This is a genomic window from Rhizobium sp. 18065 (assembly GCF_902706095.1).
Lineage (GTDB): Bacteria > Pseudomonadota > Alphaproteobacteria > Rhizobiales > Rhizobiaceae > Allorhizobium.
In genome coordinates this window covers 1-57,671 of record NZ_CACSJP010000012.1, presented here as the reverse complement: position 1 = coordinate 57,671, position 57,671 = coordinate 1, and the positions used below count along the sequence as shown (strand labels likewise).

General features: G+C 60.9%; 50 protein-coding genes (1 of these 50 running past the window's edge). 31 read left to right on the top strand and 19 right to left on the bottom strand.

Annotation, left to right across the window (positions count from 1 at the left end; all coding sequences use genetic code 11):
* Together GVK95_RS21775 and GVK95_RS21770 are read right to left on the bottom strand one after the other, a co-directional pair.
* Positions 1–1,034 carry the 5' portion of an MFS transporter gene (locus GVK95_RS21775; protein ID WP_159952790.1) on the bottom strand. It extends 367 nt beyond the left edge of the window, so only the first 1,034 of its 1,401 coding nucleotides appear in the window; it begins with the start codon at positions 1,032–1,034; its stop codon lies beyond the left edge, outside the window.
* Positions 1,035–1,065: 31 nt separating this feature from the next.
* Positions 1,066–5,862, bottom strand: coding sequence for an NAD-glutamate dehydrogenase (locus GVK95_RS21770; RefSeq protein WP_159952789.1), 4,797 nt, complete (start codon positions 5,860–5,862; stop codon positions 1,066–1,068).
* A 186-nt stretch (positions 5,863–6,048) separates the two neighbouring features.
* Between GVK95_RS21770 and pdxY the strand changes: the two genes are divergently transcribed.
* The 3 genes from pdxY (at position 6,049) to GVK95_RS21755 (ending at position 9,364) form a co-directional block, all read left to right on the top strand.
* A complete protein-coding gene (gene pdxY / locus GVK95_RS21765) occupies positions 6,049–6,930 on the top strand; it encodes a pyridoxal kinase PdxY (protein WP_159952788.1) in 882 nt (293 codons plus the stop codon).
* A 76-nt stretch (positions 6,931–7,006) separates the two neighbouring features.
* On the top strand, positions 7,007–7,675 hold the full coding sequence (locus GVK95_RS21760; protein ID WP_159952787.1) for a carbonic anhydrase: 669 nt from the start codon (positions 7,007–7,009) through the stop codon (positions 7,673–7,675).
* Positions 7,676–7,834: 159 nt separating this feature from the next.
* A complete protein-coding gene (locus GVK95_RS21755; protein WP_159952786.1) occupies positions 7,835–9,364 on the top strand; it encodes a GGDEF domain-containing protein in 1,530 nt (509 codons plus the stop codon).
* A gap of 27 nt (positions 9,365–9,391) precedes the next feature.
* On the opposite strand, the gene GVK95_RS21750 is transcribed toward GVK95_RS21755, so the two are convergent.
* Positions 9,392–10,213, bottom strand: a complete 822-nt coding sequence (locus tag GVK95_RS21750) for a lytic transglycosylase domain-containing protein (RefSeq protein ID WP_159952785.1) — start codon at positions 10,211–10,213, stop codon at positions 9,392–9,394.
* A gap of 169 nt (positions 10,214–10,382) precedes the next feature.
* Positions 10,383–11,417, bottom strand: a complete 1,035-nt coding sequence (locus GVK95_RS21745; protein ID WP_159952784.1) for an aspartate-semialdehyde dehydrogenase — start codon at positions 11,415–11,417, stop codon at positions 10,383–10,385.
* Positions 11,418–11,967: 550 nt separating this feature from the next.
* On the opposite strand from GVK95_RS21745, the gene GVK95_RS21740 reads away from it, so the two are divergent.
* The gene (locus tag GVK95_RS21740) at positions 11,968–13,845 is read left to right on the top strand and encodes an MFS transporter (protein ID WP_159952783.1); all 1,878 of its coding nucleotides are present in this window, start codon (positions 11,968–11,970) and stop codon (positions 13,843–13,845) included.
* A 166-nt stretch (positions 13,846–14,011) separates the two neighbouring features.
* Positions 14,012–14,563 carry a GNAT family N-acetyltransferase gene (locus tag GVK95_RS21735; protein ID WP_159952782.1) on the top strand — a complete coding sequence of 184 codons (552 nt, stop codon included), beginning with the start codon at positions 14,012–14,014 and terminating at the stop codon, positions 14,561–14,563.
* Between the two features lie 66 nt (positions 14,564–14,629).
* On the opposite strand, the gene GVK95_RS21730 is transcribed toward GVK95_RS21735, so the two are convergent.
* Together GVK95_RS21730 and GVK95_RS21725 are read right to left on the bottom strand one after the other, a co-directional pair.
* Entirely contained in the window at positions 14,630–15,028 is a 399-nt protein-coding gene (locus GVK95_RS21730) for a DUF2794 domain-containing protein (protein WP_159952781.1), read from the bottom strand.
* A 104-nt stretch (positions 15,029–15,132) separates the two neighbouring features.
* The gene (locus GVK95_RS21725) at positions 15,133–16,083 is read right to left on the bottom strand and encodes a LysR family transcriptional regulator (protein WP_244618860.1); all 951 of its coding nucleotides are present in this window, start codon (positions 16,081–16,083) and stop codon (positions 15,133–15,135) included.
* Positions 16,084–16,253: 170 nt separating this feature from the next.
* Here GVK95_RS21725 and chvE point away from each other — a divergent pair, with 170 nt between their 5' ends.
* From chvE to fhuF, 10 genes are all read left to right on the top strand, one after another.
* Positions 16,254–17,321: a multiple monosaccharide ABC transporter substrate-binding protein gene (gene chvE, locus GVK95_RS21720; RefSeq protein ID WP_159952779.1), complete on the top strand. Its 1,068-nt coding sequence runs from the start codon at positions 16,254–16,256 to the stop codon at positions 17,319–17,321.
* A 116-nt stretch (positions 17,322–17,437) separates the two neighbouring features.
* Positions 17,438–18,973 carry a multiple monosaccharide ABC transporter ATP-binding protein gene (gene mmsA / locus GVK95_RS21715; protein WP_159952778.1) on the top strand — a complete coding sequence of 512 codons (1,536 nt, stop codon included), beginning with the start codon at positions 17,438–17,440 and terminating at the stop codon, positions 18,971–18,973.
* Positions 18,973–20,190 carry a multiple monosaccharide ABC transporter permease gene (mmsB, locus tag GVK95_RS21710; RefSeq protein ID WP_159952777.1) on the top strand — a complete coding sequence of 406 codons (1,218 nt, stop codon included), beginning with the start codon at positions 18,973–18,975 and terminating at the stop codon, positions 20,188–20,190. Before mmsA ends, mmsB begins: the two co-directional genes overlap by 1 nt.
* Positions 20,191–20,201: 11 nt before the next feature.
* Positions 20,202–21,167, top strand: a complete 966-nt coding sequence (gene araD1, locus GVK95_RS21705; protein WP_007605585.1) for an AraD1 family protein — start codon at positions 20,202–20,204, stop codon at positions 21,165–21,167.
* Positions 21,168–21,219: 52 nt separating this feature from the next.
* Complete coding sequence (gene araD / locus GVK95_RS21700) at positions 21,220–22,965, top strand: L-arabinonate dehydratase (RefSeq protein ID WP_007605583.1); 1,746 nt, start codon at positions 21,220–21,222, stop codon at positions 22,963–22,965.
* A 74-nt stretch (positions 22,966–23,039) separates the two neighbouring features.
* Positions 23,040–23,975 (top strand): Gfo/Idh/MocA family oxidoreductase, encoded by a 936-nt coding sequence (locus GVK95_RS21695; protein ID WP_159952776.1) that lies wholly within the window; start codon positions 23,040–23,042, stop codon positions 23,973–23,975.
* Between the two features lie 28 nt (positions 23,976–24,003).
* Complete coding sequence (locus tag GVK95_RS21690) at positions 24,004–25,518, top strand: aldehyde dehydrogenase (NADP(+)) (RefSeq protein WP_159952775.1); 1,515 nt, start codon at positions 24,004–24,006, stop codon at positions 25,516–25,518.
* Between the two features lie 9 nt (positions 25,519–25,527).
* Positions 25,528–26,457 (top strand): 2-dehydro-3-deoxygalactonokinase, encoded by a 930-nt coding sequence (locus GVK95_RS21685; RefSeq protein WP_159952774.1) that lies wholly within the window; start codon positions 25,528–25,530, stop codon positions 26,455–26,457.
* Positions 26,458–26,461: 4 nt separating this feature from the next.
* Positions 26,462–27,097 carry a 2-dehydro-3-deoxy-6-phosphogalactonate aldolase gene (locus tag GVK95_RS21680; protein WP_159952773.1) on the top strand — a complete coding sequence of 212 codons (636 nt, stop codon included), beginning with the start codon at positions 26,462–26,464 and terminating at the stop codon, positions 27,095–27,097.
* Between the two features lie 228 nt (positions 27,098–27,325).
* Positions 27,326–28,135: a siderophore-iron reductase FhuF gene (gene fhuF, locus GVK95_RS21675; RefSeq protein ID WP_159952772.1), complete on the top strand. Its 810-nt coding sequence runs from the start codon at positions 27,326–27,328 to the stop codon at positions 28,133–28,135.
* Positions 28,136–28,192: 57 nt separating this feature from the next.
* Here fhuF and fhuB read toward each other — a convergent pair whose 3' ends face one another.
* Genes fhuB through GVK95_RS21660 form a run of 3 tightly spaced genes read right to left on the bottom strand, consistent with a single transcriptional unit; the run spans position 28,193 to position 31,858 of the window.
* Positions 28,193–30,160 (bottom strand): Fe(3+)-hydroxamate ABC transporter permease FhuB, encoded by a 1,968-nt coding sequence (gene fhuB, locus GVK95_RS21670; RefSeq protein ID WP_159952771.1) that lies wholly within the window; start codon positions 30,158–30,160, stop codon positions 28,193–28,195.
* Positions 30,157–31,071, bottom strand: coding sequence for an ABC transporter substrate-binding protein (locus GVK95_RS21665; protein ID WP_244618859.1), 915 nt, complete (start codon positions 31,069–31,071; stop codon positions 30,157–30,159). Before GVK95_RS21665 ends, fhuB begins: the two co-directional genes overlap by 4 nt.
* Positions 31,061–31,858, bottom strand: a complete 798-nt coding sequence (locus GVK95_RS21660; RefSeq protein WP_159952770.1) for an ATP-binding cassette domain-containing protein — start codon at positions 31,856–31,858, stop codon at positions 31,061–31,063. The genes GVK95_RS21665 and GVK95_RS21660 overlap by 11 nt, the downstream gene beginning before the upstream one ends.
* A gap of 118 nt (positions 31,859–31,976) precedes the next feature.
* On the opposite strand from GVK95_RS21660, the gene GVK95_RS21655 reads away from it, so the two are divergent.
* Entirely contained in the window at positions 31,977–32,861 is an 885-nt protein-coding gene (locus tag GVK95_RS21655) for an AraC family transcriptional regulator (RefSeq protein WP_159952769.1), read from the top strand.
* Between the two features lie 171 nt (positions 32,862–33,032).
* Complete coding sequence (locus GVK95_RS21650; protein WP_159952768.1) at positions 33,033–35,201, top strand: TonB-dependent siderophore receptor; 2,169 nt, start codon at positions 33,033–33,035, stop codon at positions 35,199–35,201.
* 307 nt (positions 35,202–35,508) lie between these two features.
* Here the strand turns inward: GVK95_RS21650 and GVK95_RS21645 are convergent, their stop codons facing one another.
* Positions 35,509–36,207, bottom strand: a complete 699-nt coding sequence (locus tag GVK95_RS21645) for a thioredoxin family protein (RefSeq protein ID WP_244618862.1) — start codon at positions 36,205–36,207, stop codon at positions 35,509–35,511.
* Positions 36,208–36,474: 267 nt separating this feature from the next.
* The gene (gene acnA / locus GVK95_RS21640; protein WP_159952766.1) at positions 36,475–39,168 is read right to left on the bottom strand and encodes an aconitate hydratase AcnA; all 2,694 of its coding nucleotides are present in this window, start codon (positions 39,166–39,168) and stop codon (positions 36,475–36,477) included.
* 276 nt (positions 39,169–39,444) lie between these two features.
* Here acnA and ccmA point away from each other — a divergent pair, with 276 nt between their 5' ends.
* From ccmA to GVK95_RS21605, 7 genes are all read left to right on the top strand, one after another.
* Complete coding sequence (ccmA, locus tag GVK95_RS21635) at positions 39,445–40,092, top strand: heme ABC exporter ATP-binding protein CcmA (protein ID WP_159952765.1); 648 nt, start codon at positions 39,445–39,447, stop codon at positions 40,090–40,092.
* The gene (gene ccmB / locus GVK95_RS21630) at positions 40,089–40,748 is read left to right on the top strand and encodes a heme exporter protein CcmB (protein WP_159952764.1); all 660 of its coding nucleotides are present in this window, start codon (positions 40,089–40,091) and stop codon (positions 40,746–40,748) included. The genes ccmA and ccmB overlap by 4 nt, the downstream gene beginning before the upstream one ends.
* Before the next feature lie 61 nt (positions 40,749–40,809).
* Positions 40,810–41,577, top strand: coding sequence for a heme ABC transporter permease (locus tag GVK95_RS21625; RefSeq protein ID WP_159952763.1), 768 nt, complete (start codon positions 40,810–40,812; stop codon positions 41,575–41,577).
* The gene (gene ccmD, locus GVK95_RS21620) at positions 41,574–41,747 is read left to right on the top strand and encodes a heme exporter protein CcmD (RefSeq protein ID WP_159952762.1); all 174 of its coding nucleotides are present in this window, start codon (positions 41,574–41,576) and stop codon (positions 41,745–41,747) included. The genes GVK95_RS21625 and ccmD overlap by 4 nt, the downstream gene beginning before the upstream one ends.
* Positions 41,744–42,349: a DsbE family thiol:disulfide interchange protein gene (locus tag GVK95_RS21615; protein WP_159952761.1), complete on the top strand. Its 606-nt coding sequence runs from the start codon at positions 41,744–41,746 to the stop codon at positions 42,347–42,349. Before ccmD ends, GVK95_RS21615 begins: the two co-directional genes overlap by 4 nt.
* 75 nt (positions 42,350–42,424) lie before the next feature.
* A complete protein-coding gene (locus tag GVK95_RS21610; protein WP_159952760.1) occupies positions 42,425–42,706 on the top strand; it encodes a type II toxin-antitoxin system RelE/ParE family toxin in 282 nt (93 codons plus the stop codon).
* Positions 42,707–42,733: 27 nt separating this feature from the next.
* Positions 42,734–43,033 carry a HigA family addiction module antitoxin gene (locus tag GVK95_RS21605; RefSeq protein ID WP_159952759.1) on the top strand — a complete coding sequence of 100 codons (300 nt, stop codon included), beginning with the start codon at positions 42,734–42,736 and terminating at the stop codon, positions 43,031–43,033.
* 6 nt (positions 43,034–43,039) lie between these two features.
* On the opposite strand, the gene GVK95_RS21600 is transcribed toward GVK95_RS21605, so the two are convergent.
* From GVK95_RS21600 to GVK95_RS21570, 7 genes are all read right to left on the bottom strand, one after another.
* Positions 43,040–43,633: a DUF2585 domain-containing protein gene (locus tag GVK95_RS21600; RefSeq protein WP_200844353.1), complete on the bottom strand. Its 594-nt coding sequence runs from the start codon at positions 43,631–43,633 to the stop codon at positions 43,040–43,042.
* On the bottom strand, positions 43,630–44,280 hold the full coding sequence (locus GVK95_RS21595; RefSeq protein ID WP_159952852.1) for a septation protein A: 651 nt from the start codon (positions 44,278–44,280) through the stop codon (positions 43,630–43,632). Before GVK95_RS21595 ends, GVK95_RS21600 begins: the two co-directional genes overlap by 4 nt.
* Positions 44,281–44,315: 35 nt before the next feature.
* Entirely contained in the window at positions 44,316–45,761 is a 1,446-nt protein-coding gene (ftsY, locus tag GVK95_RS21590) for a signal recognition particle-docking protein FtsY (RefSeq protein WP_159952757.1), read from the bottom strand.
* Positions 45,762–45,782: 21 nt separating this feature from the next.
* Positions 45,783–47,063 carry a tRNA (N(6)-L-threonylcarbamoyladenosine(37)-C(2))-methylthiotransferase MtaB gene (gene mtaB / locus GVK95_RS21585; protein WP_159952756.1) on the bottom strand — a complete coding sequence of 427 codons (1,281 nt, stop codon included), beginning with the start codon at positions 47,061–47,063 and terminating at the stop codon, positions 45,783–45,785.
* The gene (dapF, locus tag GVK95_RS21580; protein WP_159952755.1) at positions 47,060–47,971 is read right to left on the bottom strand and encodes a diaminopimelate epimerase; all 912 of its coding nucleotides are present in this window, start codon (positions 47,969–47,971) and stop codon (positions 47,060–47,062) included. The genes mtaB and dapF overlap by 4 nt, the downstream gene beginning before the upstream one ends.
* A gap of 78 nt (positions 47,972–48,049) precedes the next feature.
* Entirely contained in the window at positions 48,050–49,057 is a 1,008-nt protein-coding gene (locus GVK95_RS21575; protein ID WP_159952754.1) for an MBL fold metallo-hydrolase, read from the bottom strand.
* A gap of 149 nt (positions 49,058–49,206) precedes the next feature.
* Positions 49,207–51,444, bottom strand: a complete 2,238-nt coding sequence (locus GVK95_RS21570; protein ID WP_159952753.1) for a methyl-accepting chemotaxis protein — start codon at positions 51,442–51,444, stop codon at positions 49,207–49,209.
* Positions 51,445–51,805: 361 nt separating this feature from the next.
* Here GVK95_RS21570 and ffh point away from each other — a divergent pair, with 361 nt between their 5' ends.
* From ffh to trmD, 5 genes are all read left to right on the top strand, one after another.
* Positions 51,806–53,380: a signal recognition particle protein gene (gene ffh / locus GVK95_RS21565; protein WP_159952752.1), complete on the top strand. Its 1,575-nt coding sequence runs from the start codon at positions 51,806–51,808 to the stop codon at positions 53,378–53,380.
* 10 nt (positions 53,381–53,390) lie between these two features.
* Complete coding sequence (locus tag GVK95_RS21560) at positions 53,391–53,711, top strand: chorismate mutase (protein WP_007601627.1); 321 nt, start codon at positions 53,391–53,393, stop codon at positions 53,709–53,711.
* A 66-nt stretch (positions 53,712–53,777) separates the two neighbouring features.
* Entirely contained in the window at positions 53,778–54,152 is a 375-nt protein-coding gene (gene rpsP, locus GVK95_RS21555) for a 30S ribosomal protein S16 (protein ID WP_159952751.1), read from the top strand.
* 125 nt (positions 54,153–54,277) lie between these two features.
* Complete coding sequence (gene rimM, locus GVK95_RS21550; protein WP_159952750.1) at positions 54,278–54,853, top strand: ribosome maturation factor RimM; 576 nt, start codon at positions 54,278–54,280, stop codon at positions 54,851–54,853.
* 7 nt (positions 54,854–54,860) lie between these two features.
* Positions 54,861–55,592, top strand: coding sequence for a tRNA (guanosine(37)-N1)-methyltransferase TrmD (gene trmD, locus GVK95_RS21545; protein ID WP_159952749.1), 732 nt, complete (start codon positions 54,861–54,863; stop codon positions 55,590–55,592).
* Here the strand turns inward: trmD and GVK95_RS21540 are convergent.
* Positions 55,574–56,320 (bottom strand): sulfite exporter TauE/SafE family protein, encoded by a 747-nt coding sequence (locus GVK95_RS21540; protein ID WP_159952748.1) that lies wholly within the window; start codon positions 56,318–56,320, stop codon positions 55,574–55,576. The genes trmD and GVK95_RS21540 overlap by 19 nt on opposite strands.
* 277 nt (positions 56,321–56,597) lie before the next feature.
* Between GVK95_RS21540 and rplS the strand changes: the two genes are divergently transcribed.
* Both rplS and GVK95_RS21530 read left to right on the top strand, forming a co-directional pair.
* Entirely contained in the window at positions 56,598–57,149 is a 552-nt protein-coding gene (rplS, locus tag GVK95_RS21535) for a 50S ribosomal protein L19 (protein ID WP_159952747.1), read from the top strand.
* A gap of 153 nt (positions 57,150–57,302) precedes the next feature.
* Positions 57,303–57,671 (top strand): hypothetical protein (locus GVK95_RS21530; RefSeq protein ID WP_159952746.1); only part of this gene is annotated, 369 nt, incomplete at its 3' end.

The window sequence follows — 57,671 nt, the reverse complement described above, 5'->3', positions numbered from 1 at the left end:
AAATCCGGCCCGGTTGAAATTATGCCGAGCGTTGCAGCAATCAGCATGCAAAGGCTGATCAAGACGACATTTTTAGATCCGATAAGCCGGTCGATGCGGCTGGCAATCAGGCATCCGAAGATCGCGACAACGTTCAGGATAATGCCATAGACGCCCATTTCCATCGTCGACCAACCGAACATCGCGGCAGCGAAGACGCCGCCGAGGATCAGCAAGCCGTTGACGCCGTCCTGGTAGATCATCCGTGCCACGAGAAAGTGCAGGATCGACGTCCGGTGCCGGACCTCCGACAGCGTGTTGCCAATCTCCTTCAAGCCCGTGTTGATTGCCTGGCCGAGCGGCTTTCCACGGGCCGCATCCGGGGTGAAAAGAAACATCGGCAGAATGAAGACGAGATACCAGATCGCCGAAATCGGCCCGGTGATCCGGGCATCCTCGCCGGCGACAGGGTCGAGACCGAACAGCGGCGGAATACCGATCAGGGTCAGGCCGGTGGTCGGATTTGCCGCAATCAGGAGAACGATGGCGATCAGCACGATCATGCCGCCGAGATAGCCGAGACCCCAGGCAATATTCGATACGCGCCCGACATCGCGCTGGCTGACAAGACGGGTCATCATCGAATCGTTGAAGACGATCGAAAACTCCGCTGCAATGCTGGCGAAGATCATCAGCAACATGATCAGGCTGACCGATGCCCCCGGTGCGGCCAGCCAGAGACCCAGCAGACAGGTGATCTTGATCACGGCAAAGAAAGCGATCCACGGCTTTCGTGAGCCGGATTCATCAGCAATCGATCCAAGGACGGGCGCAAGGATGGCGATAACAATCGCCGAGATGGTCGCGGCATTGCTCCACGAAGCTTGGGCGGAAACCGGATCGCTGGTCATCCTCGCCACGAAATAGGGGCCAAAGATGAATGTGGTGACCACCGTGAAAAACGGCTGTGCAGCCCAGTCGAAGAACATCCAGCTAAGGACGCCCCGATTGAGGCGTCCAGTGACATTGTTGTCGGTTACGGCCGATCCGTTCATGCATCATCCCCGGCTTGTTGCCGGGACACTGTCACCTTGCAGGACCTTGCGCAAGATCGCCGAGCAGGCCTGCTGCCACCGCCATTTTCGAGATGCTTGGCTCGCCGCTGTCGACCAGCGCAGCAATTTCCTTGCCGATCCGGTCGATGCGCAGCGTGTCATTTGCAAGCCATGCCTGGACCGGTTGCTTGTGTCCTTCATGGGCGATGAGTGCTGCGCAAACGATCTCGCGCCGTGCTGCGCCAATGCGATCGATGCTTCTTGTCAGGGCGAGGCTATCATAGTGGTCCGTCGGTTGGAGCCTGCGGGCATTCTCTATGATGCGGCCGATGCGGAAGGCTTCCGAGACGGCAAAGAAACCATCCATCGCCCGTGCAAGGGTTGCCTTTGTCCGGTCGGCAATCTGCATGATTTCCGGAAGTAGCAGCAATGTCTGAAGGTTGACGACCTCCACCGCGATCTCTTCCGGTGCGCCCGCAGAAATCAGTCCGGCCACCTGCTCGTCGAAATACTGGCGCAGCAGCGCCGGCAATGCGCCGGCGAAGACCGGCCCTGCCGATTTGACGGCAGCCTTCAACTGGGTCACGGCTGCACTGATCGGGCCGGTAGCCAGCCCGGTATCCAGAAGCAGGCGCGTCATGCCCACATAGACTTCGGTGACGATGCCGTAGAGCCGGTTCTGCGTCTGGCCGGAGAGCTTGGCGTCCAGATTGTCGAGCTTGTCCCAGAGAGCCGTGAGGTTGAGTGCATCGCGGGTGACCAGTGCCGCTTTCACCACAGCGTCTGGCGCGCCGCCCGTTGCATCGCTGACGGCGACGACAAATCCCGGCCCGCCACGGTTGATCGCATGGTTTGCCAGCACCGTTGCAATGATTTCGCGGCGAAGACGATGGACAGCAATGTCGGAGGCAAAGCTCTTGCGCATACCGGCCGGGAAATAGTTAGACAGGGTGCTCTGGCAATAGGGATCGTCCGGAAGATCGGACTGGATCAACTGGTCAAACAGCACGATCTTGGCATAGGACAAGAGCACGCCGATTTCCGGTCGGGTCAGGGTCTTTCCGGAGACGTAACGTTCGGCGACCGCAGTCGCATCCGGCAGGGTCTCGACCTTGCGGTTCAATTTGCCGAGACCTTCGAGGTAGTCCATGAGCCGGCTCAGCTCTTCGCGGTTGCCGGCGTGCTTCGCTTCCGTCAGCGAGATCGACAGCGACTGGAGGTAGTTGTTGCGCAGCACCAGTTCGGCTACTTCGTCGGTCATCTCGACCAGCAGCTTGTTGCGTTTGTCGCGGGTCAGGCGCTTTTCGGCCATGGCGGGAGAAAACGCGATCTTGATATTGACTTCAAGGTCGGACGAATTGACGCCAGCGGAATTGTCGATCGCGTCCGAATTGACCCGGCCGCCATTCAGGGCATAGGCAATGCGACCCTTCTGGGTCACGCCGAGATTGGCACCCTCGCCGATCACCTTGGCGCGAACTTCGGTCGCAGTGATGCGGATAGCGTCGTTGGCGCGGTCGCCAACTTCGGCATCGGTTTCGCCGGCAGCCTTGATATAGGTGCCGATGCCGCCGAACCACATCAGATCGACCGGTGCTTTCAGGATCGCAGTCAGAATGTCGAAGGGCGAGGCGGTTCGGGTTTCCAGTCCGATGGCCGCTGCGGCTTCCGGCGTCAGGGTGACTGACTTTTCCGCCCGCGAGATGATCATGGCGCCCGGCGAGAGTGCCTTGCGGTCGTAGTCCTGCCAACTGGAGCGCGGCAGCGCGAACATGCGCTTGCGCTCGACAAACGAACGTGCCGTGTCCGGGTCCGGGTCGATGAATATATCGCGATGGTCGAAGGCGGCGATCAGCCTGATCTGTTCCGAGAGCAACATGCCGTTGCCGAAGACGTCGCCCGACATGTCGCCGACACCGGCCACGGTAAAAGGTGTTGTCTGGATGTCGGTGTCGATCTCGCGGAAGTGGCGCTTGACCGTTTCCCATGCGCCGCGGGCGGTGATGCCCATCTTCTTGTGGTCATAGCCGGCCGAGCCGCCCGACGCGAAAGCGTCGTCGAGCCAGAAGCCGGCCGCCTGGGCCAGACCGTTTGCGGTGTCTGAGAACGTTGCCGTACCCTTGTCAGCGGCGACGACGAAATAGGGATCGTCCTCATCCAGCCGCAGGGTGTCGGCAGGCGGCACGATATCACCGCCGACAATGTTGTCGGTGATCGACAGCAGAGTGCGGATATAGGTCTTGTAGGCTTCGGTGCCGGCGGACAGCCAGGCCTCGCGATTGCCGGGTGGCGGCAGAAGCTTGGGATAGAAGCCACCCTTGGCACCGACCGGCACGATCACCGCATTCTTGACCTGCTGGGCCTTGACCAGGCCGAGAACTTCGGTGCGATAATCCTGGGCGCGGTCCGACCAGCGCAGACCGCCGCGGGCGACTTTGCCGAAACGCAGGTGAACGCCTTCGACCTCAACGCCGTAGACGAAGATTTCCCGGAACGGACGCGGTTCCGGCAGACCGTCGAGCCGATGCGGGTCAAACTTGAACGCCAGCATCGGCCGGTCGCTGTCGATATAGCCCTTCTGGAAGAAATTCGTCCTGAGCGTGGCCTCGATTGCGTTGATGTAGCGCCGCAGGATCCTGTCTTCATCAAGGCTTGGAACGGCAGCCAGGCTGGTCTCCAACGATTGGTGAAGTTCGGCCGAGCGCTTTGCGCGGCTCTTTTCGTTCAGGGCCGGATCGAGGCGATTGCGGAACAGGTGCGCCAGGTTGGCCGCAATGGTGGCATACTTGTTCAACGTTTCGGCGATGTAGCCCTGCGAGAAGACAAAGCCGGCCTGGCGAAGATAGGCACCGTAGGCGCGCAGCACCGAGGCCTCTCGGGCATTGAGGCCGGCATTGAGAACCAGCCGGTTATAGGCATCATTGTCGACCGTGCCGGTGAAGGCTGCGATGAAGGCTTCCTCGATTTCCCGGCCCTGGCGCGCGATATCGAAATTGCCACCACCGAGAACCTGAAGCTCCATGTCATGCAGGACGACCAGTCTGCCGGGCTTTTCATCCGGGTTGGCATTGGCAACACCAATATCGAAGGTGCGCTCGCTGATGACGCCGAAGCCGAGATTTTCCAGCAGCGGCACGCGCCGCGACAGCGGCAGGTGATGGCCGGAATGGAAGATCTTCAGATAGAGTAGAGGGCCATCAGCCCCGGCCACCTGATGGAAGGCGATCGAGAGCGGTGCGCCGGCAAGGCATGCCTCGATATGTTTCAGGTCGGCGACCGCTTCTTCCGGGGCAAAGGCTTCCTGAAAAGCCTGGCTGACATCCAGTTGCGGCGCCTCGGCTCCGGCGAGAGAGATGAAGCGGTCGCTCCAGCGCGCCGTGATCTCGCGAACGGCGTCCTCGAGCTTGGCCTGCGGAATGCGCGGCGTCTTGCCCTCCGAGCGCCCGATGATGATATGCACACGGGCAACGCCACCTTCCGGAAAGGCCGGGTAGTAGGCGGAGACATGGCCGTCATAAACGGTCTTGAAATAGATGCCGATCTTTTCGCGGACCATGGAGTTGTAGTCTTCGCGCGGGACATAGACGATCAGCGAGACGAAGCGGTCGAACTGATCGATACGCGGCAGCACGCGGACGCGCGGTCGTTCCGAAAGATCATTGATCTGTTCGCTGAATTTCGCCAGCATTTCCGGTTCGATCTGGAAGAGATCATCGCGCGGATAGCTTTCCAGCGTGTTCTGCAACATGCGGCCGGAATGGCTCTGCGGATCGAAGTCGAAATATTCGACGACCTTTTCGATCTTGGCGCGCAGCAGGGGGATCTGGTTGGCCGAACGCGTGTAGGCCGTAGAGGTGAACAGGCCGACGATCCGTAATTCGCCGACGACCTTGCCGTCCGGTCCGAAGCGCTTGACACCGACGTAGTCCATATAGGCGCGACGGTGCACCACGGATTTCACATTCGCCTTGGTGACGATCAGGAATTCCGGCCCCTGCAGGAAGGCAAGGATTTCGGGCGTCGTGGTGACATGGTTCTTGCCCTGGCGCAGGACCAGGACATCCGGGTCGGAGAGTATGCCGAGGCCTTTGCCCTTGCCGCGCTCGACGGTGGCGTCTGTGCCTTCGCCGGAATAGATGTATTCCCGCATGCCGAGGAAGGTGAAGTTGTCGTCGCGCAGCCACTCGAGGAAGGCGACCGCTTCGTCACGATCGGCCTTCTTGCGGCCCGGGCCGAGGTCCGTCAGTTCGGCAAGCGCGTTGTCCAGAAGGCCAAGCATCGGCTTCCAGTCGCTGGCCGCCATTTTTACCTGGCTGAGCACGTGATGGAGGCGCTGGACCAGGCTGTTTGCCTGCTCGTCCGTGAGCGTTGCAATGTGGAGTTGGATATAGCTGACTTTGACGACATCGTCCGGATCGGCATCTGGATTGGCCAGGGAAACGTCTCCCTGGGGTGTCACGGCCAGGATAGGGTGCACTGCCATGAAAATATCGCGGTAGACGCTCGTCACTTCCGCCATCACCGAATCATAGAGAAACGGCTTGTTGTGATCGACAATCGACAGAACACTGACCGGAATGCCCTCCGGGTTGACTTCGGTCACGGGCGTGATGCTGACATGTGGCTTTTTGCGATCCCATGCCGACAGGTCCGCGGCTGCGCGCACCGCAGAAAATGCCAGCATCTCCGGGGTATAGCGATCGAGATCGTCGTTGCTTGCCCGGCCAAACAGCATTGCCGGTGTGACAAAGGCCTCGCCGAGGGCCTCGGCAATCTGGCCGGCACCTCGCAGCTGTTGTTCCCGCTTGGTGGTCCGCGTCTTGGCCATGTACCCTCTCCTCGTGGTCGGTTTTGCCGGCATAATTGAGAAAAATGTTTTGCAGAAGTATGTATGATGCAAATTCGGAGGAGAAATTGTCAAAAAAACGCGTTCCCTCTCCAAAATTCTTAGAATTTTTGTCAAAACTGACATCAAAATGCGTTCTAAGCTCAATTTTTAACGCGGAATCGCCTCATGCCCGATAATTCGCCAGGCGCTGTCATCGTTATCTCCAGCCATGTTGTGCGGGGTTCCGTGGGAAACCGTGCGGCTGTATTCGCATTGGAGACATTGGGTCATCAGGTCTGGGCCTTGCCCACGCTGGTGCTGCCATGGCATCCAGGCCATGGTCCATCGACGCGTCTAAGATTTGCCGACGATGACTTCGAAAAAGCAATAGATGATTTGATTAAGGCGCCGTGGCTGGGCGAGGTAAAGGCAATTCTGACCGGCTATTTCGCCAGTCCTGCACAGCCGGAGGCGGTGGCCCGGCTTGTCGAGGCAGCACGGGCCAGAAACCCCGATCTGCTGTATGTCTGCGATCCCGTCATGGGTGATCTTGGCGGTCTCTACATTCCAGAGGAGACTGCAGCTGCAGTTCGCGACCGCCTGATCCCGATTGCCTCTGTCGCAACGCCCAATCGCTACGAACTGCAATGGCTGGTCGGCAGCACGCTCGACAGCAATTCGCTGATCATGGAAGCGGCCCTGTCGCTCGGGCCGGCGCGCATGCTGGTGACATCGGCGGTGCCGATGATGGCGGGCGGGACTGGCAATCTCCTGCTCACCGGTCGCAATGCGCTGCTGGCGGAGCATCGGCTGATCGACAATGCGCCGAACGGATTGGGCGATCTGCTCGGGGCCGTGTTTCTGGCGCGGCTGCTCGAGGGTTGCGAGGAGGAGAGGGCCTTGCAACTCGCCACCGCAAGCGTGTTCGAGATCCTGGCGCGCACGGCCAAGCGCGGCGCTGACGAGCTTGCGCTCGCCAGCGATGCGTCCAGCCTGTCGCGGCCGATGGCGCTCGTGCAGATGCGCCGGCTGCTTCACCCGGCACAAAGGCCGCGTAAACCGCTCTGAATTTTTTCAGGACGGTTACGTTGCAGTGCAAGGTGAGTGGTTGCCTTGGCTCCACTTGCGCTGTAATCGGTAAAGTATGAGCAGTTTTCCTCCTTCTCTTTTGACCGGCTACAACAATTTCATGAGTGGCCGCTATGTCGACCAGCGGGAACGCTACCGCGTGCTCGCCGAACAGGGGCAGAAGCCGCATACGCTTGTGGTGGCCTGTTGCGATTCACGCGCCGCACCGGAAATGATCTTCGATGCAGGTCCCGGCGAACTCTTCGTCGTGCGCAATGTCGCCAACATGGTCCCACCCTATGAACCGGACGGGCAATATCACTCGACTTCGGCTGCGCTCGAATTTGCGGTTCAGGCCCTGCAGGTCCGCGACATCATCGTGATGGGACACGGACGTTGCGGCGGCATTCGTGCGGCGCTCGACCCGAATGCCGAACCACTGTCACCCGGTGACTTCATCGGCAAGTGGATGAACCTGGTTGCACCGGCCGCCGAGCAGATCCAGGGCAATTCGGTCATGACAGCGACGGAACGCCAGACGGCGCTGGAGCGGATTTCCATCCGCAATTCCATCGCCAATCTTCGCACATTCCCTTATGTCAAATCCATGGAAGAGGGTGGCAAGTTGCGCATCCATGGCTGTTGGTTCGATATCGGCAATGGCGAATTGTGGGTGATGGATCCGGAGACGCGCGATTTCGTCCGGTTGGAAAATCAAGTCCCGACGGATCTTTCTCTTCTTTAGAGAATTCTTAGGTGCTGGAGACTAGTCTGGTTCGCGCGCAAATGCGGTGGGGCCTGTCGTTCGTAATCTGGCGATCAGGTTCCTAAACTGGGCCTGATAATGTATCTGAGATCTGCAAAAAAGCATGTGATTGCCGCCCTCTTGTTGCCCGGATTTGTCATGATCCTGGAGGCTGGGGCATTGCTCCGTGAGCAGTTCAGCAAATATCGGGCGCTCGAGAATAGTCGTGACTATGCCTACATAACCTCGCAAGCCGGCTACATCGCGTCCTTTATCCTGCCGCAGGAAAGTATGGCGACGACGTCCTACCAGATGAGCGGGTCCGAATTTTCCGCTCAGGTCCTGGAAACGGCCCGCGCAGAAACAGATCGTTCGCTTGCCACCGTGCTCGAAATGCTGGTGCAGAAGATTGCCGGCCGTCAGGATATGGTGTTTGCAATCCAGGAGATCTGGAATGCGGCGGAAGCTCTGAAGCGGTTTCGCCAGCAGGCGGACCAAGAGAGCCTGTCTGCAGACGCGGTGATCGCCGCGATGAAGCCATTCTCGAAGGATTTTCTTCGGCTTGTCTCGGTGCTGCGGTTCGAGATGGGAACACCGGAAGCCACTCGGCAGATCAATCTCTTTCTCGATACGCTCGACGCGAACGATGCATCGCTGCAGGCTCTCTTCTATTCGGACAAGTATCTGCGCGGCGAGCCGCTCTCGCGCGCCGAAACACAGGCATTGGCCGGCTTCTCCGCCATCCTGACCGAGAGCATCGAAAAGCTGCGCAGCTATCCGGAATCGCGCACCATCGGAGCGACACTGGCCTTTAACGACACCAGTCAAGGCAAATGGCTGGCAGACTTGACGGGGCGGATCGAGGCGAATGCGGTCGTTCCATCTGATCGACTGTATGAGCGATGGCAGAATGTGAAGGCGCAGCAAATGCAAGCGTTGCGCAACGACCTGGACGAATCGAGCGCGGAAATTCGCTCGATCGGCGATGCGATGGCGGCGGAAGCGCGCTTCCAGTTCACCGCATTCCTGCTCGCCGGTGTGACACTGTTCGGCGCGGTGCTCGCGGCCCTGTTCTTGGCGGCGAAGAGTGTTCGATTCATCGAGCAGCTTATGCGCGATCGTGAGCAATTGATCGGTGAACTTCAGAAAGCCGCACATACCGACCTGTTGACCGGATTGCTCAATCGTCGCGGTTTCGATGCGGCATTGATGCTGCGGCCCAACACGCGCCTGGTCTCCGGCAGTTCGTCCGTCATGATCTTTGATCTGGACAAATTCAAGCACATCAATGACAGCCATGGCCATGATGTCGGCGATGTCGTTCTGCAAAAAACGGCGCAGATTGCCACGACGCATTTTCGCACGGATGATCTTGTGGCCCGCCATGGCGGCGAGGAATTTATCGCCTTTGTGCCAAATGTCTCGCTGGCAGAGGCTGCCGATCTTGCCAATCGGGTGCGCGAAGCGCTCGAGCGATCCGACGTGCATCTTGAAAACGGGCATAGGTTGCGGGTGACTGCGAGTTTTGGCTGTGCTCGGGTGGAGGGCAGCGTCAATCGCGCCTCGGTGCATGATGCCTTGAAACGTGCCGATCAGGCGCTTTACGCGGCAAAGTCCGCGGGCCGCAATCGAGTGGTCTGCGATATCGATATCGAGCCGATTGGTGTCTTGGCAAAACCGGCGGCCTGATCTGCCGCCGGTGTTGAAGTTTCGCTGTTATTCCGCGTCGATGCGGGCGCCGATATAGGCAATCGCCTGCTGGTAGACCGATGCGGCGTTCCAGCCCTGGATGGCGGCGAAGTTGGGTTCGCCCGGCTGATAGCCAGCGCCAGTTTGCCAGCCATGACCCTTCAGGAAGTTCGCGGTCGAGGCCAGTGCGTCGGCCTTGGAACGAACCATGTCTATGCGGCGGTCGCCGTCACCATCGGCACCGAAGCGGACGACATTGCGCGGGAGGAACTGCGTCTGCCCGATTTCGCCATGGGCGGCACCGCGCGCGCCGACGTCCAGCGTACCGCGCTGGACGAGTTCGAGGGCCGCATATAGCTGATCAGTGAAGAATTCGCTGCGACGGCAGTCGAAGGCAAGCGTCGCCACGGCCGAGAGCGTGTGTTCCTTGCCGAGAAAGGAGCCGAAGCCGGTTTCCATGCCCCAGATCGCAATCAGGGGGCCGGCCGGCACGCCGTAGCGCTGTTCGATCTTGGCAAACAGTGCCGCGTTGCTCTTCTTCATGCTCTTGCCGCGGTTTATGATGGTCTGGCCACCGCGCTTCTGCATGAATTGGTCAAAGCTGAGCTTGAAGCTCTTCTGGCCACGGTCCGCGCGAATGGTACCGGTGTTGTAGTTGACCGCGGAAAAGGCCTTGTCGAGCGTTCTCTGGTCAACGCCCGCAGCCGCAGCCTCAGCCTTGAATGCGCCCTTCCACTGGTCGAACCCGGCGGATGTATTGCTGCAGGATGCAGCCATTGCCAGACTAGCGCTCGAAACAGTTGCCGCCACTGTAAGAAGAGCTGCCGACAGATACTTGGTCAGTCGCATTAATGCCTCGTGATTCATTGATTTGATTTGCGCGCACCATGCCAGCGAAAGGTCAGCCTGTCATCCGCGGTGACATGTTTCTGGCTTGGCATGCGTTGAAAAAGCCTTCACTTTTGCATGAAGACGGCCGCGCCCGCCGGTTTGTTCCGGCGGGCGGGCGACGATTGGATCAGGCGGCTTCCTTGCGCGGCTTGATCAGGCCGCGGTTGACGAGCAGCTCGGCGATCTGGATCGCATTGAGGGCGGCGCCCTTGCGCAGGTTGTCGGAAACAACCCAGATGTTCAGGCCGTTCTCGACGGTTGCATCCTCGCGGATACGCGAAATGTAGGTCGCGTCCTCGCCGGCGCATTCGTAAGGCGTGATATAGCCGCCATCCTCATGCTTGTCGATGACCTGGCAACCCGGTGCCTCGCGCAGGATATCACGTGCCTGATCGGCGGTGATTTCGTTTTCGAACTCGATGTTGACCGCTTCCGAGTGACCGATGAAGACCGGAACGCGCACAGCCGTGCAGGTAACCCTGATCTTCGGATCGAGCATCTTCTTGGTTTCTGCCAGAACCTTCCACTCTTCCTTCGTGTATCCGTCTTCCATGAAGCTATCGATGTGCGGAATGACGTTGAAGGCGATACGCTTGGTAAACTTCTTCGAGACGACCGGATCTGCGACGAAGACGGCGCGGGTCTGGGTGAAGAGTTCGTCCATGCCTTCCTTGCCGGCGCCGGAAACCGACTGGTAGGTCGAGATGACGACGCGCTTGATCTTGGCAAAATCATGCAGCGGCTTCAGCGCGACCACCAGCTGGGCGGTCGAGCAATTCGGGTTGGCAATGATGTTGCGCTTCTTGAAATCGACGATCGCATCCGGGTTCACTTCCGGGACGATCAACGGCACCTCGGAATCGTAACGCCATGCAGACGAGTTATCGATTACGACGCATCCCTTTGCGCCGATCTTTGGCGACCACTTCTGTGAAATCGTGCCGCCGGCCGACATCAGGCAGATGTCGGTGTCGGAGAAGTCGTAGTTCTCGAGGTTCTGCACCTTCAATGTCGCGTCGCCAAAGGACACTTCCGTGCCCTGGGAACGGGCCGACGCCAGTGCCACGACTTCCGAAGCCGGAAAGCCGCGCTCGGAGAGAATGTTCAGCATTTCGCGCCCGACATTGCCGGTAGCGCCTACGATTGCAATCTTGAAACCCATGTAAATGCTCTCTTTCTTTCTCTCCGCGGGACTGGTGAGAAGGAAAGTTCGCGGCGATCGCGCACCTTCCTTATCCCCGGCCGTGCCGGGGAGAGAGCGGTGGCCGGAGACGTCAGACGGTTTTCGTCGTCGTTTTGGCCTTGGTCGGGGAAGAAAGGGACAGAACAATGCCACCTGCGGCCAGGAGCCGTAGGTTTTGGGAGTCCGCACTATGATGCAGCTCGGAAGGCATGATCCAGAATCCTCTTCTGGCCGAGGCATTACAAGGTTTTTCCAAGGAGTCAAGCCAACCAGCCTGTCCGGGCGTCGAAAAGGCGAGCGCGAGCGTGTCTGACAGGCGTTATCGAACCCGGCCCTTTGCCTTTCGCGATTGCCCGCCGTCGGTGCCTTTGGTCTGCGGTTTTAGACTAAAGTCATAATCCGAAAGCATCTCTCTTGTTCGTCCGTGATTTCTGCCAGTCTGTGCCCAACCCGTAACCGCGACAATTCGACCCGGAGGAGAGTTGTGTCGGCGGTCCTGGGGGGCCCTTTTTGGTTTGGAGGAACTACAATGGCAAATGTTGCAATCGAGGCCGGCGCGTCTCGTGGCATGACTGCCGAAGAGCGGAAAGTCATTTTCGCTTCATCGCTCGGCACTGTTTTCGAATGGTATGATTTCTATCTTTACGGGTCTCTGGCGCTCTATATCGGCGCCACCTTCTTCTCGCAGTACCCGGAAACCACGCGCAATATCTTCACCCTGCTCGCCTTTGCAGCGGGCTTCCTGGTGCGCCCGTTCGGCGCGCTGGTCTTCGGCCGTCTCGGCGACCTTGTCGGCCGCAAATATACCTTCCTCGTCACCATCCTGATCATGGGCGCCTCGACCTTCTTGGTCGGTATCTTGCCCGGGTCAGCCTCGATCGGCATTGCTGCCCCGATCATCCTGATCGTTCTGCGCATGCTGCAGGGTCTCGCTCTCGGCGGTGAATACGGTGGTGCTGCGACCTATGTGGCGGAACATGCCCCGCATGGCCGTCGCGGGTTCTACACGTCCTGGATCCAGACCACGGCAACGCTTGGTCTGTTCCTGTCGCTGATGATCATTCTCGGCGTTCAGACGCTGCTCGGCAAGGAAGACTTCGCTGCCTGGGGCTGGCGCATTCCGTTCCTGCTGTCGGCGGTTCTGCTCGGCGTGTCGGTCTGGATCCGCATGCAGATGAACGAATCGCCTGCGTTCCAGAAGATGAAGGCGGAAGGCACCCAGTCGAAGGCGCCGATCTCGGAAGCTTTCGGCCAGTGGAAAAACGCCAAGGTCGCACTGCTCGCCCTGTTCGGTGCCGTCGCCGGTCAGGCCGTCGTCTGGTACACCGGTCAGTTCTACGCGCTGTTCTTCCTGCAGAACGTTCTGAAGGTCGATGCCCAGGCTACCAACATCATGGTCGCGATCTCGCTCGCCATCGGCACGATGTTCTTCGTCGTGTTCGGCTGGCTCTCCGACAAGATCGGCCGCAAGCCTATCATCATGGTCGGCCTCGTACTTGCCATGCTGACCTACTTCCCGCTGTTCAAGGCACTGACTTGGGCCGGTAACCCTGCCCTGGCTCAGGCGCAGGATACCATTCGTGCCACGGTCACTGCCGACCCGGCGAACTGCACGTTCCAGTTCAACCCGACCGGCACGGCGAAGTTCACCACGTCCTGCGATATCGCGACCGCCTTCCTGACCCGCAACTCCGTTCCCTATGACGTGGTTCCTGGCCCGGCCGGCTCTATCGCGACCATCCAGATCGGCGACAAGATGATCGAAGGTTTCGATGCGATTGCCGCCGGTGACAAGGCCAAGGGTCTGGAAGCCGGCATGCAGAAGGCGGTCAACCTGGCTCTGCAGGCCAACGGTTATCCGCTGGTTCGCGCAGCCGCCAAGGTTCCGGACAGCAAGCTTGATGCCTTCGTAGCCGCCAATCCGGAACTTGCCCTTGATGCCGCTGCCATTCGCGCCGGCGAAAAGGTCATGGTACCGGCGGCCGATCTCGTGACGCAGAAGTTGCTGACGGCCGAAGAAGCCGCCGCCGCTCCTGAAATGGCTGTCTTCTCGGTTCCGAACGCCGGTGCCTTCACTATGGTCGCCGACCCGGACGCCGTGAACTGGACGCGGGTTATCGCCATCCTGACGATCCTGGTGATCTACGTGACCATGGTCTATGGCCCGATCGCCGCCATGCTCGTCGAGATGTTCCCGACCCGCATTCGCTATACCGGCATGTCGCTGCCCTACCATATCGGCAACGGCTGGTTTGGCGGTCTTCTGCCGGCAACGGCCTTTGCCATGAGCGCGGCCGCTGGCGATATCTACTACGGTCTCTGGTATCCGATCGTCATTGCCGGCATCACCCTGGTGATCGGCATGTTCTTCCTGAAGGAAACCAAGGACAACGATATCCACGCCTGAGGGTGTGACCGTCATCCATCGAAAGGTGGCTCGATCAGGAGGGACCCGGCTTCATTCGCCGGGTCCTTTTGTTTTCGGGATATGTGTCCTGTCACTGTGACAAGTGGCATATTGCGACAGGTTTCATGCCATGGAAGAAGAAGCCAGACTCAAAGGAGCTTTGTTTATGGCTTTCGACATCCGTGATGCGAACCTGGCCGATATTGCCGCAATCACCGCGATCTATGGCGAAGCGGTAAACCATGGCAGCGCAAGCTATGAACTTGCGGCCCCGGACACGGCTGAGATGGCCCGGCGCTACCAGGCGATCGTCGACAAGGGCTATCCCTATATCGTGGCGGTGTCCCGGGACGCGACATTGCTTGGTTATGCCTATGCATCGGCTTTCCGCGCGAGGCCCGCCTATCGGTGGCTTGTCGAGGATTCGATCTATCTTGCGCCCGAGGCGCGCGGCATGGGGATCGGCAAGGCCCTGCTCAACGAACTGGTCCTTCGCTGTACATCGCTTGGTTTCCGCCAGATGGTCGGAGTCGTAGGCGGTGCCAGTCCGGCGTCGATTGCCGTCCATCGCAGTTGTGGCTTTGAACACGCCGGCCGCTTCACCGGGACGGGGTTCAAGCATGGCACCTGGTTGGATACCGTCTTCATGCAACGTCCGCTGGGCGATGGAAATGCTACCCCGCCTGATCTCGGTGCATATCCCGGCTCGATGATATAGAGGCATCCTGAACACAGGTTTGTCGGCGGTCCGCCCACAGGGGAATGGGAACCGGTAAGCAGGATCTCAGTCGATCGCTTTCAGGCCTTTGTCGAACACCTTCAAGACCGCCTTCAGATCATGGCCGCGTTTGAGAATGCGACCATCTGCACCGACGACGGAGAAAGCACCCTGCTTGGCAGCGAGTTTGGGGTTCTTTTCGATGCGGTAGAGCGGATATTCACCGGATCGCTTGAACACCGAGAAGACGGCCTTGTCCCTGAGGTGGTCGATGGCATAGTCGCGCCACTCACCCTCGCCGACCATGCGTCCATAGATCCACAGGATGGCGTCGAGTTCTCGTCGGTGGAAGGTCACGGGAAGAGGGTCGACCGCCTGACGATAGGTCCCCAAATCCACCACACTTGCGAGCCTTTGATCCGCGCCATCGGTATCCTGGCGCTGCCCTTCCGGCTGGTCGGTCATCAATGCTCCTCGAGCTCTCATTCATGACGGATGAGTGACAGTGTGCCTGACATGGGCGAAAATGCAAGCATTTCAGGCGGTGTGGCGGCAGGGGGCCAGACCGATCACACGCTGCGCAGCTTGCCACGGGCACTGAATTCACCGAGCAGCAAGTCGCGCAGGCGCGCGGCGATCGGAGACAGGCGTTTGCCGGCGACGGTGATCAGGTGATAGGGCATGACCACGATCGGTGTTTCGAGCTTCAACGAATACAAACCCGCTGCCGCCGTCTGACGACAGAGAAGGTCGGAGACCTCGCGCGACATCGGCGCGATGGCATTGGACGCAGCCAGCATGGCGATCATGACCAGAAGCGAGGTGGTGTTGACGATGTTGGAGGGTATGGGCGCGCCCTGTTCGACGAAGACGCTTTCCACGGCCTGGCGCAAGGGCGCACCCGGCGCCTGCATGACCCAGGGAAAATGTGCCATGTCGGCCACGGTCAGTAGATCGACATTGACCAGCGGATGGCTTTGATGGACCACGAGCTCCACCTCCTCCATCATACCGCCTTCGAGATTGAACTGTCGCGCATCGACGCCGCTCGGTATGCGTCCGAGGACAAAATCATACTGGCCGGACAGCAGATCGCGGATCAATTCGCCGCTCGAGGCCACGTCGACATAGAGATCGGCGGTTTCTGCTTCGCCCTTAAGCTGCTGGATAGCCGGAACGACGTAACCGACCGCGCCACCGGTGACGGCACCAACGCGGACCTTGCCGGTCAGGCCGCGTCGTATGGCTTCGATCTCGCGCGCTGCCTCGCGCATTTCCTGAAGCACGTTCTGGGCGCGACGCGCAAGCGCGCTTCCCACGGCGGTCGGTTCCATGCCCTTCGGCGTACGCGTGAAGATCGGCGATCCGACATCGCGCTCGATTTCGCTCAGCATGCGCGAAGCCGCCGGTTGTGTCAGCGCAAGGGCTTGAGCCGCAAGGCTGAGCTGGCCAAGTTCCGAGATGGAGCGGATCAGGCTCAAATGTTTGGGTTGCAAACGATCAATACGTGCTTCAGACATAAACAACATATCAACCACGATATGCACAAAGTCAAAATAATCATTTGATCGATATGTGGCACGCGATAAGACTCGCGACGGAGCTGGGGTCCGCCGCGTCGGTCACCCGTCCATGATTTCAGCGTGGCCAGGAGGACTTGGTCGCGCACGGTATGACCAGGGAGGTTACCATGAAGAAATTAGGCACTCTGATTGCGTCTGTCGCAATCGGTATCGCATCTTTTGCACCTATCACTTTTGCACAGGACAAGGGCACCGTCGGCATCTCGATGCCTACCAAGACCTCGACCCGTTGGATTTCCGACGGCGAGACCATGGAAAAGCTGTTCAAGGAAGCCGGCTACACGGCCGACCTGCAGTTTGCTGACGACGATATCCCGAACCAGCTCGCTCAGATCGAAAACATGGTCACCAAGGGTGCCAAGGTTCTCGTTATCGGCGCTATCGACGGCACCACGCTGTCGGACATCCTGCAGAAGGCCGCTGATGCTGGCGTCAAGGTTATCGCCTATGACCGCCTGATCCGCGACTCCGGCAATGTCGACTACTACGCAACCTTCGACAACTTCCAGGTTGGCGTTCTGCAGGCTACTTCGCTCGTCGAAGGCCTGAAGCTTGACGCTGCGACCGAAGCCAAGAATGTCGAGCTGTTCGGTGGTTCGCCGGACGACAACAACGCCTTCTTCTTCTACGATGGCGCAATGTCGGTTCTGCAGCCGCTGATCGACTCGGGCAAGATCGTGGTGAAGTCCGGCCAGATGGGCATGGACCAGGTTGGTACCCTGCGTTGGGACGGCACTGTCGCCCAGGCTCGCATGGAAAACCTGCTTTCCTCGACCTACACCGATGCCAAGGTTGACGGCGTTCTGTCGCCTTACGATGGTCTGTCCATCGGCATCATCTCCGCTCTGAAGGGCGTTGGCTACGGTTCCGGCGACATGCCGATGCCGGTCGTCACCGGTCAGGACGCCGAACTGCCGTCGGTCAAGTCGATCCTCGCTGACGAACAGTACTCGACCGTGTTCAAGGACACGCGCGAACTGGCCAAGGTCACCGTCTCGATGGTTGATTCCATCATGGGTGGCAAGGAACCGGAAGTAAACGACACCAAGACCTACAACAATGGTGTCAAGGTTATTCCGTCCTACCTGCTGAAGCCGGTTGCCGTCGACAAGACCAACATCAAGGATGTCATGGTCACCTCCGGCTACTACACTGCCGAGCAGATCGACAACTAATCGTTCTGATACATGCGGGTCCGCGACCACGTCGCGGACCCTTTTTCTTTCGCATTGAGGGAGCTCGCGCCGCCGACCTGACGTGATCGTCGTCGAGCAGGCGCTGGAATCTGCACATGGACAACATCATTCTCGAGATGCGTGGCATCACCAAGACGTTCCCGGGCGTCAAGGCGCTGAACAACGTCAGTTTCAAGGTGCGCGAAGGAGAGATCCACGCGCTGGTCGGCGAAAACGGAGCCGGCAAGTCTACGCTCATGAAGGTACTCAGCGGCGTTTACCCCGCGGGAACCTACGAAGGCGATATCCATTTTGATGGAGAGGTTCGCCGTTTTTCCACGATCTCCGACAGCGAGCATCTGGGCATCATCATCATCCACCAGGAACTGGCGCTCGTGCCGCTTCTGTCGATTGCCGAAAACATCTTCCTCGGCAATGAAGTCGCCACCAATGGCGTGATCAAATGGCCCGAGACCTTCGCGCGCACCAAGACGCTGCTGGAGAAAGTCGGGCTGAAGGATTCGCCGAGCACACGCATCACCGATATCGGCGTCGGCAAGCAGCAGCTGGTTGAAATTGCCAAGGCGCTGTCGAAGAAGGTGCGCCTGCTCATTCTCGACGAGCCGACCGCATCGCTCAACGAAACGGATTCGGACGCGCTGCTCACCCTGCTGATGGAATTCCGCAAGCAGGGCATGACCTCGATCATCATCTCGCACAAGCTGAACGAGATCCGAAAGGTTGCCGACCAGATCACCATCCTGCGCGATGGCGGCACGGTCGAGACGCTCGACTGTCACACCCAGGATATCGGCGAGGACCGGATCATCAAGGGCATGGTCGGTCGCGACATGGAAGATCGCTATCCACCGCGCACGCCGAACATCGGCAAGACGCTGCTTGAAGTGAAGAACTGGAACGTCTTCCACCAGAACCATCGCGATCGCCAGTTCCTGCACGACGTCAATTTCACGGTGCGTGCAGGTGAAGTCGTTGGTATCGCGGGCCTGATGGGTGCCGGTCGTACCGAAACCGCCATGAGCATTTTCGGCAAGGCCTGGGGCCACAAGATTACCGGCGATGTCTCGATGCATGGCAAGCCGGTCGATGTCAGCACGATCCCGAAGGCAATTGCCGCCGGGCTGGCTTACGTCACCGAAGACCGCAAGCATCTCGGCCTGGTGTTGAACAACAACATCAAGGACAACACGACACTCGCCAACCTCAACGCGGTGTCATCCGCCGGCGTGATCGACGAACACAAGGAAGCGCAGGTCGCTTCCGACTACCGGCAGAAGCTGCGTATCCGTTCACATTCGATCTATCAGGAGGCCGTCAACCTGTCGGGCGGCAACCAGCAGAAGGTCGTTCTGTCGAAGTGGCTGTTCACCAATCCCGAGGTTCTGATCCTCGATGAACCGACCCGCGGCATCGACGTTGGCGCGAAATTCGAAATCTACACTATCATCAACCAGCTTGCCGCCGAAGGTAAGGGTATCCTGATGATCTCATCGGAAATGCCCGAGCTGCTCGGCACCTGCGACCGCATCTATGTGATGAACGAGGGACGCATCGTTGCCGAGCTTTCGAAGGAAGAGGCAAGTCAGGAGTCCATCATGCGTGCCATCATGCGCTCTGGGGAGAAACACTAATGGCTATCGAGACAAAAACCGAAACCCCCAAAGTTTCCGTTGGTGACTACCTGCGCAAGAACATCCGTGAATACGGCCTTCTGCTGGCGCTCGTTGTCATCATGCTGTTCTTCCAGGTGGTGACAAACGGCGTTCTTCTGCGTCCGCTCAACATTACCAACCTGATCCTGCAGAACTCCTTCATCGTCATCATGGCGCTGGGCATGCTGTTGATCATCGTGGCGGGTCATATCGACCTGTCGGTCGGCTCGATCGTGGCGCTTGTCGGCGCTCTTTCGGCGATCATGCTGGTCAAACTGGGCATTCCTTACATCATCGTCATTCCGCTGTGTCTGGTTCTTGGCGGCTTGATCGGTGCTGCCCAGGGCTACTGGGTCGCCTATCAGAAGATCCCGGCGTTCATCGTCACGCTGGCCGGCATGCTTGTGTTCCGCGGCGTGACCTATCTTGTCCTGCAGAACCGTCCGATCGGCCCGTTCCCGAAGGACTTCCAGATCCTCTCGACCGGCTTCATTCCCGATGTGCTGTGGTTCCTGTCGACCGATCCGGCAACCGACGTGATCAAGAACTGGACGGCGCTGGTCGTCGTGCTGATCGCGGTTGCCTGGATGATCTACAACGGCTTCCGTTCGCGCAAGATCAACGAACAGCATGGTTCCGAGAACGAACCCTTCGTATTCTTCTTCCTGCAGATCGCGGTGACCGCCGTGGTTGCGATCTTCATCGGCTACCAGCTTGCGACCTATAAGGGCCTGCCGAACGTGCTGGTCATCATGGCCGTGCTGATCGCGGTCTATACCTTCATCACCACACGTTCGACCGTTGGTCGCCGCATCTTCGCGCTGGGTGGCAACGAGAAGGCTGCCAAGCTGTCGGGTATCAACACCGAACGGCTGACCTTCTACACCTTCGTCAACATGGGCGTGCTTGCTGCGCTCGCCGGCATGATCATCGCCGCCCGTCTGAACTCGGCAACGCCGAAGGCCGGTGTCGGCTTCGAACTTGACGTTATTGCGGCCTGCTTCATCGGCGGTGCCTCGGCGTCCGGCGGCGTTGGCAAGATCACCGGTGCCGTCATCGGCGCCTTCATCATGGGTGTGATGAACAACGGCATGTCGATCATGGGTCTCGGCATCGACTACCAGCAGCTGGTCAAGGGCCTGGTGCTGCTCGCAGCCGTCTACTTCGACGTCTACAACAAGAACAAAGCAGTCTAAGGATAAGGCTTATGTTTCTCTCGCAATTGAAGACTGGCGGCGTCATTTGCCGCCAGGGTGACGCTGCACGCCTGGTTCCTGGCTTTCAGTCCACCTATGAACTCGCCAAGGCGGCCATCGCTGCCAAGGTTTCCGTCGCCGCGCTGATCGAGCGCCAGGGCCTCGGCGATGCCGTGGATATCGTCGCGCTCGCAGCCGCCGGCAAGCTGGATTGTCCGGTTCGTCATCCGGATGCGGCCCATATGTACCTGACCGGTACCGGCCTCACCCACACCGGATCCGCCTCGGCGCGCGACAGCATGCATGCCGATACGGTTGGCATGAGCGATTCGATGAAGATGTTCCGCATGGGCATCGAGGGCGGCAAGCCCGCGCCCGGCGAAAACGGCGTTCAGCCGGAATGGTTCTACAAGGGCAACGGCTTCAATGCGGTCGCCCATGGCGACGACCTGATTTCGCCGTCCTTTGCCCTTGATGGTGGCGAAGAACCGGAAATGGCCGGCTTCTACATCATCGGTGACGATGGCGTGGCCTACCGCCTCGGCTTTTCCGTTGCCAACGAGTTTTCCGATCATGTGACGGAAAAGATCAACTACCTCTACCTTGCCCATTCCAAGCTGCGGCCCGCGTCGTTCAGCCCGGAGCTTCTGGTCGGCGCCCTGCCCGATCACGTCGAAGGCATGTCTCGCATTCTGCGCGACGGCAAGACTGTGTGGGAAAAGCCTTTCCTCTCTGGGGAAGCCAACATGTCACACACGATCGCAAACCTGGAATATCACCATTTCAAGTATGCGCTGTTCTGCCAGCCCGGCGACCTGCATGTTCACATGTATGGCACTGCAACGCTCTCCGTCGCCGACGGCTTTGTCACGCGGGAAGGCGATGTATTCGAGATCGACGCTCCGCAATTCGGCCTTCCGCTGCGCAACAAGCTTGTCGTTGCCGCGAAGGAAACGGTTGCCATCCAGATGCTCTGAGCCTTGCTGGCGCGATTCGCGCCGGGCTCCCAGATAGAGACAGAGAAACGTCATGAGCAATTTCAAGCCAGCGGCATGGCCGCGCCAACTCAGGTCACAGCATTGGTATGGCGGGACGTCCCGCGATACCATCTATCACCGTGGCTGGATGAAGAACCAGGGTTACCCGCACGACCTGTTCGACGGTCGTCCGGTGATCGGCATCATGAACACCTGGTCCGATCTTACGCCTTGCAACGGCCATCTGCGCGAACTCGCGGAAAAGGTGAAGGCAGGCATCTGGGAAGCCGGTGGTTTCCCGGTCGAAGTCCCGGTTTTCTCCGCGTCGGAAAACACCTTCCGGCCGACCGCGATGATGTACCGCAACCTTGCGGCGCTCGCCGTCGAGGAAGCCATGCGCGGCCAGCCGATCGACGGCGCCGTGCTGCTGGTTGGCTGTGACAAGACAACGCCATCGCTGTTGATGGGCGCCGCCTCGACCGACATCCCGACCATCATGGTCACCGGCGGCCCGATGCTGAACGGCTACTTCCGCGGCGAACGCGTCGGTTCCGGAACGCATCTGTGGAAATTCTCCGAAGCCGTTAAGGCGGGCGAGATGACACAGGAAGAATTCCTGGAAGCCGAAGCCTCGATGTCGCGCTCGACCGGCACCTGCAACACGATGGGTACCGCCTCGACCATGGCGTCGATGATCGAATCGCTCGGCATGGCGCTTTCGGGCAATGCCGCGATCCCGGCCGTCGACAGCCGTCGCCGCGTGATGGCGCAGCTGTCCGGTCGCCGCATCGTGCAGATGGTCAAGGATGACCTGAAGCCTTCCGACATCCTGACCAAGGAAGCTTTCGAGAACGCGATCCGCACCAATGGCGCGATTGGCGGCTCGACCAATGCCGTAGTGCATCTTCTTGCCATGGCAGGCCGTGTCGGCATCGATCTGACGCTCGACGACTGGGATCGCTGTGGACGCGACATTCCGACGATCGTCAACCTGATGCCGTCGGGCAAGTATCTGATGGAAGAATTCTTCTACGCCGGCGGTCTGCCGGTCGTTCTGCAACGTCTCGGCGAAGCCGGCAAGTTGCACAAGGATGCGCTGACCGTTTCCGGCACGACGATCTGGGAAGAGGTCAAGGACGTTCGCAACTGGAATGAGGATGTTATCCTGCCGGTTGAAAACGCCCTGACCCAGCAGGGCGGCATCGCGGTCCTGCGTGGCAATCTCGCGCCGAAGGGCTGCGTGCTGAAGCCGTCGGCAGCCTCCGAGCACCTGTTGAAGCATCGCGGACGTGCGGTCGTTTTCGAAGACATCGACGACTACAAGGCGAAGATCAACGACGAGGCGCTCGATATCGACGAAACCTGCGTCATGGTTCTGAAGAACTGTGGCCCGCGCGGTTATCCGGGCATGGCCGAAGTCGGCAACATGGGCCTGCCGCCGAAGGTTCTGCGCAAGGGCATCACCGACATGGTGCGTATTTCGGACGCCCGCATGTCCGGTACGGCCTATGGCACGGTTCTGTTGCACACATCGCCGGAAGCGGCTCGCGGCGGTCCGCTGGCGATCGTGCGCAACGGTGACTTCATCGAGATCGATGTCGAAGCCCGTCGCGTTCACCTCGACATTTCGGAAGAGGAAATGCAGCGCCGCCTCGCCGACTGGCGTCCGTCTGTGGAGCCGCCGACCAGCGGTTATGCCCGCATGTTCCACGACCATGTCGAAGGAGCCGATACCGGCGCCGACTTCGACTTCCTCAAGGGTTGTCGCGGTTCTGCTGTCGGCAAGGACTCGCATTGATCTCTTGAACCGAGCTCTGAAGCGCGCCTCTCCGGCGCGCTTCATTCCATTGAACTTTACAGGATGAGCAGGCTATGACCTCTTCTCAGAAGATTGCGCTGGCATTGGCCGGCGTTGGCAAGATCGCCCGCGACCAGCACATTCCCTCGGTTGAAAACGGCGGCGATTTCACCATCAAGGCTGCCATCAGCCGCAACGGCAAGATCGACAGCGCCGAAAATTTCGAGAGCTACGAGAAGTTCCTTGAGGCCCGTGGCGATATTCGTGCGATCTCGCTGTGCACGCCACCGGAAGTTCGCTTCGACATGGCCAAGAAGGCGATTGCCGAGGGTCTTGATGTCCTGCTGGAAAAGCCGCCGGCGGCGACGATCGGTGAAGCGCAGGCGCTGGCCGAACTCGCCCATGCCTCCGGCGTCACCCTGTTTGCCACCTGGCATTCCCGCTTTGCCAATGGCGTCGAGCCGGCGCGCGAATGGCTGCTGGGCAAGACGATCGCCAAGATCGAGATCACCTGGAAAGAAGACGTGCGTCGCTGGCATCCGGGTCAGGCATGGATCTGGGAAGCCGGCGGATTCGGTGTGTTCGATCCGGGCATCAATGCCCTGTCTATCCTGACCGCGATCATCCCCGGCCAGACCATTGTCGAAAAGGCCTTGCTGTCGTTCCCGGAAAACCGCCAGCAGCCGATTGCGGCCAGCCTTGTGATGAAGAGTGCTGCCGGCGCACCGATCACCGCCGAATTCGATTGGCGCCAGGAAGGCCCGCAGACCTGGGATATCGTCGTGGAGACGGATCAGGGCACCTTGCGCCTCGCAAAAGGCGGCGCCGAACTCTATATAGATGACAAGCAGGCTATCGAAGGTCCGGACCGGGAATATGCCCGCATCTATGACCGATTTGCCGACCTCATCCGCACTCGCCAGAGCGACGCGGATTTCCAACCTCTCCGGCTCGTCGCTGACGCCTTCCTTACAGGCGAACGCCGTATCGTCGAGCCCTTCGTCGAATAATTTCGACACATATTGAAAGGATTGCCCAATGACGCTGAACCTGACCGGAAAGCACCTGATCGCCGGCGAATGGGTTGAAGGCTCTGGAACCTTTGCCTCCAATCCCGCATCTGGCGAGAGCCACACTTTCTCGCTCGGATCTACCGCGCTGGTTGATCGTGCAATGAAGGCGGCTGAAGAGGCTTTTGTCTGCTATGGTTATTCTTCCCGCGAAGAACGCGCCAAGTTCCTCGAAGCGATTGCCGAGGAAATCGATGCGCGTGGAGATGCGATCACCCAGATCGGCAGCCAGGAAACCGGCCTGCCGGAAGCCCGTCTGATCGGCGAACGCGGCCGCACGACCGGTCAGCTGAAGCTGTTTGCCGAACATATCCGCAAGGGCGACTATCTCGACCGCCGCTTTGACGCCGCACTTCCTGATCGCCAGCCGCTGCCGCGCCCGGATATCCGCCTGATGCAGCGTCCGATCGGTCCGGTCGGCGTGTTCGGCGCGTCCAACTTCCCGCTCGCCTTTTCGACCGCCGGCGGCGATACCGCTTCGGCGCTGGCTGCCGGTTGCCCGGTTGTCGTCAAGGGTCATGAAGCCCATCCCGGCACGGCGGAAATCGTCGGCCAGGCCATCGATGCGGCGATCAAGCGCACCGGTGTGCATCCGGGCGTGTTTTCGCTCGTCCAGGGCGGCAACCGCGAAACCGGCGAGGCGATCTGCCTGCATCCTTTGACCCGCGCCGTGGGCTTTACCGGCTCGCTCGGTGGCGGTCGCGCGCTGTTCGACCTCTGCGTCCGTCGTCCTGAGCCGATCCCGTTCTTCGGCGAACTCGGCTCGGTCAACCCGATGTTCCTGCTGCCGGCAGCAGTTGCTGCGCGCGGCGAAGCGCTGGCCAAGGGCTGGGCCGGTTCGCTGACCATGGGTGCCGGCCAGTTCTGCACCAATCCGGGCATCGCGATCATCGAGGAAGGCTCAGAAGCCGACGCGTTCCTTGAAACCGCCAAGACCGCGCTTGCCGCCACCAATGCCCAGACCATGCTGACCGACGGCATTGCCAATGCCTACCGCGCCGGCGCGGACCGCATTGCCGGTACCGAAGGCGTGCAGGCGGTTCTGACCTCGACCTGCGACCTGCGCAATGCAAAGCCGTATCTGTTTGCCACCACCGGTGAAAACTGGCTCGGCAATCATGTGCTTGGCGAAGAAGTGTTCGGTCCGCTCGGCATCCTCGTCACCGTCAAGGACAAGGCCGAGATGGTCAAGATTGCCGAGAGCTTCGTCGGCCAGTTGACCACCACGCTGCACATGGATGATGCCGACGTACCGACCGCACAGGCCTTGCTGCCGATCCTCGAGCGCAAGTCGGGCCGCGTTCTGGCCAACGGCTTCCCGACCGGCGTCGAAGTCTGCGATGCCATGGTTCACGGCGGTCCTTATCCGGCTACCACCAATTTCGGTGCAACCTCGGTCGGTACCATGGCTATCCGCCGCTTCCTGCGTCCGGTGAGCTACCAGAACATTCCGGCGGCTCTGCTGCCTGAAGATCTGCGCTGAGACCGCACCATGGCTGGTAGAGCTTTCGCAGCACTGGTCGATTGGGGCACAAGCAACTTCCGCATCTGGCTGGTCGACAGCCAGGGCGAGGTTCTGGCCGAACGGCAATCGGCCGAAGGCATGGGAAGTCTGGATCGCTCCAGCTACCCTGCCGTGCTCGAAAGCCATCTGGCAGCCTTCGGAGCATCACCCGACCTGCCCGTGGTTGTTGCCGGCATGGCCGGTGCGCGGACTGGATGGCGTGAAGCACCGTATGTCGAAACGCCGGCGCCTCTGGTCGGCCTGTTCCAGCATGCGGTGATACCGGACGGCGCCAGCCGCCCGGTCTATATCCTGCCCGGCGTCTGCCAGCGCAAGATTGGTGCCTTCGACGTGATGCGCGGTGAAGAAACCCAGTTGGCTGGTGCCCTGGAACAGGGGCTCGACAATGCGCTGATCTGCCTGCCGGGAACCCATTCCAAATGGGCACTGGTCGAAGGCGGTCATATCAGCCGTTTCACCACGGTGATGACCGGTGAACTCTACAATCTCATCAGCCGGCAATCGATCCTGCGCCTGTCCATTCCGGAAGACGGCGATGCCGAAGCCGATCTGGATATCTTCGACCAGGCAGTCGACCAGGCACTCCAGCCCGGCTTTGCCCTGACGTCGCGGCTGTTTTCCATTCGCGCCGAAGGTCTTCTGTCGGCGGGTGGAAACACCGGTCCTGCGGCGCGTCTTTCTGGCCTGCTGATCGGTTCGGAGATCGCGGCAATCGCCGATGACCTCAAGCGCCATGGCAAGGCCTATCTGATCGGCACCGGCAAGCTGACGCGTCTCTATGCGCGGGCCATCGCCCGGGCCGGTGACGAGGCTGTCATGCTGGATGGCGGCCTTCTGGTACGCCGTGGCCTGCTTGCCTCCGCCCTTTCTCTTTTCGACCATGAATTCAAGGAATAGCTCCATGACCGCTTCCGTCGTTGCCTGGCCAGCCCTTCAACGCAATCTCGTCGCTATTTTGCGCGGGATCACGCCGGACGCCATTGAGGCGGCTGTCGAAGCGCTTGTCGAGGCCGGCTTCGAAGCAATCGAAGTGCCGCTGAATTCGCCGGATGCCTTCGTCTCGATCGAGAAGGCGCGCCGGCTTGCGCCGGCAAATTGCCTGATCGGTGCCGGCACCGTGCTTGAAGTTTCCCAGGTCGACCGGCTGAAGGATGTCGGTGGCAACCTGCTCGTGACGCCGAATGTCGAGCCGGATGTCATCCGCCGCGCCGTATACCACGGCATGGTCACCATGCCGGGCGTGTTCACCGCAACGGAAGCCCTGCTGGCGGCGAAGTCAGGCGCCGCTGCCCTGAAGTTCTTCCCGGCCAGCGCGCTTGGCCCATCGGGCATTGCCGGTATCAAGGCGATCCTGCCGCCTAATTTGCCGATCGGTGCCGTTGGCGGCGTGTCAGACAGCAATTTCGCCGATTACTGGAAGGTCGGCGTGCGCGCCTTCGGTCTTGGCACAAGCCTGTACAAGCCGGGCGATGCTGCCGCTCTGATCGCCGAGCGGGCGATCAAGTCCGTGGCTGCCTACGACGCCCTGTCGGCCTGATCGCCGAGATCGCTGCCGGATAAAAGTCACCGCCATCAGCAGATTTAAAGTTGACTCTTTTTGTTTGGTAATTAGCTTGCGCCAATGATTTGACGCAAGTCGGCCCCGTGGGGCCGGCCGAATGAATGGAGACATTGTTGTCATGCCTAGCCCGGAAGCGGTCAGCCGGCAGATATCAGGCCCAGATTGCCATCGGGGTCAAATGATCCCAGCAACGGTGCGCCCACTGTGATCGGCGTGCAGGGGCCTGTTGCGGTCAAGGGCGAGCTTGCGGCCTCTGAGCCGAAGGATCTTGGCAGTCTTCTCCGCACGGTGGTCGGAGCGCGCTATGCCTATGCCTCAGGCTACTTCCATTTCATCCAGCCGGCCAATACCGAAAGCATCGCCTGCGCCGATCTGCTTGATCAAGGTCGGTTCAATGCCGTCATCGATCGCTACGCTGGCCAATTTCCCGAGGGCACGGATCGCCGGGCGTTGGTCTCGCTCTGGTCGCTCTATTATCTCAGTGCGCTCGGCATGGGCGCTGCGATCGCATGGCTGGAACTACGCCGGACCTTGCCATTGGCTCTGGATGAACTGACGGTGCTGATCGATCCGGTGACGGGCGCGCCGAAGGGTTTTCTACTCGCAGACTGCGGCACCGTTTCCTGTCGCAGCAACAACGGCGTCCGCATCCACGACGCACTGCGCCCGGTCATCCGAGACCACCTCGAGCCATGGATCAGCGCTGCGGCCGCACATTCCGGGCTCGGCAAAAAGGTTCTGTGGACCAGCGCCGCCGGCTATTTCGACTGGATGATCCGGGAAATCGGCCGGCTGGGCAGCAAGGCGCTGGAGATCGAGGCGCTGCCCCTGATCGAAGACGCTTCATGGCCGGATGGCTGGCGTAACCCGCTTTATCGCACGCTCCGTTTTGAACCCGGCCCGGATGGTTCGGTCATCAGCCAGCGCCGCATCTGCTGCCTGCGTTATGCGGTCCCCGGCGTCGGCGGCTGCGGCAATATCTGCCCGGTGGCCGAGGGCCGTTGCGGGCTGTAGGTTTCCTGACACAGCGCCATATCGCTCCAGCGTCCGGGCATTGTGATGCCGCAACCCCTAGGCTTTGCGTCGCATCAGGATGATCAGGAACGGCGCTCCGATCAGGGCCGACACCAGACCTGCAGGGACCTCATAGGGAAAGAGCAGCGTCCGACCGATCCAGTCCGCCAGAACCATCAAGCCGCCACCGGTAAGGCTTCCGATCACCAACTGGCTCGTTGCGCGTCGCGCGCCGAATTCCCGTGCCAGATGCGGCGCCATCAGGCCGACGAAGGTGAGCGGGCCGACGCTGAGCGTGGCAGCGGCGCTGAGAAGGCCGGCCAGCAGCAGCAATGCCAGTCTTGCAGCTTTTGTCGGCACGCCAAGGGAGCCTGCCGGGCGCTGTCCCAGCGGCAGCAGATCGAGCCAGCGCCTGAGCAGCAGGCTTGCTGCGACCAGAAGGATGGCGAGGCCAAACACCGTGACCGCGATCTGCTGGTTGACGTTGTAGGTCGAGCCGCTCATCCAGCGCATCAGGAAGACCGTGCGCGGATCGCCGGTCGCGCCCAGTATGCCGACGACGGCGTCTGCCATGGCTGACAGGGCAATGCCGGCCAGCAGCACGCGTTCCGGCGCCAGACCCGAGCGCGCGGCGAGCAGGAAGATCAGCGCCAGAACCGATAGCGCGCCAATCGCGGCATAGCCGAGCTGGCCGGTAAGGCTTGGAACTGCAACAAAGAATACGGCGATGGTGATGCCGAGCGTGGCGCCGGCGCTGATGCCGAGCACTTCGGGACTGGCCATCTCATTGCCCGTCAGGCGCTGCAGGATGGTGCCGGCGGCAGCCAGCATGGCCCCGGAGGCAAAGGCGGCGACCAGCCGAGGCCAGCGCAGCGGCAGAATGCTGTGCCAGAGATCCTGTGAGACAATCGTCCAGTCTCCATTGGTGGCGCGGCCGATGAAAATCGCACCGACCAGAATTGCCAGGCAGCCAAGGCCAGCGAACCAAAGTCCGAAGCGTATCGATATCAGGCTCGAGCCCGACAATCGGGGTTGTTCGATGATCCGGTTGCGGATCTTCAGACGTGGCAACATGGCAAGCAGCAGAGGCGAACCAAAGACGGCGGTAACCGCCCCTGTCGGCAGCATGTCCGACCAGGCGCCGGCGAGGTTCATCAGGGCGCTGTCGGCGAAAAACAGCAGGCTCGCGCCGATCACGGTCGACCAGGCAAGCAGAGCGGCCGGGCGCCGGGCGCCGGCGAGCCGGGCCAATGTCGGGGCCACCAGGCCGATAAAGCCGATGACGCCGACGGCACTGGTGACAAAGGCTGCCAGCATGACCGCCAGCGTCACGGCGATGAAGCGTAGGCGGGCAGGTTTCAGGCCGACGGAGGCTGCACCGGCCTCGCCCAGTTCGATCAGCCCCAGTGGCCGGATGATCAGGGCGGCCATGGTGCCGATGACGAGCAGTTTGAGTGCCAGCGAGATCGACGTATCCCAGCTTTGCTGGGACAGCGAACCGGCACCCCAGATATAGAGGCTGACCAGATAGCGCTCGTTGAGCAGCGTCAGGATCGCGGCAAGTCCGCCGCACCAGAGACTGACGACGAGGCCCGCCATGACTAGCGAGAAGGGCGAAAATCCGCGTCTTGCACCGAGCAGGAAGACAAGGCCGGCTGCGGCGGAACTGCCGACAAGAGCGGCCAGATCACGCCCCACACCAAGCAATGCCGGGAAAAACAGCATGGTCAGGACCAGCGCCAGATTGGCGCCGGCCGATATGCCGAGCGTGGTCGGCGAGGCTAGCGGATTGCGCAGAACCTGCTGGAACAAGGCGCCTGACAGCGAGAGCGCCGCGCCGCACAGCAGTGCCGTCGCCATGCGCGGCAGGGTGGAATAGACGAGAACCATCCAGCGAATGGCGTAGTCGGGTGCCGTGGATGCGAGCTGTAACGTCGGGGCAATCTGCATCCATGCGAGCATCGATGCCATGCCGAGCAGAAGCAGCGTGACGAGCAGCGGAAGAAGGTTGGAGCGGCTGATCATGCGCTGGCCTCTGCATAGTCGGTCATGATCCGGGCAAAGCGCATGGCGTCATTCAGCATGCCAAACATCAGCGACCCGGGCAAAACGGTCAGATGGCCGCGCCGGGCGAATGGCAGGGTCTGCCATAGCGGGCTTCGCTCAAGGATCGGCATGACGTCGGGCAGCAAGGGATCGAAGGCAATCAGGCGCGCCTCGGGATCGGTGATTGTCGCCAGATTTTCGATCGGGATCGTCTCGAATCCCCAGAAATTGCCCTCTGCGGTCCAAGCGTTTTTCATGCCGATGCGCGTCAGGACATTGGCGTAGAGGCCCGGCGAGGTGTAAATGCGCACATGGCGCGGATCCATGAAATAAACCATCGCCACCGGCTGAGATCCGACCTTGGCGATCCGCTCGCGGCAGGTGTCGAAAAGCGTGTCGGCCTCAAGGATAAACTGCTCGGCCTCGGCGCTGCGGCCAAGGGCCACGCCGAGCTTGCGGGTTGCAGCGACCGCCTTTGGCAGCACGTCGCCACCGTCGGCGGTATAGACGTCGAGTTGCAGGACAGGCGCTATCTCCTGCAGCCTTGGCGTCAGGGCTCCGCCATAGGGCGTGTTCAGGATCAGATCCGGTTGCAGCTCCGAGATGATCTCGAAATTGACCTCCCAGGGAGAGCCGAGATCGGCAACTTCCGGCGGCAGGGGCGGTTCGATCACCCATCTGTCCCAGTCGGCGCTGGCGGCAATGGCCTTGGGCACCACGCCGAGTGCCATGGCCGTAGAGGCAAGGCCGTAATCGAGACTGATGATTCGTTGCGGAGCCTGGGAACCGATGGCAAGGCGCGGTGCCAGCAAGCTGGTGGCAAGTCCGGTGAGCAACTGGCGACGACCAAAGGGCAGGGCGGTAATCGGGTGCATCGTTTCAGCGGACATAGGCGATCGGCACATTGAGGGAGGGGTGCGGGGTCACGTCCATGTCGATACCGTAGATCTGGCGCAAGGTCGGCGCTTGAAGGATGTCGGCCGGCGTGCCGCTGGCCACGACTTCGCCGTTCTTCAGGGCATGAATGCGGTCAGAAAAGCGCGCTGCCATGTTGATGTCATGCAGGACGATCACCACGCTCAGGCCGCGATCCGCCGATAGCCGGCGCACAAGCGAGAGAACTTCGATCTGGTGGGCGATGTCCAAGGCCGAAGTCGGCTCGTCCAGCAGCAGGCATTCGGTATCCTGGGCCATCAGCATTGCGATCCAGGCACGCTGGCGCTCACCGCCGGACAGTGTCTCGATAGCACGATCTGCCAGCGGCTCGATATGGGTCAGCGCCAGGGCATCCTCGACCTTTCGCTTGTCGATGTCGCTGAAACGACCGAGTGCGCCATGCCAGGGATAGCGGCCGCAGGCAACGAGTTCGCGCACGGTCATGCCGCTGCCGGCGCCGAGATCCTGCTGCAGATAGCCGACTTTGCGGGCAAAATCCCGCGAGGAAAAGCCGTCGAGCTCTTGGCCCGCGCACAGCGCCCTTCCAGCCGTCGCCTTGTTCTGCCGTGCGAGGATCTTGAGAAGCGAGGACTTGCCGGAGCCGTTGTGGCCGACCAGGCTGGTGATTTCGCCACGACCGAAGTCGAGCGACACCTGTTTCAGGATTTGTCGTGCATCAATCGTCAGGCCAATCTCGTGGGCTGAAAATGCTGCCGGTTGGTCTGCTGCTGGACGGTTCATCGACCGTTCTCCCTTGAGACGTGACAGGTGTTGAGGTCGGACTACTAAATATGATAAATGTCTTCAAGTATTGTTTTTCGCATGTGTTCGCCCATTCGGGCGCTGATGGTTTGGCCAGATGAGTTTCCTCCCCCAGATGCAGACCCGCACCGAAGGATTTTCTGTCCTTCGTAATTTTCATCGGCGCTATTGGGATGGCATGGTCGTCGATCTCTGGGATGTCGATTGTGCGGTCGATGCCGGTGGGTATTACATGGGGCCGCACCCGAGACTGTTTGCGGTGCTGGCGGCCCGTCGGCGGCCCGAGGGCAGTTTCGTCATGGCTGAAATCGGTGGGCCACTCGTCGACGCCTGCTATCGGCGCTCGGTGTCCTTCATTCCGGCCGGGCTGGAACTGCGCACGGAAATGTCGGGGATGGAATTTCTCCAGCATCTAGATCTGCATTTCGATGTCGATGGCCTCACCCGCCGCTTTGGCGAGGATTTGCCGCTGGACCGGCTCGCGGAGCCGAAATTCATGGTGCAGGATCAGCGGCTGCTGGCGCTTGCCGATCTGATTGCGGCCGAATGCGCGTCGCCTGATCCGCTGCACCATCTTTATGGTGACGGACTGACGCTCGCGCTTCTGATCGACGTGCTGAAAATTGCGCCGCCGACACTGCGCAGCCGATCAAGGCTGGCGCCGTGGCAATTGCGCAAGGTTACCGCGTTCATGGAGCACAATTGCCTGAGGGCGATCCGGTTGGAAGAACTGGCGGCGATCACCGGCCTGTCGCAATCGCATTTCAGCCATGCCTTCAAGGCGAGCACCGGCGTGCCACCGCATCAATGGCAATTGCGGGCGCGGATGGATCGGGTCAAGGCATTGCTGATCAAGCGGGATATGTCGTTGACGACGGTCGCAGCCGAGACGGGTTTTTCCGATCCGGCGCATTTCGCCCGGACCTTCCGCCGCCATACGGGCCTGTCGCCGTCTGCGTGGCGCAAGGCCTATGGGGCTTGAGCGCCTTCAGAATGGGTGCCGTGCTTGTGTGCACTGCCGCAAAGTTTGTCCAGAATTGATCCAGTCGCAGCAGGATCGGACAAGCAGCACAACAATACCTGATATAAACACTCATCTTATTTGACGGAATTGAGGCGGATGCCAGATCCAGCCAGATGGGGTGTAGTTAAGATGGGTTCAGTGAGGAATTACCGGTCGTTGACGCGGGCGTGCTATGCGGGCGTTGCCATTTTTGTGGCCGGCGCACCGGCCCTGGTTCAGGCCCAGGAAGCCAGCACGCAGCTTTCCACGATCGTTGTCGAGGGCAAGAAGCAGACGGCCACCGGTCCGGTCGACGGATATGCCGCGCGCCAGACCGGCACCGGTTCCAAGGCTGCAACCCCGATCAGCGAAATCCCGCAATCCGTGTCGGTCGTCGGCCGCGAGGAGATCGAGGACCGCGGCGTGACCAGCAAGGTCGACGAGATCCTCCGCTATACCTCGGGCGTGCTGGCGCAGCCTTTCGGTGCTGACGGCGACACAGACTGGATCTATATCCGCGGTTTCGACGCGACACAGACCGGTGTCTTCCTCGATGGTCTGAACCTGTGGAGCTACGGATTCGGTGGCTTCCAGATGGATCCGTTCTTCCTGGAGCGCGTCGAAGTGCTCAAGGGGCCGGCCTCGGTGCTCTACGGTGGCGCCAATCCGGGCGGCATCGTCAACATGATCAGCAAGCGGCCGCTGGATGAAAACCGGACCTATACGGAAACCGGCATCAACAATCACGGTACGGCCTTCTTCAATTTCGACGTCAATCGCGTCTTCGAGGAGCAGGGTGTCTCCACCCGCCTCACCGGCAAGATCGACGGTGGCAATACCGAGACCGGAGACGAATTCCGCGGCGTCGTCATGCCGCAGATCACCTGGAGCCCGGACGAGGCAACCAAGCTCAATGTCTATGCCTATTACTCGTATCTCGATCAGCAATATGGCACCAACGGCTTCCTGCCGTATGTCGGTACCGTGGTCGATGCATCCTTCGGCAAGATCGACCCCACCGTTGACTACGGTGAACCGAGCACCGACTACAGCACGATCCGCCAGCAGATGGTCGGCTACGAGTTCGAGCACGAGTTCGACAGCGGCTGGACGGTGACGCAGAACGCCCGCTACGGTCATGTCGAGCGGGACGAGAATTCGCCATACACCTATGGCTACTATGATCCGGCCAATCCTTATTCCAGCTTCCAGGCGCCGGTCACGGCAGATGCTCAACTGCAGCGCTATGGTTTCGAACATGAAACGGCGGTCGATAGCTTCGCCGTCGACAATCGCCTGAACGGCGAATTCGAGACGGGAGCGCTTGATCATCAACTGATGGTCGGTCTCGATTACAAGCATTACCAGCTCGAGAGCGTCCAGGCTTTCGCATTTGCAACACCTGTGACTGCCGTCGATCCGGTCCATGGCGTCACGCAGCCGACCAACGGCGTGTATATCAACCAGACGCTGACCCTTCAGCAGCTTGGCTTCTACGCCCAGGACCAGATCCGCTTCGGCGATGGCTGGATTGCGACGCTGAACGGCCGCTATGACATTATCGATACCGAACTCGATGACCACCTCTACACTGCAGACTACGAATCCAACGATGCAGCCCTTTCCGGTCGTGCAGGCCTCGCCTACCAGTTTGCCAATGGCCTGACCCCCTATGTGAGTGGCGGAACCTTCTTCAATCCGGTGATCGGCACGACGCTTGGCGATGCGTTGGAGCCGGAGGAGGGCTATCAGGTCGAGGGCGGCTTCAAATACGAGCCGACTGCGTTTCCGGGCATGATTACAGCCTCCGTCTTCCATATCACCAAGCAGAATTGGACGGACACCACGCTCGGCATCTCGACCCAGGTCGGCGAAGTCACCTCCGACGGCGTCGAGTTCGAGGGCAAGGTTGATCTGAACGACGACTGGAAGCTCCTGGCTTCCTTCACCTACCAGTCCTTGGAAGTCACCGCGGACGAGAACGGCTCGCTCATCGGCAGCACGCCCTATCTGACACCTGAGGTGCTGGCATCCACCTGGATCGACTACACAGTGCCGACAGGTGCCCTGGAAGGCTTGAGCCTTGGCGCCGGCCTTCGCTATCAGGGCGAGTCCTGGGCCGATATGCCGAATACCTCGAAGGTGCCGGATGCCGTGTTGACGGATCTTGCCCTCCGTTACGAGAAGGATGGCTGGGGTGCGTCGCTGAATGTCAACAACCTGTTCGACAAGCAATATGTCGCCGGCTGCAAGAGCACGCTGACCTGCGGCTATGGCGAAGGGCGCACAATCACCTTCAAGCTGACGAAGACCTGGTAAATCCGGCTTAACACATCAACCTGACAACGAAAGAGGCCGCCGGCGGAAACGCTGGCGGCCTTTTGTCAGCAACGATCACGCGGTGGCAATGCCGGTGACATCCGTCACCACCGATTTCACCCGCGATAGAGAAATTCGCATCTGCCGCATTTTGAACAAAACAGTGCCCAGATTTGCGATGAAACATAACCAATCAACTTGGTTGGCGCCTGGCGCCAAAAAGGTCCGGTCTGGCGCATTGACCCCTTACCCCCAGCCCCCCAATGCTTCCGGGCCGGACCACTCCAGGTTTTCTTCCCAGATTTGATTAGATCTTGTGCTTTTCGATCATCACGGTGGCGCCGATGATCCGTGATGGCTGGCCGTCCTGGCTTGTGGCCTGCAACAGCACGGCACAGCCATCGCTCTTGTCTGAGCCGATGACCTTTGCCGGCAGCACGATGTCGAGCGGCTTGCCGTCCCACATGCCGACGGTCTGTACATCCGTCACGCTATGCCAGTAGTTCAGCTTCTGGCCGGTATTTTCACCTTTCAGTACTTCCACGGTCTGGTTTTCACGGAAGTAGACGACCACGACATCGGCCTTGCCGATGCCGGCGACAGTGCCGGCGCCGATCGAGATCGTCAGCTCGTCGCCGATGCGGCGGGTGTCGATCGGGACGACCAGCCCCTGCCCCTTGCCGTTCATGCTGTCGATCCGGCTGTTGATTTCGGCCGCGTCGGTGCCCTTCAGATGGTCGCGGCCATTGAGCACGGCCTGGGGTGTGTAGACGCCGCTGCGGCCAAAGGACTTGGCGTAGCCATATTGCCGTTCGGTATTTTCAGAAGAAGCCAGTGTGTCTGCCCAGCCGAGATAGTTCCAGTAGTCGACGTGATAGGCGAGCGCTACGACGTCACCCTGGCGCACAAGCTGCTCGAAAGCCCGGTCTGCGGGTGGGCAGGAGCGGCAGCCCTGCGAGGTGAAAAGTTCGACCACACCCTTCGGCTTGATGATCTCCTCAGCCATGACCGACGGGGCTGTCAGGCAGAACAAGATCGCACACTTTACCGCCAGATGGCCTCGAGCGCTTTTCCTGTTCATTGATGCAGTGTCCAGTCGCATGGTGGGTGACTTAGCCTTGCTTTGCGGTGGTGCAGAGATAGCCCTTCCATCGCCGACAGCAAAGTCACGATGGGGTGAAATTTGCGTCATCGCATCTGCCGGACAAGAAGACCCCAAGAAAAAGCCGCCGGCGTGTGGCCGGCGGCTGATTTGTTGAGGAGCTGGACGCAATCAGGCAGCCAGGTCGCGAAGAACGGTCTGCAGAATGCCGCCGTTGTTCATGTAGGTCACCTCATCCAGCGTATCGATGCGGCAGAGGATCGGAAGATCCTTCACCGTGCCGTCGGCGTAAGTGATCTTGGCGATCTTCTTTTCACGTGGCTTGATGTCGCCTTCCAGGCCGTCGATCTCGACAATCTCGTCACCCTTGAGGTTGAGGCTTGCCCAGGTCGTGCCTTCCTCGAAGACGAAGGGAACGATGCCCATGCCGACCAGGTTCGAGCGGTGGATACGCTCAAACGACTGGGCGATCACGGCGCGGACGCCAAGCAGGTTGGTACCCTTGGCAGCCCAGTCACGCGACGAACCGTTGCCGTATTCGACGCCGGCGAAGATGACCAGCGGCGTGCCTTCAGCCTTGTACTGCATGGCCGCGTCGTAGATCGACATCTCTTCCTTGGATGGATAATGGATGGTGTAGCCACCTTCCTTGCCGTTCGGGCCGAGCATGTGGTTGCGGATGCGGATGTTGGCGAACGTGCCGCGCATCATCACTTCATGGTTGCCGCGGCGCGTGCCGTACTGGTTGAAGTCGGCCACTGCCACGCCATTCTCGGTGAGGTAGGCGCCGGCTGGCGAAGCCGCCTTGATCGAACCGGCCGGAGAAATGTGGTCGGTGGTGATCTTGTCGCCGAAGAGACCAAGAACGCGGGCGCCCTTGATGTTCTTCAGGCCGGTGCCGGTCTTGCCCATGCCAACGAAGTAGGGCGGGTTCTGCACATAGGTCGACTTGTCGTCCCAGGCATAGGTCTGGCCGGCGGGAACCTGAACGGCCTGCCAGTTCTCGTCGCCCTTGAACACGTCGGCGTACTTCGATTCGTAAAGTTCGCGGGTGACGTATTTCAGGATGAATTCCTGGATCTCGTGCGAGGTCGGCCAGATGTCCTTGAGATAGACCGGGTTGCCGTCCTGGTCTTCTCCGAGGGGCTCCGTGGTCAGGTCCTTCTGGACGGTACCGGCCAGCGCATAGGCAACGACCAGCGGCGGCGAGGCCAGGTAGTTGGCCTGGACGTCCGGCGAGATGCGGCCTTCGAAGTTGCGGTTGCCCGACAGGACGCCGGCGGTGATCAGGCCCTTGTCGTTGATCGTCTTCGAGATCGGCGCCGGCAGCGGGCCGGAATTGCCGATGCAGGTGGTGCAGCCAAAGCCAACGAGGTTGAAGCCGAGTGCATCGAGCGAGGTCTGAAGGCCGGACTTGGCGAGATATTCGCCGACGACCTGCGATCCCGGTGCCAGCGAGGTCTTGACCCAGGGCTTGGACTTCAGGCCCTTGGCAACGGCATTGCGTGCCAGGAGGCCAGCTGCAATCAGCACGCTCGGGTTCGAGGTGTTGGTGCAAGAGGTAATAGCCGCAATGGCGACATCGCCATGGCCGATGTCATAGTCTGTGCCCTCAACCGCGTAGCGATTGGTCAGCTGGCCCGGCTTCTTGTAGTCGGTTTCCAGAGCCGTCGCAAAGTTCGGTGCGATGGTTTCGAGCGGCAGGCGGCCTTCCGGACGTTTCGGGCCGGCCATCGACGGGACGACCTCACCGAGGTCCAGTTCGAGCGTGTCGGTGAAGACGAGTTCGGCGCCGTCGCCATCGCGCCACATGCCCTGAACCTTGGAATAGGCTTCGACAAGCGCGATGCGGTCCTTGGTGCGGCCGGACATGGTCAGGTAGTTGATGGTTTCGCCGTCAACCGGGAAGAAGCCGCAGGTTGCGCCATATTCCGGGCCCATGTTGCCGATGGTCGCACGGTCGGCGAGCGACATCGAATCGAGGCCCGGGCCGAAGAATTCGACGAACTTCGACACGACGCCCTTCTTGCGCAGCATCTGGACGACGGTCAGCACGAGGTCGGTCGCGGTGACGCCTTCCTTGACCTTGCCGGTCAGCTTGAAGCCGATGACTTCCGGAAGAAGCATGGAGACAGGCTGGCCGAGCATGGCGGCTTCGGCTTCGATGCCACCGACGCCCCAGCCGAGAACGCCGAGACCGTTGATCATCGTGGTGTGGCTGTCCGTGCCGACGCAGGTGTCGGGATAGGCCGTCGTTTCGCCGTCCTCATCCTTGGTCCAGACGGTCTGGCCGAGATATTCGAGATTGACCTGATGACAGATGCCGGTGCCGGGCGGTACCACGCGGAAGTTCTTGAACGCCTGCTGGCCCCACTTGAGGAAGCGGTAGCGCTCGCCATTGCGCTCGTACTCGAGCTCGACGTTGCGGGCGAATGCCGTCGGCGTGCCGAATTCATCGACGATGACCGAGTGGTCGATGACGAGGTCGACGGGTACCAGCGGGTTGATTTTTTCCGGATCGCCACCGAGGTTGACCATGGCGTCGCGCATGGCGGCGAGGTCGACGACGGCCGGAACGCCGGTGAAGTCCTGCATCAGGACGCGGGCCGGGCGGTAGGCGATTTCGTTTTCAGCCGTGCCCTTATCGACGAGCCAGGCGGCGACGGCCTCGATGTCCTTCTTGAAGACGGACCGGCCGTCTTCATTGCGCAGGAGATTTTCCAGCAGGACCTTCATGGAATAGGGCAGCTTCGACACGCCGGCGAGGCCGTTCGCCTCGGCCTTCGGGATGCTGTAATAGACGTAGTCTTTGCCGTTAACGGTCAAGACCGAACGGCAGTTGAAACTGTCGAGTGATTTAGCCACGGATAGAAACCCCGCTGATACTGATAGCCAACACAATCGTGCGGACGCCTATGCACTTCATGCACATCAGGATGCGGGTACGGCCATTTCCGCTGTCCGCCCGTGAAATATTGCTGTCGCAACGTTCATGTTCGGCACAAGGATGAAGTTCACGCCGACCGCTGGCGTGCTTGCAGGTCTTATAGATAGTTTCTAAGAAAGGTTCCAGACCGACCAATGGCGAATTTCGACAAATTTTTGCAACGCGATGATTAAAATCTTAATGAAGGGTCGGCCATGCGCCTGACGGTAGAAAACCTGAGTGCGCGACGCGGCGAGGAATTCATTTTTGTAAACATTTCCTTTGACTTGGGTCCGGGCGATGCGCTGGTCCTGACAGGCCGCAACGGGTCGGGAAAATCCACGCTTTTGCGTGTCGTTGCAGGGCTTCTGCGACCGGAGACAGGCCAGGCTGAATGCCAGATTTCGGCGGATGGCGAGATGCGTCCGGCGGGGGAATTCAGCCATTATCTCGGTCACCGCAATGGCATGAAGCGGGAACTGACGGTTGATGAAAACCTCGGTTTCTGGCGCCGTTATCTCGGTGATGTCGGCACTGGCCAGAGCCTGTCGGTCCAGGATGCGGCCCAGGCTGTCGGTCTCGCAGACATTACGCATCTTCCTTACGGCTATCTTTCCGCCGGCCAGCAGCGGCGATTCGCCATGGCGCGACTGCTTGTCGCCTACCGGCCGATCTGGATTCTCGATGAGCCGACGGCCGCGCTTGATTCGCGTGCCGATGCAATGTTCGAAGGCCTGGTGCGCCGGCATCGCGCTTCCGGCGGCATCGTGCTCGCCGCGACGCACCAGCCGCTCGGCCTGGACGGCGCACAGCAACTGGAGATGCGCGGTTTCGACCATGCCGAGACGGAGGACGTGCTATGATCGCGCTTTTCCTGCGTGACCTGAAACTGTCCGTCCGTGCCGGTGGCGGTGCGCTGATCGGCGTCCTGTTCTTCATGACGGTCGTCGCCGTCATCCCCTTCGGCGTCGGCCCCGATCTCAATCTTCTGGCGCGGATCGGTCCGGCGATCGTCTGGATCGGCGCTCTTCTGTCGGCGCTTCTCGGGCTCGACCGGCTGTTCCAGGCCGAGCGAGATGACGGCGCGCTGGATGTGATCCTGATGCAGGAGACGCCGCTGGTGCTGACCGTGTTCGTCAAATGCCTCGCCCATTGGGTGGCTACCGGCCTGCCACTGGTCATCGCCTCGCCGCTGCTCGGATTGTTCATGAACATGAGCGAGGTGGCGATCGGGGCGGTGATGCTGACCCTGCTGGTCGGGTCTCCGGCGATCACCTTCATCGGTGCGGCCGGTGCCGCGGTCGCAGTCGCTCTGCCGCGCGGCGGCCTGCTGGTCTCGATCCTTGTCCTGCCGCTGGCCATCCCGGTGCTGATCTTCGGGGTCAGCGCATCCTATGCCGCCGTCGAGGATCCGGCTCCATTTTTACCCCCCTTCCTCTTTTTGGTCGCGATCATGCTGTTCTTTGCGGTGATCGGGCCACTTGCGGCAGCGCTGGCGCTGCGCAGTGCCGCGGACTGACTATGCCCGGATTGACCAGGATCAATTGCAGCAACAGGGATGACAGGTTAGAAGCAATCTTATGAGCGATACCAGCCTTGCCATCTCGAAAATCGGCGATCTCGCCAATCCGACGCGTTTTCTCGCGCTCACGGCGCGTGTTCTGCCGTGGCTGTCCGGCATCACATTGCTGTTGTTTGCCGTCGGCCTCTACATGAGCTTTACCACCGAGGGCGACTACCAGCAGGGCGATACCGTGCGCATCATGTATGTGCATGTGCCGGCCGCCTGGCTGTCGATGATGTGTTACTCGGTGATGGCACTGTCGGCGATCGGCACGCTGGTCTGGCGCCATCCGCTGGCCGATGTCAGCCACAAGGCCGCAGCCCCGCTTGGTGCTGCCTTCACGCTGATCGCGCTGATCACCGGTTCGCTCTGGGGCAAGCCGATGTGGGGCACGTGGTGGGTCTGGGATGCGCGGCTGACCTCGGTCTTCGTGCTGTTCCTGATGTATCTCGGCCTGATCGCGCTCAACCGCGCGATGGACGAACCGTCCCGGGCGGCGCGCCTGAGTTCGGTGCTGATCCTGGTCGGCTTCGTCAATATCCCGATCATCAAGTTCTCGGTCGAGTGGTGGAACACGCTGCATCAGCCGGCAAGCGTCATCAGGCTGGATGGGCCGACGGTGGATCCGGAATTCCTCTGGCCTTTGCTCGTCATGGCCGTCGCCTTCAGCATGCTGTTCTTCACCCTGCATTTTGCCGCGATGCGCAACGAGATCTGGCGGCGCCGTGTCAGCGCCCAGCGCCGCATGGCCGCCCGCCAGGCCAGCCGGGAGCACGCCGCATGAGCCACGCCTTCTATATTTACGGCTCCTATCTCCTGACGGCGCTGATCTGTCTTGTGCTGATCGGCTGGGTCTGGCTCGATGGCCGGGCACGGCAGGGCGAGCTGAAGGCCCTGGAGGCTTCCGGCATTCGCCGCCGCTCCGCTGCCGTCAAACTGGGTGAGGGGGCATGAACACGCAGCCCTCCGAACCGGTGAAGGCCCGCAAGGGTTTCGGGCGTTATCTTTTCGCGCTACTGCCACTGGCTTTCTTTGCCGTGATCGCAGGCACGGCGGCCAAGATGCTCTACGAGCAGGATGTCAACGGCCGCGATATTTCCGTCATTCCCTCGGCACTGATCGGCACCAAAGCGCCAGCACTGGCGCTGCCCGCGCTGGAGGGCTCCGAACGACCGGCGCTGACCACGGCCGTCATGGCTGGCAAGCTGACGCTGGTCAATGTCTTTGCCTCCTGGTGCGTGCCATGTCGCGAGGAGCACCCGATGCTGCTGGAACTGTCCAAGGACCCGCGCATCACCCTGGTCGGCATCAACTACAAGGACCGCAACGACAATGCGCTGCGGTTCCTCGGAGAACTCGGCAACCCTTTCCAGGCGATCGGCATCGATCCGAATGGCAAGGCGGCGATCGACTGGGGTGTCTACGGCATTCCGGAAAGCTACCTCGTCGCCCCAGACGGTACGATCCTCTATAAAAAAGTCGGACCGTTCGATCCGCAGTCGATCGAGACGCAGCTGATGCCGGCGATCGAAAAGGCACTGACTGCCGGCAGCTAACCCGTATCACGTATTGATACCCCGTCTTGACATCGGGTTCGTATCTATTGATGATACGTTGTCGGAGGTCGAACGATGATCCGTTCATTCAAGGACAAGCGCACCCGTTCGATTGATGATGGATCCATCCGCAAGGGGTTTCCCGCCGATCTCGTTCGTCGGGCACATCAATTGCTGACTTTGCTTGATGCAGCCAAGGATCTGAGCGACTTGCGATCGCCGCCCGGCAATCGGCTGGAGAAACTCAGTGGCGATCGTGAAGACCAGTATTCAATCCGGATCAACATCCAATGGCGCATTTGTTTCGTGTGGACTGACGCCGGACCAGAAAACGTCGAGATCACCGATTACCATTGAGCCACAAGGCCGCAGGGAGACGACAAGATGAGTATCAGCAAAGCACCGCCGATCCATCCGGGAGAAATTCTGAGAGAGCTCTACCTCGCGCCGTTGAGCATGACGCCTTATTCCCTCGCCCGGCAACTGCGCGTCCCGAGAACGCGCATCGAACGCATTGTCGGAGAAAAAGTCGGTATCAGCGCGGATACAGCCTTACGATTGGCCAAGTTCTTTCAAACGACGCCGGAGTTCTGGCTGAACCTCCAGGCCGGTTACGATCTGAAGCGGGAAAGCTCGGCGCTGGAAGCGGAATTGGCGCAAATTCCAGCGTTTGAAGCCGCCTGAATATCCTCAGAGAGCCGCCTGCCATTCCTTGATCGCATCGACCGGCCAGACCAACATCAGCACATTGAGTGTCAGGTTGTCGCGGATGATGTAGCCCGTTGCGAGTTCGAAGCCGATGGCAATCACCACCGTCAGCCATATTGGTGCGCGCGCGGCAAACCAGAAGCCGGCGATCATCGCGACCATGTCCATGGCCGAATTCAGGATGCTGTCGCCTTCGTAGCCGACTGCCATCGTTGCGGACCGATAGCGGTTGATGATGATCGGCGAGTTTTCCAGGATCTCCCAGCCCGCCTCGATGACGGCTGCCAACGTCAGGCGCGCGCCGATCGAGGCCTTGCGCAGGACGGCCCAGCCGAGCAGGTAGAACAGGAAGCCGTGAATGATGTGCGACGGTGTGTACCAGTCGAACAGGTGCTGGGAATTGCCCGGCGTGTTGACGCCCGGCTCGAACAGCTTGATGTAGCCGCAGGAACAGATCCACAGGCGGCCCATGAAATACTGTGCGGCGATCTGGACGATCAGCACGACAGCCGTGGCGATCAGCCAGAAGCTCAGGCTGGATCTGCGTTCGCTTTCGCTCATCGCCGGCGCACTCATTCTTTATTGCCCGATGTTTCATCCTCGAGCGAATGTTTCATGATCAGCGGCATCTGGGCGAGCGTGAACAGGATGGTGATCGGCATGGTGCCCCAGACCTTGAAACTCACCCAGGCATCATTGGAGAAATTGCGCCAGACCACCTCGTTGATCACGGCAAGAAAGAGGAAGAAGATGCCCCAGCGCAGGGTCAGCTTGCGCCAGCCTTCGGCATCGAGCTGGAAGGCGGCGTTGAAAACGTAACCGAGCAGCGATTTGCCGAACAGCAGGCCGCCGAGCAGGACAACGCCGAACAGCGAATTGACGATGGTCGGCTTCATCTTGATGAAGGTCTCGTCCTGCAGCCAGATCGACAGCGTGCCGAACACCATGACCACGATGCCCGAGACGAAGGGCATGATCGGCAGATGCTTGAAGATCAGCTTGGAGGCAATCAGCGATGCGATCGTCGCCACCATGAACAGGGCGGTGGCGATGAACAGCGGGCCGCCGACAGCGGTCAGTGCGGGAAAAGTCTTGGCCAGCCATTCGCCGCGCAGGTTGCCGAAGAAGAAGACGAGCAGGGGGCCGAGCTCGAGCGCCATTTTCAGCATCGGATGATGCTTCTCAGTCGGGCTCGCCTCGATGTCGCTGGAATGGGCGGTCATTGCGTCGTCTTTCGTGGTTTTGTCCGGAAAATTGTTCATCGGGCGATACCTGCAATCGCGCTGGCGAAATCCTCGGCCTCAAAGGGCTCAAGGTCGTCGACGCCTTCGCCGACGCCGATGAAATAGACCGGCAGTTTGTGCTTGGCGGCAATCGCCACAAGAATGCCGCCGCGGGCGGTGCCATCAAGCTTGGTCATGATCAAGCCGTTGACACCGGCGACATTGCGGAAGATCTCGACCTGGTTCATGGCGTTCTGGCCGGTAGTCGCGTCCAGCGTCTGGAGCACGGTATGCGGTGCATCGGGATCGAGCTTGCCGAGCACGCGGACGATCTTTTCGAGCTCGGCCATCAGCTCCGTCTTGTTCTGCAGCCGGCCGGCCGTGTCGATGATCAGCACATCGGCCTTTTCGGCCTTGGCGCGCTCGAATGCATCATAGGCGAGGCCGGAAGCATCGGCGCCGAGCTTGCTGCCGACGAAGGTCGAGCCGGTGCGGTCGGCCCAGATCTTCAGCTGCTCGATGGCTGCGGCGCGGAATGTGTCGCCGGCGGCCAGCATGACTTTCAGGCCCGAGCCCGAAAGCTTGGCGGCGAGCTTGCCGATCGTCGTGGTCTTGCCGGTGCCGTTGACGCCGACGACCAGGATGACATGCGGCTTGTGATTGAGGTCGAGCGCCAGCGGCTTGGCGACCGGCTTCAACACCTTGACGATCTCGCCGGCCATGATCCGGGTCACGTCCTCGCCGGTCACGTCCTTGCCGTAGCGCTCGGACGACAGCGTGTCGGTAACACGTAGCGCGGTCTCGACACCGAGATCGGCCTGGATCAGCAGGTCTTCCAGTTCTTCAAGGGTCTCTTCGTCAAGCTTGCGCTTGGTGAACAGCGCGGTGATCTGGCTGGTCAGCTGCGAGGATGTGCGAAACAAGCCGGCCGTCAGGCGCTGGAACCAGGTCAGCTTTGTCGCCGGAGCCTCGGCCGCCGGTTCAACCGGCAGGGTGTCCGCCGTGGCGAAGCCCTTCGGCAGGGCAACCGGTGTCTGCACCGGCGGTGTATCGACGGGTTCGATGATTTCGCCATGCGAGATATCGGCCGGTTGGACCGGGTTTTGATGGAATATCAGCGCTTCGGCCTTGGCAGGCTCGATGTCCGCCACGGTCTGCTGCTCTGCCGCTTCCTCTGCCTCCAGCAGCTCCAGCGGCACGATGGCCAGCTCGTCATCTGCCGGTTTTGGCTCAGGCAGATCCGGCAGCGATTGTTCTTCGCCGAGATCGGGCGCGGGGCCGCCTGCGGTGTCGATCTCCTCGGCGAGGACCGGATCTTCGGCCAGCGGCAGGTCCTCGACATGGTCGCGCGGTTCGCTTTCGGCGATGATCGCAGCTTCGACCTCGGGCGGCAGCGCCTTGCCTGCAAGGGTGTCGGCACCCGGTTCAGTCGGCTTTTCCTTGCCGAAGGTGAAGACTTTCCTGATGAAACCGAGAGCCATGGGTCGTGTTATTCCGTCTTCTCAGGCAGCCGCACTGGTGGCCGTTGCCGATGCAATCGTCAGATGGCGGCCATTGTGGCCACCGATCGAAACCTCGACCAGCATGCCCGGCGTAAATCCCGGCGCTGAAACGAAGGTGAAGTCTTCCGTATGGGCCATTTCGTTGCGTTCGACCAGCAGCTTTTGTCGCGTGCCGATCAAGCCGTCGAGGTGGGCGACATGCAGGCGTTCGGCGACTGCGCGCAAGGCGGCCGCACGGGCCTTGACGAGGGCGCGGTCGTGCTGCGGCATGCGGGCCGCCGGTGTGCCGGGACGCGGGCTGTAGGGAAAGACATGCAGATGGGCGATGCCGATCTCCTCCGCCATTCGTGCGGAATTGGCGGCCATCTCTTCCGTTTCCGTCGGAAAGCCGGCGATCATGTCGGCGCCAAAGGCGAAATCCGGGCGAAGGTCGCGGACCTTGCGGGCGAAAGCGATGGCATCCGCGCTGGAATGCCGGCGCTTCATGCGCTTCAGGATCAGGTCGTCGCCGTGTTGCAGCGACAGATGCAGATGCGGCATGAAACGCGGCTCGTCGGCGATCAGGTCGAAAAGATGCCGATCGACCTCGATGCTGTCGATCGAGGACAGCCGCAGCCTGAGAATGTCCGGCACCTGCTTCAGCAGCGTCGTGGCCAGCTGCCCGAGCGTCGGTTGGCCGGGCAGGTCCGCGCCGTAGCTGGTGGCATCGACGCCGGTCAGCACCACTTCGCGATAGCCGTTTTCCACCAATTTGCGGGCCTGCTCGACCACGGCGCCCATCGGCACCGAGCGGGAATTGCCGCGGCCATAGGGGATGATGCAGAAGGTGCAGCGGTGGTCGCAGCCATTTTGCACCTGCAGGAAGCCACGCACATGACCGTCAATATGATCGACCATCTGCGGCGCCGTCTCAGTGACGCTCATGATATCGTTGACGCGCAGCTTTTCTTCGGCCGAAACGCCGAAATCCGGCAGCCGGAGATAGCTATCGGCCTTCAGCTTCTCCTCGTTGCCAAGCACGGCGTCTACTTCCGGCATGGCGGCAAAACCTGCCGCATCGGTCTGCGCGGCGCAGCCGGTGACGATGATGCGGGCTTCGGGGTTTTCGCGGCGCGCGCGGCGGATCGCCTGGCGGGCCTGCTTTACGGCCTCGCCGGTGACGGCACAGGTGTTGACCAGAACGGCGTTGTTTAGCCCGGCCTTGCTGGCTTCGGCCTTCATCACTTCGGATTCGTAGGTGTTGAGGCGACAGCCGAAGGTTATGACGTCGATACCGCTCACGAGGCGGAGGCCCCGGCAATATTGTCGGCATCGCGCTGCCAATCGCCTGTGACAGGATCGACAGAACCGGACCATTCCCATTCGGCAGGACCCGTCATGACGACCTTGCTGTCGCTTTCGCGCCATTCGATCGCCAGCGATCCACGATTGGGGCTCGAGGCCACCGTGATCGTCACCTTGCGTTCGGTTCGGCCGGTACGCGCGCCCGAGACCGCCGTCGCGCAGGCGGCAGAGCCACAGGCGAGTGTCAGTCCGGCGCCGCGCTCCCAGGTGCGGGTGGTGATCGTGGTCTTGGAGGTGACGTGCGCCAGGGTGATATTGGCCTTTTCCGGGAAGATCGGATGGTTTTCCAGCAGCGGGCCGAAGCGTTCCAGATCGAAGTCCATCGGGTCGCGATCGATCCAGAAGATTGCATGCGGATTACCCATCGACATGACGGAGGGTGAGTGCAGGATCGGAGCATCGATCGGGCCGATCTGCAGCTCGATCTTGCTGGTGTCGTAGAACTCCTCCGACAGCGGAATTCGGTCCCATTCGAACACAGGCTTGCCCATGTCGACCGAAATGGTTCCGTCGGCATTCTCGGCGGCGTTCAAAATGCCGGCAATGGTTTGGAACGTGAATGCCTTGCGGCCGGTTTCAGACGCCAGCGCCTGTACGACGCACCGCGTGCCATTGCCGCAAGCCTGAGCCTTGGTGCCATCACAGTTGAGGATGTCGATATAGGCATCGGTGCCGTCGATCTTCGGGTCATGAACCGCCATGATCTGATCGAAATGGGTCTCGGTACCGCCCGCCAGGGCAATGGCCGCTGCCGGGGTGACACGATCGGTGCGGCCGCGCATGTCGACGACCAGGATCTTGTTGCCAAGCCCGTTCATCTTCGCGAAGTCGACCCGATTATCCATTGCCATGCTTCCTTGCCCTGTTGAGGGTTTATATGGCGGAAAAGCGATGAAATTACCAGTGCTGCAGCGCGAAGCGTCTCATCCTGCCGGAACGTCGAATACTTCTCCGGGCAGCAGCGGGCGGAAAAGGGCCGGATCGATGCCATGCTGGTCGAGCGCCGTGCGCAGATGAGTGACCGGATGGTCGATCGGTTCGTCGGTCAGCTGGAAAGTGCCGAAATGGTGACCGGCAACATGGGCTGCCCGGCATGCCAGCATGCCGCGGACGGCTTCTTCCGGGTTCTGGTGCTGTCCTTTCATGAACCAGCGTGGCTCATAGGCGCCGAATGGCAGGATGGCGAGGCGGAAGCTTTGATACTTCTCGGCGGCGCTGGCGTAGTTGATGCCACAGTGAAAGCCGGTGTCACCGACGTGATAGATCCGGCCTGCCGGCGTCTCGATGACAAAGGCGGCCCACAGCGCCATGCTCCGGTCGCCGGTTCCGCGGGCCGACCAATGATGGCTTGGCTCGGCGACGATGCGGACATCGGCAGAAATCCTGGCTTCGCCGCCCCAGTCAAGCGTTTCGATTTCGGCGTAGGGTATGGCGCGCCGGATGATCGTATCATTGCCCAGCGGCGTGACGATCTGTGGCGCATGCTCCTTGTGTAGGCGCTTCAATGTCGCGACATCGAGATGGTCATAATGATTGTGGGAGACAAGCACGAGATCGATCGGCGGCAGATCGGCAAAGGCGATGCCCGGCGCGATGACACGTTTGGGTCCGGCGAAGGCAACGGGGCTGGCGCGATCGGACCACAGGGGATCGGTCAGGATATTGAGCCCGGCGACCTGGACCAGGAGGGTGGCGTGGCCGACCATGGTCACCCGCAGATCCTTACCGGTGACGCGTTCTTGCGGTTTCGCCCCGGCAAAGGGGCTGGCGACCGATTTCGGCCATCGGGCGCGCTTGCCGTTGAACTGCCATTTCAGCACGTCGCGGAAGCTGCCCGGCGCAACGCCGTTGGGATTGAAAAATCGTGTGCCGTCGAAATGATCGGAAACGGGACCGTTGTAGTACGGATTCTTGCTGCCTGATGCCGTCACTTAAACCGTCCTGTTGCCCTTGATGTGTCCAGCATATGGGGGAGGCTTTGGACGGTATCCAGCATCCGTCGCGAAAATCGCATTGCCGGCTTAGTCAGGGCAAGGAGAGAGACCGGCGCCACGCTGACGTGACGCCGGTCTGGCTTGGATCAGAATTCCTGCCAATCCTGGTTTTCCGCGCTGACGGCAACGCCGCCCGCTGCCATCCGGACCGGTGCGCGGCGTGGCGATGCGGCGACGGGTGCGGCCGGTGCCGCAGGGCGTCGCGGTGCGGCCATTTCAGCGGCGGCGGAGCGCAACGCGCCTGCATTGTTGCCGAGCTGGAACTGGCGGATCAGGTCACGCAGGCGATTGGCTTCGCTGGCCAGTGTCGCGCAGGCAGCGTTGGCCTCTTCGACCATGGCTGCGTTCTGCTGGGTGACCTGGTCCATCTGGTTGACCGCCATGTTGACTTCCGACAGGCCAACCGACTGTTCGCGCGCCGAGGTGGCGATCGAATCCATGTGCTGGTTGATCGTGACAATATAGGTTTCGATGGTCTTCAGCACTTCGCCGGTCTCGCTGACCAGCTTGACGCCGCTGCTGACTTCGTCGCTGGAATTGCGGATCAGGGTCTTGATTTCCTTGGCCGCATTGGCCGAGCGCTGGGCCAGTTCGCGGACTTCCTGTGCCACAACGGCAAAGCCCTTGCCGGCCTCACCGGCGCGGGCCGCCTCGACGCCGGCATTCAGCGCCAAAAGGTTCGTCTGGAAGGCAATGTCGTCGATGACGCCGATGATGTTGGAAATCTGGCCGGACGACTGCTCGATCTTGCCCATGGCAGCGACTGCGTTCGCAACGACGGCACCGGACTGGCGGGCGCTGTCATTGGCCTGGATTGCGACCGAGCGTGCTTCCTCGGCCCGCTTGGAAGAATTGCTGACATTGACCGTAATTTCGTCGAGCGCCGCTGCCGTTTCCTCGAGCGAAGCAGCTTGCTGTTCCGTGCGCTTCGACAGATCGTCGGTGCTCTGGCTGATCTCGCGCGAACCGCTGTCGATCGCACCGCCAGCCTGGGCGACTTCGGCAAGCGTCTGGCGCAGCTGCGAAACCGCAAGGTTGAAGTCGGTGCGCAGGGTTTCGAAATCGGCGTCCAGCTGCTGGTTGATCTGGAAGGACAGGTCGCCGGCCGCCAGATGCTTCAGGCCGTCGGCCAGCGTTGCGGTGGCCTTGCTCATCGCTTCCGCACGGTCGTGCTCCAGCTGGGCTGCGCGGCGACGTTCGCCTTCGTTCTGGTTGCGCTGGCTGTCTGCCTCGTTTTCGAGATTGACGGCTCTGATGGCATTGTCCTTCAAGACCTGGACGGCACGTGCCATCGCGCCGATTTCGTCGGGACGGTTGCCATTGTCGACGGTTGCGGACAGGTCGTTCGAGGCGAGGCGGGAGATCGTGCCGGTGATGTTGGCGATGACGGATGCCAGCGAACGGGCAAAGAACAGGAAGCCGAGCGACGACAGCAGCGCGACGAGCACGGTGACGATGGCGGTCGTCCAGAGCGCCTCGCGGCTGCCCTCGACGATCGGCGTGACATCAGAGGCAATCGACATGACGCCGATCTTGTCGCCGGAGAAATTGTTGAACGGCACACCTTCGACGATGTAGCTGCGTCCGCCTTCCGTTATCTGGGCCTGCACGGGCTTGCCGTCAAAAACGGACTGTAGCTGCGCGTCCGACAGAAGCGGCTTGTCGCCCAGGGTCGAGGCCTGCTGAACCAGCTTGCCTTCGACGAGCACATGGACTGCGATTTCGCCCTGGATACGCTCCGCCAGCGGCTTGAAATAGGCATTGGCAAGGCTTGTGCCGGTATCGACGACGCCGACCACCTTGCCATCGCGCAGAACCGGCGCGGAGGCAAACATGCTGACGGCGGTTCGGCCGGGTTCCGTGCCGGCAACCAGCTTGCCGCTCGCCAGGGCACCCACCACGGTCTTGCGCCGACCCGTCATGTCATCGCCGAACTTGTCCGGCGTGTGAACGCGGGCAACGGCTTCGCCCTTGGCATTGATAAAGGTGATAAGCTGCACGCCGCCGGAGCTGACGATTTCGGGCAGGCTGCCGGAATATCGCTTGATAATCTCTTCGCGCGCATTGCCTTCGATCAAACCGGCCGTTTCCGGTTCGCCAGCCAGCGCAAGCGCAACGGTCGATGCCGTTTTCTTCTGGGCAGCCATGTCGTTTTCGATCAGCGCCAGGTCGCTCTGCATCTCTTTGCGCAGCGCATCCTCGTTCATGTTCGACTGGCGATACCATGCCGTGCCGCCAATGGCCGCACTGGTAAACAGAACTGCAGCAAAGCCATAGGCCGTGATTTTGACCCAAAGGGGTCGTTTGATTGTGGTCTCGGTCATGGTGCTCTCCTCGGTCCCGTCCGTGAGGAGAAAGTCTCGGAAAACATTCAAATTTATGTAAATTTTGAAGCGACCAGTTTTGAGGGGTGCATTCTTGTGGTGCGGTCGCGTCCGCGTTGCAGCCAGGTTGCGTCTATTGGCAGCATTGTTGACTTTCCCGACGTTTTGCTGTTTATCCCGCGCATCTGCGACGAGACAAGTACTCCGAGCCGCCGACCGGGACCCGCAAGGTATAAACAGATCCCGGAGGTCAACACCCGACAGCGCGATGCGCCCTCGGGTGCTTTTTGGCTTTGCGTCTTGTTTTCGTCCAAGGAAATACCGAGGTTTCGGGTATCTGAAGCCGAGCAAGGAAGAGCCGATGTTTGAAAACCTCCAGGACCGCCTTGGTTCCATTCTGAATGGACTGACCGGCCGTGGCGCATTGTCCGAGGCGGATGTCTCGGCAGCGTTGCGCGAGGTTCGCCGTGCACTTCTGGAAGCCGACGTCGCACTGGAAGTCGTTCGTGGCTTCATTGAAAGAGTGCGCGAAAAGGCCGTAGGCGCCGCCGTCCTGAAGTCGATCAAGCCCGGCCAGATGGTCGTCAAGATCGTCCATGACGAGCTGGTCGAGATGCTCGGCACCGAAGGCGTCGGCGTCGACCTGATGGCGGCTGCCCCTGTCGTCATCATGATGGTCGGCCTGCAGGGCTCGGGCAAGACCACCACCACCGGCAAGATCGCCAAGCGCCTGACCGACCGTGACAAGAAGAAGGTCCTGATGGCCTCGCTCGACACACGTCGCCCGGCCGCCCAGGAACAGTTGCGCCAGCTCGGCGCCCAGACCGGCATCGATACGCTGCCGGTGATCGCCGGCCAGTCGCCGACCGATATTGCCGCGCGCGCCGTGCAGGCAGCCAAGCTCGGCGGCCATGACGTGGTCATCCTCGACACCGCCGGTCGTACCCATATCGATGAGCCGCTGATGATCGAGATGGCCGAGATCAAGGCCCGCTCGAAGCCGCATGAAATCCTGCTGGTCGCCGATGCGCTGACCGGTCAGGACGCGGTCAACCTAGCGCGCAATTTCGACGAACGCGTCGGCATCACCGGTCTTGTGCTGACCCGCATGGACGGCGACGGCCGCGGCGGTGCCGCCCTTTCGATGCGCGCCGTGACCGGCAAGCCGATCAAGCTGATCGGTGTCGGCGAAAAGATGTCGGAACTCGACGAGTTCCATCCGCGCCGTATCGCCGACCGTATCCTCGGCATGGGCGACATCGTCTCGCTGGTCGAAAAGGCTGCCGAGAATATCGACGCCGAAAAGGCAGCCGCAATGGCTGCCCGCATGGCCAAGGGCAAGTTCGACCTCAATGATCTCGCCGACCAGATCGGCCAGATGCAGAAGATGGGCGGCATGGGCGGCATCATGGGCATGATGCCCGGCATGGCCGGCATGAAGGACAAGATGGCGTCCGCCGGCCTCGACGACAAGCTGTTCAAGCGCCAGATCGCGATCATCTCCTCGATGACCAAGGCCGAGCGCGCCAATCCGGACCTGCTCAAGCATTCCCGCAAGAAGCGCATCGCCGCCGGCTCCGGCACGGACGCGGCACAGATCAACAAGCTTCTGAAAATGCACCGCCAGATGGCCGACATGATGAAAATGATGGGCGGCAAGAAGGGCGGCGGCATGATGAAGCAGATGATGGGCGGTCTGGCTTCGAAGATGGGCCTTGGCGGAATGGGTGGCGGAATGGGCGGCATGCCCGATCTCTCCAGCCTCGACCCCAAGCAGCTCGAGGCGCTGGCCAAGCAGGCCGAAGCCGCCGGCATGAAGCCCGGCGCCGGTCTGCCCGGTCTGGGCAGTGGTGGCTTGCCGGGTCTCGGCGGTCCGAAGCTGCCGGGTCTCGGTGGTGGTTTCCCGGGCCTGCCCGGTCTGCCGAAGAAGAAGTGAAAGGACGCGCATGACTGATCAGACTGTCAAGCAGCAGCTTTCCGGCTATCGCCAGTCGATCGACAATATCGACGCGGCGCTGGTCCATATGCTGGCGGAACGTTTCCGCTGCACCAAGGCCGTGGGCGTGCTCAAGGCCCAATACGATTTGCCGCCGGCGGACCCGGCGCGCGAGGAATACCAGATCGCCCGCCTGCGCCACCTGGCGCAGGATGCCAATCTGGATCCGGATTTCGCCGAGAAGTTCCTGAACTTCATCATCACCGAAGTCATCCGGCATCATGAAGCCATTGCCGCCGAACACGGTGGCGTCACTGAAAAGACCGCCTGACGGCGGCCTCAACAAAAAACCGGATCTGCCGCGCGCAGTCCGGACTGAAAACCAAGGAGTAATGCAATGTCCCTGAAGATTCGTCTCGCCCGCGGTGGTTCCAAGAAGCGCCCTTACTACCAGATCGTTATCGCTGACGCCCGTAGCCCACGCGACGGCCGCTTCCTGGAGAAGGTCGGTTCGTGGAACCCGATGCTGGCCAAGGACAACGACAAGCGCGTTGAACTGAACGCCGACCGTATCAAGGAATGGCTGGTCAAGGGCGCGCAGCCGACCGACCGCGTTGAAAAGTTCCTGGCTGATGCCGGCATCGTAACCCGCGAAGCCCGCAGCAACCCGGAAAAGGCAAAGCCAGGCAAGAAGGCCATGGAGCGCGTTGCCGAGCGCAAGCAGAAGGCTGAAGACGCCGCTGCTGCCGCTGCCGAAGCTGCTGCTGAATAAGAGGGTTTAACCCCTCATCGGACGGGCGGTGGGTTTCCCACCGCCCGTTTTTGCGTTTTCTTTCTCTGCGCTTGCCCTTAAAAGGGTCAAGAAACCTTCGTCTCTCTCCAGGATAGCAAAGACCCATGACCGTGCTGCAGAACCCCGTCTTGATGGCCGTGATCGGCGCTGCCCAGGGCTTGCGCGGCGAGGTCCGGGTGAAAACCTACACCGCCGACCAGCTTTCGCTCGGCGAATATGGCGCGCTCTACAGCGCAGATGGCCGCAAGTTCGAGATCCTCGATATCCGCGAAGCCAAGACGGTTGCGATCGTGCGTTTCCGCGGTATCAACGACCGCAATGTCGCTGAGACGCTGAACGGGCTTGAATTGTTCGTTGATCGCGACAGCCTGCCGAATGACGATCTGGACGATGACGAATTCTATTATGCCGATCTCGAGGGTCTCGAGGTTTATGACGCCGAGAACAATCACTATGGCGCGGTGTCCGGCGTCTATGATTTCGGTGCCGGCGATCTGCTGGAGCTGAAGGGTCCAGGCAAGCGGCCGGTCCTCATTCCTTTCTCGGAAGCCGCCGTGCTCGAGATTGATCTTGAGGGCAATCGTATCCTGGTCGATCCGATTGCCGCCGGCCTCAAGGATGACGGCGAGGAAAAGCCCTACGGTCTCGGCAAGCCGCGTCCGCCCTATGGCAGCAAATGAACCTGCCATGAGCTTCAAGGCCTCCATTCTGACCCTCTATCCGGATATGTTTCCGGGCCATCTCGGCCACGCGCTTGCCGGCCGGGCGCTGGAGCGTGGCGACTGGTCGCTGGAAGCGGTGCAGGTCCGCGATTTCGCCGAAGACAAGCATCGCAGTGTCGATGACACGCCGTCCGGCGGCGGCGCCGGCATGGTGCTCAAGCCTGACGTCCTGGCGCGCGCGATTGATTCCATAGCCGACGATGCAAGGCCGCGTTTGCTGATGAGCCCGCGCGGTCGGCCGCTGACCCAACAGCGCGTGCGTGCGCTTGCGGACGGCGAAGGCGTGGTGATCGTCTGCGGCCGCTTCGAGGGCGTCGACCAGCGCGTCATTGATGCGCGGCAGCTCGAGGAAGTTTCCATCGGCGACTATATATTGTCTGGTGGCGAGCCGGCAGCGCTCACCCTGCTTGATGCCGTGGTGCGCATTCTGCCCGGCGTGATGGGCAACCAGCTGTCGGGTGTGCATGAGAGTTTCGAGGGCGGATTGCTGGAGCATCCACACTATACGCGGCCGCAGGTCTTTGAAGGCTCGGAGATCCCCGACGTGCTGACGTCCGGCAATCATGCGGCGATTGAAAAGTGGCGTCACGCCGAAGCGGTCAAGCTGACGCGGGCGCGCCGCCCGGATCTCTTGGCGTCGGATCTCTTGGCGCCGGATCTTCTGGTGGATGGCCGGCCTCAGCCCGTGACGAAGTAGTAGATCGACAGTCCGACGCCGGCACTCACCACCAGCCAGCGCAGGACCGCCTGCGGCACTTTCTTCGCCATGGCGACGCCTGCATAGCCGCCGAGGGCGGTGGCGGGGATCATGACGAGGGCATGGATCCAGGATACGGCGCCGGCACCGACGAAGACGATGATCGCAACGGCTGCGATGACGATCGACAGGAAATTCTTCAGCGCATTCAGCCTGTGATAGTCGCCGCCGCTGGCCAGTCCGAGCGAAGCCAGCATCATGATGCCCATTCCGGCACCGAAGAAGCCGCCGTAAAAAGAGGTTGCCGCCTGGAGGGCAAGGCCCAGCGGACTTGCCGGATGGCTTTCTCCCGCTGTCTTCGGCCGCAGTTTCGGACCGGCCGCAAACACTGCCGTCGCCGCCAGCAGCAGCCAGGGCACCATGGCGCGGAAAGACGGATTGGACAGCGATATCAGGAACAGGGCGCCGCCCAGCGCCGCAATCGCCGATACGATGCCCAGGGCCAGCGCGCCTTTCCAGAGGCCGGAAAATTCTTTGCGATAGGCCAGTGTCGAGGTGATATAGCCGGGAAACTGAATGATCGACGAGGTGGCATTGGCGCTGATCGGCGGGACGCCCGCCAGCGTCAGCGCACCGAAGGTCAGGAAGGTGCCGCCGCCGGCAATGGCATTGACCGCGCCGGACAGGAAGCCGGCGACAAACAGCAGGCAGATCAGGGCCATGGACATTCAGCAACTCCTCTTCATGCGACTGGTCGTAGTCATAGCATCGTAAAATTGGCCGACAAGCCGCATTTCAAGGGCTTCCGGCGGATAAAATTGGGGCTGAAGGGGTGACAAGCCGTGCCCCATGGTGTAATGGCCCGCTCGGATATGGGCAACAAGCCCGTCTGCCAAAACAAAGAACCGCGTATTCGCTCCCGCCCGATTGGGCAAGATCCGGAGGCCCTGGCCGAAGGATGATCGTAGAGCGCTCTGGCCGTTTCAGAAGAAATTGAGGTTAGACATGAACATCATTCAGCAGCTGGAAGCCGAACAGGCCGCCAAGATCGAAGCCAAGCGCAAGCTGCCGGAATTCTCGGCTGGCGACACGCTCCGCGTCAACGTCACCGTCAAGGAAGGCACGCGTACCCGCGTACAGGCCTATGAAGGCGTTTGCATCGCTCGTTCGGGCGGCGGCATCAACGAAAGCTTCACCGTTCGCAAGATCTCCTACGGCGAAGGCGTCGAGCGCGTATTCCCGGTCTACTCGCCGCTCGTTGAAAGCGTCGAAGTTGTCCGTCGCGGTAAGGTCCGTCGCGCCAAGCTCTACTACCTGCGCGATCGTCGCGGCAAGTCGGCTCGTATCGTTGAAGACACCGGCGTTCGCGCCCGCAAGCTGAACGACGCCGAGCGCGCCGCGATCGCTGAAGAAAAGGCACGTCTGGAAGCCGAAAAGGTTGCAGCAGCACAGGCTCTGGCCGCCGAAAAGGCAGCTCAGGAAGCCGCTGAAGCCAAGGCTGCTGCAGAAGCTGCTGCCGCTGCTGAAGCAACGGCTGCCGAAGGCACCGCAGAATAAGACTTTCCCGTTTCGGGATCTGGAAAAGGCGGGGCTTTGGCTCCGCCTTTTTCGTTTTGACCGATGCGACATCCGCGCGCAGGGGGTACCGGGTTTCCACACTTGTCGGTTTAGGATCTGCCTGATATCTCTCCTCGTCTGTCGGGGGATAGAATGACGAAGCGTGGACCGATTGCGACCTGGATGACGATGATGCGCATTGCGTGCGTCATTGCCCTGTGCGCTGTCGGTTTTGCCCACCGCGCGCCTGTCGCTGCAGTCTCCGTGCTGAGTGCCACAGAGATTGCCGCCCTGACACTTCCCGACGGATCTCTGCCCGACCTGTGCCTGCCGGGGCAGGGCGAGGACGGCAAATCGAAGACGCATACGGCTTCCGCCGATTGCGAAGCCTGCCGGATCTCAGGGCAGATCCTGCCGCTGATGCCGACCGATCTGGTCGGCACGCGCCTGCCGATCGCCACCCACATTGCCCTGCCGCTTCGCGCCGAGGCCTTCTATCGGCAGCTTTTCCCCCCCAATGGC

Coding starts and splice junctions, on each gene's coding strand:
- GVK95_RS21770 (WP_159952789.1), bottom strand. CDS start 5,862: ATGGCCAAGACGCGGACCACCAAGCGGGAACAACAGCTGCGAGGTGCC.
- pdxY (WP_159952788.1), top strand. CDS start 6,049: ATGCCCGATAATTCGCCAGGCGCTGTCATCGTTATCTCCAGCCATGTT.
- GVK95_RS21760 (WP_159952787.1), top strand. CDS start 7,007: ATGAGCAGTTTTCCTCCTTCTCTTTTGACCGGCTACAACAATTTCATG.
- GVK95_RS21755 (WP_159952786.1), top strand. CDS start 7,835: ATGATCCTGGAGGCTGGGGCATTGCTCCGTGAGCAGTTCAGCAAATAT.
- GVK95_RS21750 (WP_159952785.1), bottom strand. CDS start 10,213: ATGCGACTGACCAAGTATCTGTCGGCAGCTCTTCTTACAGTGGCGGCA.
- GVK95_RS21745 (WP_159952784.1), bottom strand. CDS start 11,417: ATGGGTTTCAAGATTGCAATCGTAGGCGCTACCGGCAATGTCGGGCGC.
- GVK95_RS21740 (WP_159952783.1), top strand. CDS start 11,968: ATGGCAAATGTTGCAATCGAGGCCGGCGCGTCTCGTGGCATGACTGCC.
- GVK95_RS21735 (WP_159952782.1), top strand. CDS start 14,012: ATGGCTTTCGACATCCGTGATGCGAACCTGGCCGATATTGCCGCAATC.
- GVK95_RS21730 (WP_159952781.1), bottom strand. CDS start 15,028: ATGACCGACCAGCCGGAAGGGCAGCGCCAGGATACCGATGGCGCGGAT.
- GVK95_RS21725 (WP_244618860.1), bottom strand. CDS start 16,083: ATGTCTGAAGCACGTATTGATCGTTTGCAACCCAAACATTTGAGCCTG.
- chvE (WP_159952779.1), top strand. CDS start 16,254: ATGAAGAAATTAGGCACTCTGATTGCGTCTGTCGCAATCGGTATCGCA.
- mmsA (WP_159952778.1), top strand. CDS start 17,438: ATGGACAACATCATTCTCGAGATGCGTGGCATCACCAAGACGTTCCCG.
- mmsB (WP_159952777.1), top strand. CDS start 18,973: ATGGCTATCGAGACAAAAACCGAAACCCCCAAAGTTTCCGTTGGTGAC.
- araD1 (WP_007605585.1), top strand. CDS start 20,202: ATGTTTCTCTCGCAATTGAAGACTGGCGGCGTCATTTGCCGCCAGGGT.
- araD (WP_007605583.1), top strand. CDS start 21,220: ATGAGCAATTTCAAGCCAGCGGCATGGCCGCGCCAACTCAGGTCACAG.
- GVK95_RS21695 (WP_159952776.1), top strand. CDS start 23,040: ATGACCTCTTCTCAGAAGATTGCGCTGGCATTGGCCGGCGTTGGCAAG.
- GVK95_RS21690 (WP_159952775.1), top strand. CDS start 24,004: ATGACGCTGAACCTGACCGGAAAGCACCTGATCGCCGGCGAATGGGTT.
- GVK95_RS21685 (WP_159952774.1), top strand. CDS start 25,528: ATGGCTGGTAGAGCTTTCGCAGCACTGGTCGATTGGGGCACAAGCAAC.
- GVK95_RS21680 (WP_159952773.1), top strand. CDS start 26,462: ATGACCGCTTCCGTCGTTGCCTGGCCAGCCCTTCAACGCAATCTCGTC.
- fhuB (WP_159952771.1), bottom strand. CDS start 30,160: ATGATCAGCCGCTCCAACCTTCTTCCGCTGCTCGTCACGCTGCTTCTG.
- GVK95_RS21665 (WP_244618859.1), bottom strand. CDS start 31,071: ATGTCCGCTGAAACGATGCACCCGATTACCGCCCTGCCCTTTGGTCGT.
- GVK95_RS21660 (WP_159952770.1), bottom strand. CDS start 31,858: ATGAACCGTCCAGCAGCAGACCAACCGGCAGCATTTTCAGCCCACGAG.
- GVK95_RS21655 (WP_159952769.1), top strand. CDS start 31,977: ATGAGTTTCCTCCCCCAGATGCAGACCCGCACCGAAGGATTTTCTGTC.
- GVK95_RS21650 (WP_159952768.1), top strand. CDS start 33,033: ATGGGTTCAGTGAGGAATTACCGGTCGTTGACGCGGGCGTGCTATGCG.
- GVK95_RS21645 (WP_244618862.1), bottom strand. CDS start 36,207: ATGGCTGAGGAGATCATCAAGCCGAAGGGTGTGGTCGAACTTTTCACC.
- ccmA (WP_159952765.1), top strand. CDS start 39,445: ATGCGCCTGACGGTAGAAAACCTGAGTGCGCGACGCGGCGAGGAATTC.
- ccmB (WP_159952764.1), top strand. CDS start 40,089: ATGATCGCGCTTTTCCTGCGTGACCTGAAACTGTCCGTCCGTGCCGGT.
- GVK95_RS21625 (WP_159952763.1), top strand. CDS start 40,810: ATGAGCGATACCAGCCTTGCCATCTCGAAAATCGGCGATCTCGCCAAT.
- ccmD (WP_159952762.1), top strand. CDS start 41,574: ATGAGCCACGCCTTCTATATTTACGGCTCCTATCTCCTGACGGCGCTG.
- GVK95_RS21615 (WP_159952761.1), top strand. CDS start 41,744: ATGAACACGCAGCCCTCCGAACCGGTGAAGGCCCGCAAGGGTTTCGGG.
- GVK95_RS21610 (WP_159952760.1), top strand. CDS start 42,425: ATGATCCGTTCATTCAAGGACAAGCGCACCCGTTCGATTGATGATGGA.
- GVK95_RS21605 (WP_159952759.1), top strand. CDS start 42,734: ATGAGTATCAGCAAAGCACCGCCGATCCATCCGGGAGAAATTCTGAGA.
- GVK95_RS21600 (WP_200844353.1), bottom strand. CDS start 43,633: ATGAGTGCGCCGGCGATGAGCGAAAGCGAACGCAGATCCAGCCTGAGC.
- GVK95_RS21595 (WP_159952852.1), bottom strand. CDS start 44,280: ATGACCGCCCATTCCAGCGACATCGAGGCGAGCCCGACTGAGAAGCAT.
- ftsY (WP_159952757.1), bottom strand. CDS start 45,761: ATGGCTCTCGGTTTCATCAGGAAAGTCTTCACCTTCGGCAAGGAAAAG.
- dapF (WP_159952755.1), bottom strand. CDS start 47,971: ATGGATAATCGGGTCGACTTCGCGAAGATGAACGGGCTTGGCAACAAG.
- GVK95_RS21570 (WP_159952753.1), bottom strand. CDS start 51,444: ATGACCGAGACCACAATCAAACGACCCCTTTGGGTCAAAATCACGGCC.
- ffh (WP_159952752.1), top strand. CDS start 51,806: ATGTTTGAAAACCTCCAGGACCGCCTTGGTTCCATTCTGAATGGACTG.
- GVK95_RS21560 (WP_007601627.1), top strand. CDS start 53,391: ATGACTGATCAGACTGTCAAGCAGCAGCTTTCCGGCTATCGCCAGTCG.
- rpsP (WP_159952751.1), top strand. CDS start 53,778: ATGTCCCTGAAGATTCGTCTCGCCCGCGGTGGTTCCAAGAAGCGCCCT.
- rimM (WP_159952750.1), top strand. CDS start 54,278: ATGACCGTGCTGCAGAACCCCGTCTTGATGGCCGTGATCGGCGCTGCC.
- trmD (WP_159952749.1), top strand. CDS start 54,861: ATGAGCTTCAAGGCCTCCATTCTGACCCTCTATCCGGATATGTTTCCG.
- GVK95_RS21540 (WP_159952748.1), bottom strand. CDS start 56,320: ATGTCCATGGCCCTGATCTGCCTGCTGTTTGTCGCCGGCTTCCTGTCC.
- rplS (WP_159952747.1), top strand. CDS start 56,598: ATGAACATCATTCAGCAGCTGGAAGCCGAACAGGCCGCCAAGATCGAA.